37 protein-coding genes and 3 pseudogenes (1 of these 40 running past the window's edge) are annotated in these 57,671 nt (G+C 37.8%); 16 read left to right on the forward strand and 24 right to left on the reverse strand.

The window, feature by feature from the left end:
* Nucleotides 1-7: 7 nt before the first annotated feature.
* Nucleotides 8-2,476: pseudogene (locus SAGCYANO_RS26060) on the forward strand (ATP-dependent Clp protease ATP-binding subunit).
* Between the two features lie 302 nt (nucleotides 2,477-2,778).
* On the opposite strand, the gene SAGCYANO_RS26065 reads toward SAGCYANO_RS26060, so the two are convergent.
* Entirely contained in the window at nucleotides 2,779-3,255 is a 477-nt protein-coding gene (locus tag SAGCYANO_RS26065; protein ID WP_202222749.1) for a DUF3368 domain-containing protein, read from the reverse strand.
* Nucleotides 3,248-3,502 (reverse strand): UPF0175 family protein, encoded by a 255-nt coding sequence (locus SAGCYANO_RS26070; protein WP_202222750.1) that lies wholly within the window; start codon nucleotides 3,500-3,502, stop codon nucleotides 3,248-3,250. The genes SAGCYANO_RS26065 and SAGCYANO_RS26070 overlap by 8 nt, the downstream gene beginning before the upstream one ends.
* Before the next feature lie 412 nt (nucleotides 3,503-3,914).
* Here SAGCYANO_RS26070 and SAGCYANO_RS26075 point away from each other — a divergent pair, with 412 nt between their 5' ends.
* Both SAGCYANO_RS26075 and SAGCYANO_RS26080 read left to right on the forward strand, forming a co-directional pair.
* On the forward strand, nucleotides 3,915-4,355 hold the full coding sequence (locus SAGCYANO_RS26075; RefSeq protein ID WP_202222751.1) for a hypothetical protein: 441 nt from the start codon (nucleotides 3,915-3,917) through the stop codon (nucleotides 4,353-4,355).
* Between the two features lie 5 nt (nucleotides 4,356-4,360).
* On the forward strand, nucleotides 4,361-5,356 hold the full coding sequence (locus tag SAGCYANO_RS26080; RefSeq protein WP_202222752.1) for an NB-ARC domain-containing protein: 996 nt from the start codon (nucleotides 4,361-4,363) through the stop codon (nucleotides 5,354-5,356).
* 449 nt (nucleotides 5,357-5,805) lie between these two features.
* On the opposite strand, the gene SAGCYANO_RS48065 is transcribed toward SAGCYANO_RS26080, so the two are convergent.
* Complete coding sequence (locus SAGCYANO_RS48065) at nucleotides 5,806-5,934, reverse strand: hypothetical protein (protein WP_255502707.1); 129 nt, start codon at nucleotides 5,932-5,934, stop codon at nucleotides 5,806-5,808.
* A gap of 102 nt (nucleotides 5,935-6,036) precedes the next feature.
* Between SAGCYANO_RS48065 and SAGCYANO_RS26085 the strand changes: the two genes are divergently transcribed.
* Both SAGCYANO_RS26085 and SAGCYANO_RS26090 read left to right on the forward strand, forming a co-directional pair.
* Entirely contained in the window at nucleotides 6,037-7,263 is a 1,227-nt protein-coding gene (locus SAGCYANO_RS26085) for an RNA-guided endonuclease TnpB family protein (RefSeq protein ID WP_202222753.1), read from the forward strand.
* A 128-nt stretch (nucleotides 7,264-7,391) separates the two neighbouring features.
* On the forward strand, nucleotides 7,392-7,808 hold the full coding sequence (locus SAGCYANO_RS26090) for a DNA-binding protein (protein WP_202222754.1): 417 nt from the start codon (nucleotides 7,392-7,394) through the stop codon (nucleotides 7,806-7,808).
* 204 nt (nucleotides 7,809-8,012) lie between these two features.
* On the opposite strand, the gene SAGCYANO_RS26095 is transcribed toward SAGCYANO_RS26090, so the two are convergent.
* The 3 genes from SAGCYANO_RS26095 to SAGCYANO_RS50665 are packed head-to-tail and all read right to left on the reverse strand — an operon-like array spanning nucleotide 8,013 to nucleotide 9,959.
* Nucleotides 8,013-8,720: a 4'-phosphopantetheinyl transferase superfamily protein gene (locus tag SAGCYANO_RS26095; protein ID WP_202222755.1), complete on the reverse strand. Its 708-nt coding sequence runs from the start codon at nucleotides 8,718-8,720 to the stop codon at nucleotides 8,013-8,015.
* 9 nt (nucleotides 8,721-8,729) lie between these two features.
* On the reverse strand, nucleotides 8,730-9,455 hold the full coding sequence (locus tag SAGCYANO_RS50660; protein ID WP_375339995.1) for an RNA-guided endonuclease InsQ/TnpB family protein: 726 nt from the start codon (nucleotides 9,453-9,455) through the stop codon (nucleotides 8,730-8,732).
* Between the two features lie 3 nt (nucleotides 9,456-9,458).
* The gene (locus SAGCYANO_RS50665) at nucleotides 9,459-9,959 is read right to left on the reverse strand and encodes an RNA-guided endonuclease InsQ/TnpB family protein (protein WP_375339996.1); all 501 of its coding nucleotides are present in this window, start codon (nucleotides 9,957-9,959) and stop codon (nucleotides 9,459-9,461) included.
* Nucleotides 9,960-10,351: 392 nt separating this feature from the next.
* Here SAGCYANO_RS50665 and SAGCYANO_RS26105 point away from each other — a divergent pair, with 392 nt between their 5' ends.
* Nucleotides 10,352-11,056, forward strand: a complete 705-nt coding sequence (locus tag SAGCYANO_RS26105) for a biotin/lipoate A/B protein ligase family protein (protein ID WP_237396703.1) — start codon at nucleotides 10,352-10,354, stop codon at nucleotides 11,054-11,056.
* Between the two features lie 819 nt (nucleotides 11,057-11,875).
* On the opposite strand, the gene SAGCYANO_RS26110 is transcribed toward SAGCYANO_RS26105, so the two are convergent.
* The 8 genes from SAGCYANO_RS26110 to SAGCYANO_RS26155 form a co-directional block, all read right to left on the reverse strand.
* Nucleotides 11,876-12,793, reverse strand: coding sequence for a hypothetical protein (locus tag SAGCYANO_RS26110; protein WP_202222757.1), 918 nt, complete (start codon nucleotides 12,791-12,793; stop codon nucleotides 11,876-11,878).
* Nucleotides 12,794-13,839: 1,046 nt separating this feature from the next.
* Nucleotides 13,840-16,206, reverse strand: coding sequence for a CHAT domain-containing protein (locus tag SAGCYANO_RS26115; RefSeq protein WP_202222758.1), 2,367 nt, complete (start codon nucleotides 16,204-16,206; stop codon nucleotides 13,840-13,842).
* Nucleotides 16,207-17,646: 1,440 nt separating this feature from the next.
* On the reverse strand, nucleotides 17,647-17,832 hold the full coding sequence (locus SAGCYANO_RS26125; RefSeq protein ID WP_202222760.1) for a hypothetical protein: 186 nt from the start codon (nucleotides 17,830-17,832) through the stop codon (nucleotides 17,647-17,649).
* Between the two features lie 10 nt (nucleotides 17,833-17,842).
* Nucleotides 17,843-18,133 carry a transposase gene (locus SAGCYANO_RS50670; RefSeq protein WP_202222761.1) on the reverse strand — a complete coding sequence of 97 codons (291 nt, stop codon included), beginning with the start codon at nucleotides 18,131-18,133 and terminating at the stop codon, nucleotides 17,843-17,845.
* A gap of 347 nt (nucleotides 18,134-18,480) precedes the next feature.
* Nucleotides 18,481-18,771, reverse strand: a complete 291-nt coding sequence (locus SAGCYANO_RS26135) for a transposase (RefSeq protein WP_202222762.1) — start codon at nucleotides 18,769-18,771, stop codon at nucleotides 18,481-18,483.
* A 1,631-nt stretch (nucleotides 18,772-20,402) separates the two neighbouring features.
* Nucleotides 20,403-20,558 (reverse strand): hypothetical protein, encoded by a 156-nt coding sequence (locus SAGCYANO_RS26145; RefSeq protein ID WP_202222764.1) that lies wholly within the window; start codon nucleotides 20,556-20,558, stop codon nucleotides 20,403-20,405.
* A 15-nt stretch (nucleotides 20,559-20,573) separates the two neighbouring features.
* The gene (locus tag SAGCYANO_RS26150) at nucleotides 20,574-21,785 is read right to left on the reverse strand and encodes a transposase (protein ID WP_237396704.1); all 1,212 of its coding nucleotides are present in this window, start codon (nucleotides 21,783-21,785) and stop codon (nucleotides 20,574-20,576) included.
* Nucleotides 21,730-22,341 (reverse strand): IS607 family transposase, encoded by a 612-nt coding sequence (locus SAGCYANO_RS26155; RefSeq protein ID WP_202222793.1) that lies wholly within the window; start codon nucleotides 22,339-22,341, stop codon nucleotides 21,730-21,732. Before SAGCYANO_RS26155 ends, SAGCYANO_RS26150 begins: the two co-directional genes overlap by 56 nt.
* Before the next feature lie 472 nt (nucleotides 22,342-22,813).
* On the opposite strand from SAGCYANO_RS26155, the gene SAGCYANO_RS26160 reads away from it, so the two are divergent.
* A complete protein-coding gene (locus SAGCYANO_RS26160; protein WP_202222765.1) occupies nucleotides 22,814-32,350 on the forward strand; it encodes a hypothetical protein in 9,537 nt (3,178 codons plus the stop codon).
* 1,142 nt (nucleotides 32,351-33,492) lie between these two features.
* Complete coding sequence (locus SAGCYANO_RS26165) at nucleotides 33,493-33,645, forward strand: hypothetical protein (protein WP_202222766.1); 153 nt, start codon at nucleotides 33,493-33,495, stop codon at nucleotides 33,643-33,645.
* Between the two features lie 250 nt (nucleotides 33,646-33,895).
* On the opposite strand, the gene SAGCYANO_RS26170 is transcribed toward SAGCYANO_RS26165, so the two are convergent.
* Nucleotides 33,896-34,264, reverse strand: a complete 369-nt coding sequence (locus SAGCYANO_RS26170; RefSeq protein WP_202222767.1) for a helix-turn-helix domain-containing protein — start codon at nucleotides 34,262-34,264, stop codon at nucleotides 33,896-33,898.
* Between the two features lie 355 nt (nucleotides 34,265-34,619).
* On the opposite strand from SAGCYANO_RS26170, the gene ppsA reads away from it, so the two are divergent.
* Nucleotides 34,620-37,160: a phosphoenolpyruvate synthase gene (ppsA, locus tag SAGCYANO_RS26175; protein WP_202222768.1), complete on the forward strand. Its 2,541-nt coding sequence runs from the start codon at nucleotides 34,620-34,622 to the stop codon at nucleotides 37,158-37,160.
* A gap of 446 nt (nucleotides 37,161-37,606) precedes the next feature.
* Here ppsA and SAGCYANO_RS26180 read toward each other — a convergent pair whose 3' ends face one another.
* Complete coding sequence (locus SAGCYANO_RS26180) at nucleotides 37,607-37,771, reverse strand: hypothetical protein (RefSeq protein WP_202222769.1); 165 nt, start codon at nucleotides 37,769-37,771, stop codon at nucleotides 37,607-37,609.
* Nucleotides 37,764-38,057, reverse strand: a complete 294-nt coding sequence (locus SAGCYANO_RS26185) for a transposase (protein ID WP_202222770.1) — start codon at nucleotides 38,055-38,057, stop codon at nucleotides 37,764-37,766. The genes SAGCYANO_RS26180 and SAGCYANO_RS26185 overlap by 8 nt, the downstream gene beginning before the upstream one ends.
* A gap of 474 nt (nucleotides 38,058-38,531) precedes the next feature.
* Between SAGCYANO_RS26185 and SAGCYANO_RS48070 the strand changes: the two genes are divergently transcribed.
* The gene (locus tag SAGCYANO_RS48070; protein ID WP_255502709.1) at nucleotides 38,532-38,657 is read left to right on the forward strand and encodes a hypothetical protein; all 126 of its coding nucleotides are present in this window, start codon (nucleotides 38,532-38,534) and stop codon (nucleotides 38,655-38,657) included.
* 256 nt (nucleotides 38,658-38,913) lie between these two features.
* Here the strand turns inward: SAGCYANO_RS48070 and SAGCYANO_RS26190 are convergent, their stop codons facing one another.
* The 5 genes and pseudogenes from SAGCYANO_RS26190 to SAGCYANO_RS26210 all read right to left on the reverse strand — a co-directional run bounded on the left by SAGCYANO_RS26190 (nucleotide 38,914) and on the right by SAGCYANO_RS26210 (nucleotide 45,326).
* Nucleotides 38,914-39,648 carry an NUDIX domain-containing protein gene (locus tag SAGCYANO_RS26190; protein WP_202222771.1) on the reverse strand — a complete coding sequence of 245 codons (735 nt, stop codon included), beginning with the start codon at nucleotides 39,646-39,648 and terminating at the stop codon, nucleotides 38,914-38,916.
* Nucleotides 39,618-40,208: a nicotinate-nucleotide adenylyltransferase gene (locus tag SAGCYANO_RS26195; protein WP_202222795.1), complete on the reverse strand. Its 591-nt coding sequence runs from the start codon at nucleotides 40,206-40,208 to the stop codon at nucleotides 39,618-39,620. The genes SAGCYANO_RS26190 and SAGCYANO_RS26195 overlap by 31 nt, the downstream gene beginning before the upstream one ends.
* An 827-nt stretch (nucleotides 40,209-41,035) precedes the next feature.
* Nucleotides 41,036-41,974, reverse strand: a pseudogene (locus SAGCYANO_RS26200) (ADP-ribosylglycohydrolase family protein).
* Between the two features lie 747 nt (nucleotides 41,975-42,721).
* Nucleotides 42,722-44,107, reverse strand: coding sequence for a nicotinate phosphoribosyltransferase (locus SAGCYANO_RS26205; RefSeq protein WP_202222772.1), 1,386 nt, complete (start codon nucleotides 44,105-44,107; stop codon nucleotides 42,722-42,724).
* A 105-nt stretch (nucleotides 44,108-44,212) separates the two neighbouring features.
* Nucleotides 44,213-45,326: pseudogene (locus SAGCYANO_RS26210) on the reverse strand (RNA-guided endonuclease InsQ/TnpB family protein).
* A 507-nt stretch (nucleotides 45,327-45,833) separates the two neighbouring features.
* Here SAGCYANO_RS26210 and SAGCYANO_RS26215 point away from each other — a divergent pair.
* On the forward strand, nucleotides 45,834-46,010 hold the full coding sequence (locus tag SAGCYANO_RS26215; RefSeq protein WP_307785971.1) for an isochorismate synthase: 177 nt from the start codon (nucleotides 45,834-45,836) through the stop codon (nucleotides 46,008-46,010).
* A 985-nt stretch (nucleotides 46,011-46,995) separates the two neighbouring features.
* On the opposite strand, the gene SAGCYANO_RS26220 is transcribed toward SAGCYANO_RS26215, so the two are convergent.
* Nucleotides 46,996-47,685, reverse strand: a complete 690-nt coding sequence (locus SAGCYANO_RS26220) for a diacylglycerol/polyprenol kinase family protein (protein ID WP_202222796.1) — start codon at nucleotides 47,683-47,685, stop codon at nucleotides 46,996-46,998.
* A gap of 667 nt (nucleotides 47,686-48,352) precedes the next feature.
* A complete protein-coding gene (locus SAGCYANO_RS26225) occupies nucleotides 48,353-52,489 on the reverse strand; it encodes a PAS domain S-box protein (protein ID WP_202222774.1) in 4,137 nt (1,378 codons plus the stop codon).
* Between the two features lie 2,009 nt (nucleotides 52,490-54,498).
* On the opposite strand from SAGCYANO_RS26225, the gene SAGCYANO_RS26235 reads away from it, so the two are divergent.
* From SAGCYANO_RS26235 to acnB, 5 genes are all read left to right on the forward strand, one after another.
* The gene (locus SAGCYANO_RS26235) at nucleotides 54,499-54,819 is read left to right on the forward strand and encodes a hypothetical protein (protein WP_202222776.1); all 321 of its coding nucleotides are present in this window, start codon (nucleotides 54,499-54,501) and stop codon (nucleotides 54,817-54,819) included.
* Nucleotides 54,785-55,138: an IS200/IS605 family accessory protein TnpB-related protein gene (locus SAGCYANO_RS26240; RefSeq protein WP_202222777.1), complete on the forward strand. Its 354-nt coding sequence runs from the start codon at nucleotides 54,785-54,787 to the stop codon at nucleotides 55,136-55,138. Before SAGCYANO_RS26235 ends, SAGCYANO_RS26240 begins: the two co-directional genes overlap by 35 nt.
* Before the next feature lie 753 nt (nucleotides 55,139-55,891).
* Nucleotides 55,892-56,854 (forward strand): RNA-guided endonuclease TnpB family protein, encoded by a 963-nt coding sequence (locus SAGCYANO_RS26245; RefSeq protein WP_202222778.1) that lies wholly within the window; start codon nucleotides 55,892-55,894, stop codon nucleotides 56,852-56,854.
* Nucleotides 56,855-57,001: 147 nt separating this feature from the next.
* Entirely contained in the window at nucleotides 57,002-57,205 is a 204-nt protein-coding gene (locus SAGCYANO_RS50675) for a zinc ribbon domain-containing protein (protein ID WP_375339997.1), read from the forward strand.
* A gap of 191 nt (nucleotides 57,206-57,396) precedes the next feature.
* Nucleotides 57,397-57,671, forward strand: the 5' portion of a protein-coding gene (gene acnB, locus SAGCYANO_RS26255; RefSeq protein ID WP_202222779.1) for a bifunctional aconitate hydratase 2/2-methylisocitrate dehydratase. 2,323 nt of this gene lie beyond the right edge of the window; 275 of the gene's 2,598 nt are visible here — the first part of the coding sequence; it begins with the start codon at nucleotides 57,397-57,399; its stop codon lies off the right edge, out of view.

A 57,671-nucleotide genomic window follows, 5' to 3' on the forward strand; every position in this document is an offset into this window, starting at 1 on the left:
ATTAATTATGTTTGAACGCTTCACCGAAAAAGCAATCAAAGTGATAATGTTGGCCCAAAGAAGAGGCTCGGCGCTTGGGACATAACTTTGTGGGGACGGAACAAATCCTCCTGGGTCTAATTGGAGAAGGCACAGGTGTTGCGGCCAAAGTTCTCAAATCTATGGGTGTTAATCTCAAGGACGCTAGGATTGAGGTAGAAAAAATAATTGGCCGTGGCTCTGGATTTGTGGCTGTAGAAATTCCATTTACTCCCAGAGCTAAAAGGGTTTAGAATTATCCTTGGAGGAAGCACGGCAATTAGGACATAACTATATTGGTACTGAGCATCTACTTCTGGGTTTAATTCGAGAAGGGGAAGGAGTTGCAGCAAGAGTTCTAGAAAACTTGGGCGTAGACCTCTCGAAGGTACGGACTCAGGTAATTCGGATGTTGGGTGAAACCGCAGAAGTCACTGCTGGTGGTGGCGGTGGACGGACTAAAACTCCTACTCTGGATGAGTTTGGTTCTAATCTGACTCAAATGGCATCTGAAGGTAAGTTGGACCCAGTAGTGGGAAGGCAAAACGAAATTGAACGGGTTATTCAAATTCTAGGTCGTAGAACGAAAAATAATCCAGTCTTGATTGGAGAACCAGGGGTCGGAAAAACAGCGATCGCTGAAGGTCTGGCACAACGTATTGCTAATAATGATATACCAGATATTCTGGAAGAAAAGCGGGTAGTTACTCTGGACATTGGTCTATTGGTGGCTGGCACAAAATACCGAGGTGAGTTTGAGGAACGTCTGAAGAAAATTATGGATGAAATTCGCTCTGCGGGTAATGTCATCCTAGTTATAGATGAGGTTCATACTCTAATTGGAGCTGGTGCAGCAGAAGGGGCAATTGATGCGGCTAATATTTTGAAGCCTGCTTTGGCTCGTGGGGAGTTACAGTGCATAGGGGCAACTACCCTCGATGAGTATCGCAAACATATTGAACGAGATGCGGCACTTGAACGTCGTTTCCAACCAGTAATGGTGGGTGAACCTTCCGTTGATGAAACAATTGAAATCTTATACGGTTTAAGGGAACGTTACGAACAACATCATAAGTTAAAAATTTTGGATACAGCTCTAGAAGCTGCTGCTAAATTGTCAGACCGCTATATTAGCGATCGCTATTTACCGGATAAAGCTATTGATTTGATTGATGAGGCAGGTTCCCGGGTTCGTTTGATTAATTCTCAACTTCCTCCCGCAGCTAAAGAATTGGATAAAGAGTTGCGTCAAATTCTCAAAGACAAGGATGAGGCGGTACGCTCCCAAGATTTTGATAAGGCAGGAGAGTTGCGTGACCGGGAAATGGAAATTAAATCTGAAATTCGTTCCCTTGCTCAAACTAAAAAAACAGATTCAACTACTGAAAATGATTCTCCAGTGGTTAACGAAGAAGATATTGCCCATATTGTTGCAAGTTGGACTGGTGTTCCAGTTAGTAAGCTCACAGAATCTGAGTCTGAGAAATTGCTACACATGGAAGATACTCTGCATCAACGTTTGATTGGTCAGGAAGAAGCTGTCAGAGCAGTATCTCGTGCTATTCGTCGGGCAAGAGTGGGATTGAAAAACCCCAACCGACCAATTGCCAGCTTTATTTTCTCTGGACCTACTGGGGTTGGTAAGACAGAATTAACTAAGGCTTTGGCTACATATTTCTTCGGGTCAGAAGAAGCAATGATTCGGTTGGATATGTCCGAATATATGGAACGTCACACTGTTTCTAAGTTGATTGGTTCTCCTCCTGGTTATGTGGGTTATAACGAAGGTGGTCAGTTGACTGAAGCGGTTCGTCGTCGTCCTTATACTGTGGTGCTATTTGATGAAATTGAAAAAGCTCACCCTGATGTCTTTAATATGCTGTTGCAAATTTTGGAAGACGGACGGTTGACTGATGCTAAGGGTCGTACAGTAGATTTCAAGAATACTTTGATTATTATGACCTCCAATATCGGTTCTAAGGTAATCGAAAAAGGAGGCGGCGGTCTTGGTTTCGAGTTCTCCGACAATGAAGCGGATGCTCAATACAACCGAATTCGCAACTTGGTGAATGAAGAGCTGAAGCAATATTTCCGCCCAGAATTCCTCAACCGTCTAGATGAGATTATTGTCTTCCGTCAGTTGAATAAGGATGAGGTGAAGGAAATTGCTGTGATTATGTTGAAAGAGGTCTTTAGTCGTTTGACAGAAAAAGGCATCAAGCTAGAAATTACCGATCGTTTCCAAGAGCGGTTAGTTGAGGAAGGTTATAATCCCAGTTATGGAGCGCGTCCTTTACGTCGGGCAATTATGCGTTTACTTGAGGATGTTTTGGCTGAGGAAATTCTTTCCGGTGCGGTTCGCGAAGGCGATACTGCTGTGGTTGATGTTGGGGAAGATGGTCAAGTTAAGGTTACTCAAGGTGAAAAACGAGAGTTGTTGCCCCAAGGAGCTGAGTAGGATTTAGTTTCTTTAGGGAAGGAAAGTAAAGTTAATTTTTCAATCTAAAGACGGCAGGGAGTTTAAACTCCTTGCCGTTTTTTAGGCAATTAGTAAGGTGGTTTTTTTGTAGATTTTTAGTTCCCACAATTTTAGTTTACAGGACTTACGCAAAAACAGTATCTAAAATCTCTAGTTAATTAGAATTCATTCGCTAGTTTCAGGACAGTATAGTGATACCAATTCTCCATGAAGTTGCGCTTAATAAAAGATAAAAGCTATTAGTAAAATTCAGGTTTTGGTAAGAATTATTAAGCGCATTGTTACAGAGAAATGGTATGAGTTGTTTTATCCAGATAAAATCCCAGTATGATTAATTCTTCTAGTACTGGTTTGATTAAGTCTAAATATCCTGTTTGTTTTGCTTTTAAAAGTACACCAACTGTACCTGTAATTTTTATTCCTAAATCTCTAGCATAACTTCTGGCTAAACCATCATCTATAATGGCTAAGGAATCAGAAATTTCCAACCCTAAAGCCATTACTTCCTTTTCACCGCGACCAAGAATATCTCCCATTTTTGAGAATTCAGTTAAATTTAAGTCTGGTGATGGATAGATTTGAAACCACGAGTAATTTTCTATTTTTGGCACAGCAACTCCTAGATTTTTACCATCTTCTAGTTCTAGAACAACGCCCTGGGGTAGAATAATACTTCCATAAAGCTGAGGTAATAACTCAATTAAATTCGTTTGATATAAATACTGGATAGGGGAAGTATTACTAATAACATTACGCATTAGCCAAATCCTCAATTAGTTCGGCTTCAGTTAGTTTAAAAGTATTCACACCATAATCCCCTAATTTTGTCAAAAATAAAACCTTGGGAATACCAGCAAAAACTGCTGCAGCACCTGTAGAAAGTCTACCCATTTCATAATATTTAATTGCAGCTATTAAACGAATCTCCGCAGTTAATTTTTCGGGAGTTATTTCTAGTGCTGATAAACTTTCATCTGGTATAGTAATAGTAATTTCTTGTGTCATAAATATCTTTTTGTATAAGATGAGTTTTATTGATTATAATCAAATTTGATAATCATTGATAATTTAACTATAGCTTCAATTAACAAATAGACAGAGATTAGATAGATATTTTTTTAACACCTGTAGATATTCTATGTAACGTCTCTAAATCCGAGAGATTTTATGCTCATAAATAAATACTAAAACTCGCCCATCTCCAGAAGAAATTAATGCTTAGGGGAGAGCGAGTTGATAGAATTATTTGTAACTAAAATTTCTGGGAGGATTTATTCCTAAATATTTTGACACAGATATTAATATTAATAATTAAATGTTTCCAGTGCGGGCATCTTGCCCGTGTGGGTGTACCTCACAAAAGTGGAATCCGCTGTAATTATGAATTATTAATTGCTAACTATTAATTATTAAAAGTATGGATATTCAAGATGTTTTAAAACTTGCCGATCGCCTAGTTTTTAATCACACCGGAAAACACTTGGATGACTTACAAAAAACTATAATTGAAGGTGTTTGCCAGGGTAACAAATATGCAGATATAGCAGAAAAAATTCCCTGTAGTGAAGGTTACGTTAGAGATAAAGCTTCAGATTTATGGAAAGTATTATCAAATTTGTCCGGTGAAGAAATTAATAAATCAAACTTCTGCTCTGCTCTAGAAAGATTACAATTTTCGATATCATCAAGTGTTGGTCTTGCTGTTGGAGTTACAAATAATTTAAGCTTATGTCGCGATCGCTTCTCCTCTTCAGAAAATAAAACAAACGGCAAAAAGAGAAACAGATCGACAAACAAAAATCAGAAAATCAAATTACAACCTTACCCAATAAAAATATTAGAGAAGCTCCCGAACTAGGGAAAATGTACGGTCGAATTAAAGAAATATCTACCCTAGAAAATTGGATATTACAAGAAAACACTCGGTTAATAGGAATATTAGGAATAAGTGGTATCGGCAAAACCACATTATCACGACATCTGCTAGAAAAAATACAAGATAATTTCGACTATATCATTTGGAAAAATCTATATCATGCTCCCTCTTTATCAATACTAACCGCCCAATTAGTCTTGTCATTATCAAATCAAACTTATATTAACTTCTCCTTACCCAAAACAACAGAAAAGAATTCACTCTTAGATTTAGAACTAGAAACATTATTATCAATATTTTATGAATATTTGCGGAATTATCGGTGTTTGATAATTTTAGATAATTTGCAGGCAATCTTAGCAGAAAGTCAATTTTCAGGAAATTATCAAAATCAATTTCAAAACTACAGTGAATTTTTTCAAAATATAGGTGAACTCCCTCATCAGAGCTGCTTAATTTTTAATAGTTGGGAATCACCATTAGAAATAATCAACTTAACAGACCTGAAAACTCCTGTAAGAATAATGTCATTAAACGGCATTGGAGAAACAGCAAGAGAAATTTTTCAAGCACAAAATTTATCCGATGAAGAAACCTGGCAAAAATTAATTGATACCTATCGAGGCAACCCTTTTTATCTAAAAACAGTATGCCGAATGATTCAAGAAATATTCAATGGGAAAGTCAGAGATTATTTAGCATACAATAGCCTATTTTTGGGCGATGAAATTATTACCAAATTAGAACGATATTTTCAAAGATTATCCTTATTAGAAAAACAGGTAATATCTCAATTAAGTCAGAGCAATGCACCTGCAACAGTGACAGAAATTTTAGAAAAATTACCACTATCACCACCCCAGGTACTTCAAACAATTCAATCATTAGGAAGACGCTCATTAATAGAAAAGATTACAGAAGAGGAATTGACATTATTTACATTATCGCCAGTAATTAGAGAATATGTAAAGCAGAACAGTTAAAAGTTATTGCACCCTGGAGTGCATACTTTGAGGCTGTCCACTGAAACAAGCACAATTGTAAAATCAAAAAATTATTGCCAAATTAAATCCTTTGTAATTTAATGGTAAATATTTACCCAGTTTATCCCTTATATATATGTTCCGAAATAGTTTATGAAAGAGATAAATGATACAAGCACAACTGGAAAATCAAAAAAATATTGTCAAATTAAATCCTTTGTAGTTTAATGGTAAATATTTACCCAGTTTATCCCTTATATATATGTTCCGAAACAGTTTATGAAAGAGATAAATGAAACAACCACAACTGAAAAATCAAAAATTTATTGCCAAATTAAATCCTTTGTGTTTTGATAGATAAAGATATCTAGTATATGCAAAATATATTCCGGAACAGTTTATGACCGAAAAAGTGGGTTTCAAGCCTCGCCCTTATAGGGCGACTTTAATTATTTGGTAAAAATTTCTTCTTGTTCAGTTGGTTTAACAACAACCTCTGGCAAACTATCAATCAGTTCTTCAATTACTTGAGTCATTGTTTTACCTTTTACTCGTGCATATAATCTTAACTTATCCATCCTTTCATCATTCATCCGCAATCTTAATTGATTATTTTTCATACTTATCCCCAATGTGTAACCAATTATATGATAAGATAAATCAGGTCGATGAGGGAAAAGATGAAAGCAAGATATAAGTACAGAGTATATCCAGACAATCTACAAAAGAAAGCTTTAGCTAAATTATTTGGATGTTGTAGAACAGTATGGAATGATAGTTTAGCTTATTGCAACGAGTTGTACAAAGAAGGTAAGAAAAAGCCTAGTAATGCAGAACTACAAAAACAGTTTATTACCCAAGCTAAAAAGACTGAAAATAGAGAATGGTTAAAAGAAGTTTCCAATATTCCATTGCAACAGTCATTAAATGATTTGAATGCAGCATATCAAAACTTTTTCAATAGTTGTAAAGGTAAGAGGAAAGGAAAACCTGCAAGACCTCCTAAGTTTAAATCTAAACAGTCTAGGCAAACAGCTAGATTTAGGAAAGGAGGATTTAAAATTTATCAAGACAGAGTTGTTTTAACAAAAGTAGGTAAACTCAAAATTATTTGGTCTAGAAAACTACCTAGTCAGCCTAGTTCTGTAACAGTTATTAAAGACTCTGCCAATAGATATTTTTTAAGTTTCGTAGTAGAAATACAACCAGAATCATTACCTCAAACTGATAATTCAGTTGGAATTGATTTAGGAATTAAAACTTTTGCTACATTGAGTGATGGTCGAAAAATTGATGCACCAAAGCCACTTAAGAAACGAATCAAGAAATATAGAAAATTAAGTAAGTCACTATCTAAGAAAACTAAAGGTACAAATCGTTATGAAAAAGCTAGGTTGAAAATAGCTAAGTTTCATGGAAAACTGAAAGATACAAGGACAGACTTTCTGCATAAATTATCTACTGAAATTATTAACGAAAACCAAGTAATAGTTTTAGAAGATTTGAATGTATCTGGAATGGTTAAAAACCGTAAATTATCTAGGGCTATTTCTGATTTAGGATGGAGACAATTCCGAACATTCCTAGAAGGAAAAGCAGAAAAATACGGTAGAGAATTTAGAATAATTAATCGTTGGCAACCAACCAGTCAAATTTGTTCATGTTGTGGTTTTCGTGGAGGCAAATTAGATTTGTCAATCCGTGAGTGGCAGTGTTTAAACTGTGAAACCACACATGATAGAGACCACAATGCAGCAATAAATATATTAGTCGCGGGCGGGCAGTCTGAGACATTAAACGGACGCGGAGGCAAGCATAAGACTACTGTCAAAGTAGCAGCAGCCTGTGAAACGTCAACCCACTTTGAACCTATGCAGTTATCTTTATTTGATTTGGATGACTATTAGGTGGATAGGAATCTCCTCGCCTTTAGGCAGGAGAGGATGTCAAAGATGCAACTACTAAACCAGATACAGTTGGTACAACAGAAGCAGCATTTCTGTTAAATATTTCTACTGCTAGACTCAGGTTACTTTTGAGGCAAGGTCGTCTCAAAGGAGCCAAAAAAGTCAAACGGTTTTGGGTAATTCCTTTAAATCGTCGAGGAATGCCAGAAATTACTCCAGGTCGTCGAGGTCCTCAAGGAACTTGGAATAAAGGATTCCGTACAGGCAATACTTTTATCCATGTACTACGAAGAGAAATTGACTATAACCGAGACCACGGTACTTCTCTTCGAGCAATTTCTGTCAAACAAGGAGGCAAAAACCATCGCTGTCACGAAGTAGAAATTCTGGGAAATTGCAAAATTGTCTATCGACCTCATAAACCTAACAAGAGTCAAGCAGGTGGTGCCCGCCTGTGGATTGAGACAGAGCCTGATGTTGAAATTATTCGCAAATATTTCCGAGATACAGAACTAGATGAAAATCAACTTCAAGGTTCTAGTTAATTTAGGTCTGATTTTTAGATTCAACTAATTTTTATCTATATTGATATGGTTGTGTTGGCTTGTTTAACTTTGAGGCTGGCATTAGAAATTTTTATGCAAATAATTATGATATTTGTAGCAATATAGTAGTCCTAATTTTAAGTTTTAATATTTTGGTAGTAGAGGCGATTTTCTACGGAATGCTCTGAATTGCGCAAATCATTATCAAATTTCAGTATTATTCATTTGCCAAAAACTCAAGCTTTGATTTTTCCCTGCCACTACTAGAGCAGCAATATAATTAGATTCAGGAATAAACTGATATAAATACCAACGGGAAGCTTCTTGAAAATCTCCATTAATACTCATAAATTGTATTGGTTGTTCTGGTTTTAAACAAACTTCGACTTTTTCCAATCCTCCTGCTAACCCATCTCCAGTAGCTTTTAAATAGGCTTCTTTACAAGTCCATATTTTGAAGAAAGTTTCTTGCTGTTGTTGAGGAGGAAGCTGACTAATAAGATTGTATTCTTGAGCAGTAAAGAAACGTTTTGCCAAACCTTCAGCATCATTCATTGGGCGAATATATTCTAAGTCAATACCAATTGAATTAACTGTGGTAATAGCATATAAAGCTAAATCTTGAGAGTGAGATAAATTAAATAATATAGAGGCATCTGGTAAATAGGGTTTGCCTCGCTCACTATAAGTAAATTGTAAATTTTTAGGTTCAATATTTAAGTAAGTGCTGAGAATTTTTCTGAGTGTTCCTCTGGCAATAATAAAACGATTTTTATCTCGTTCAAAATGAAATTTATTGGCTCTATCTATTTCGTCTGAGGATAATATTTTTGATAATTTATCAATGGCAGATGGAAGTAATTTTAGATTTGTACTCCAAATATGAACATGATTTGGTGATAATTGTGACATACTCTCACACTAAGCTGGCGCTACAATGTGGGCTTCTCGTTTCCCTGCCCCGGTATTCCGTCGGGCTCCACGAGCTTTAAGGACGGAATGCCCTACCGCCCTATTTTTGATATTTATCGCCGCATTCAAGTCGCGGTCTATTACAACACCACAATGTGGACAAGAATGAGTTCTTATGTTTAATTCTTTCTTGACTTTTTCACCACAATTTGAGCAATCTTGGCTAGTATTTTTGGGGTTCACTGCTATAGTTTTCTGTCCAGCGTTTTCGGCTTTGACAGTCAAAATAGTTAGAAAATTTCCCCATCCAGCATCATTAATTGATTTACTCAAACGGGTCTTTGCTAGCCCTTTGATATTTAAGTTTTCATGGGCTATAACTTCAGCTTTCAATAACAATTCATTGGCTGTTTTGAAATGAAAATCTTTACGTTGATCGGCAATCTTTTTATGTTGTTTAGCTACAGTTTTAACAGCCTTGAGCCTCCTTTTACTTCCTTTTTTCTTTCGAGATAAACGTTTTTGTAGAGTCTTTAATCGCTGCTGAGATTTTCGATAGTATTGAGGTATGGGAACAGACTCTCCTTCACTTGTTACTAAGAATTCCTTCAGTCCCATATCAATTCCCAGAGTATTTTTTAATGTAGGTTCAACTTTAGTTGTTAAAGCTGGAACTGATTTGTCTTCTAGGGATAAAGTAATATAATAACCATCAGCTTTACGACTAATCGTCACAGTTTAAGAGTGAAAACCATCAGGTAACGGCCGATGTTGAATCAACTTTACCTTTCCAATTTTGGGCAAATTAATTTGATTTCCTTCAATGCAGTCAAGTTTGATTTGAGGATAAGTAAAACTGCGATAACGTCCTTTTCCTTTAAACCTTGGTTTTCCTAATTTATGTCCATTTTGGTCTGCTTTCAACCATCTATCAAAGGCAAGTTTTACCCGTTTTATGCAATCTTGTAAAACTTGAGAATGAATTAGCTTGTAGGAAGGAAACTTGTCTTTGGTATTGACCAAATCTCGTTTTTGAGAGTAATAGTCTGGATGATCTCTTAGTTGAGGAATTGGCATTACCAACGGGCAGGCGTTAACTGGACAACGGTTTTCTTCCCACCATGAGAACCTTTCGCCTAACCTATAGTTGTACTGCCGACGCAACAATTCCAACCACAATTCTATTGTGGCTAACTGTTCTTTGTTTGGCCTTAATTTATATTGGTAGGCAGTGCGCATGGTGGAAAGTTTCCGGGGTTATTGCAATATCATAATACAAATTTTTCAACTAGGGCGAAGGTTTTTGCTGGGATAGCATGCAAATTGAATGGGCATCGAACCCGTTCAATTTGCCACCGATTCATCTCACACCAAATCTGCATATTATAGTGTGAGGCTTCTCGGCGATTCAGCTAAAAGTAGGAAATGGAAATAAAATAGGTCAGCATAGTGGTCTGCTGAAATATAGCAGTCGCCATTACTGTATTTGACATATTAAAAGCTTAAAACTCAGACAACGCTAGATTTTTCCATCTTCCATCTTCCATCTTCCTTCTTTCTTCTTCCTTCTTCCTTCTTACACCATGTTTTGGAGACTTATTCCTTTACTAACAACAACCGGAAAGTTACAAATGGCAATAGATGAATGGTTGCTACACCAACATCTGCAAGGAAATATTCCACCAACTCTCCGCTTTTACACCTGGGAACCAGTGGCCATTTCTCTGGGTTATCATCAACGACGTTATCCTGAATATTGGCAAAACCTAACTTGGCAAGGGCAACCTATAGATATTGTCCGTCGTCCTACTGGTGGGAGGGCGGTTTTGCATCAGGGAGATTTAACTTATAGTGTGATAACTTCTGGTTTTCCTGGCAGTCGCATTGAGTCTTATCAAGCTATTTGTGAATTTTTAATACTGGGGTGGCGATCGCTTGGTGTTGACTTAGTTTATGGCAGTGCGGGAAGAGGTTATATCCACAACCCTAACTGTTTTGGCACTTCTACTGGTGCAGATTTAATATTACCTAATGGTGGAAAATTAATTGGTAGTGCCCAATTGAGAAAGGGTAAGGGAATATTACAACATGGTTCTATGATTTTAACCCCTGATGTTGAATTTTTTAGTTATGTTTTTAATTCTCAACCTTCTCCGGGAGTTTCTGATATTTCTACATCTGTTTTATCTCCTGAAAATAGGAGAGAAGTTATGATTAATCAGATTATTGAGGCATTAGTTAGAGCAGCTATGGAATGTTTTAAAATTCAGCTAATTACAGAGCCTTTATCTGAGAAAGAATGGATAGAAATTAAGAGTTTTTCTGATAGTAGTTAATGCTAATTTTATTGATTTTTATGAATTTATATAGCAATATGATTTGAGTTGTGAGATATTGGAAACTTTTAGGGAACAGGGAACAGGGAACAGAGAAGAAGAAAAAAACTTATCATATGAATATAATAATTGCTATATTTTATACTTTTAAGGAACACCTCTAAGGAACACCTCAATTCTCACAACTGATTCCCGATATATATTTAGGGTTTGCGCTTCACTAGTCTTTTAGTAGGGGGGAGACAGCTATACTGGAGACAGGAGAAATGGCAATGAGCGAGGAGATAGGAGTAAGAATTGTAAGAATGATTTTTCTGCCCAACTATGCGCCTAAAATACGCTCCTTTTTGAGAGTTTTAGACTGAAATAGGCGCACTTTTTTCGACCCCAAAAAGGTACTTGTCTTTATATGTCAATGCTTTTAGATTTAATCAGCAAGCCCTATGAAAAAAAAATGACTTTTTGCATCTGCCACACCCCACAGGGTCGCACCGCTGTTCCCTGTTCCCTACTATATTAATTACTCGGTTTCTGCAATAGACATCTCCAATAATAAAAAATAAAATAAAATCAATTATCGCACAGAAATTATCAATTACAGGACTTACCCATAAGAAGGAAGAGGGAAGAAAGAAGAAGGGATAAATATTTAAAAAATGGAAAAACAATATAAATAACTATCTAAAATGAACTAGACTAGCTATTTTTAAGCATATCCGATCAAGAACTACCTTTTTGTAGCATTCTTTTTTCAAATTGCTATTACTTCTTACTTTTGACTTATACTTTTATGCTACATTTTGTGGTGCGGAATGTGGGTCAATTACTGGGTTTCTGCAATATATTCCAATCTGTTCTCATTAGGAAGTCCCAATCTCGTAGTGCTTCTCGTGACCATAACCAGTTTTGTCTAAGTTGGGGAATATGATATTCTATTGCTGCTTCTTTCATTACTTTTGTCCGATATTGTAAAGCTCTCAACCAGCGTTCTCTTTGCTCATTTCCTTGATAAGTTTGAGCAGATTTCATCATTACTAATCCAATACCTGCATAGGCATTAAGAGCATCTTTTTGTTCAACTTCTGGAGTTGGCAAAGCCTCAGTTGAAATGTTACGCAGTATTTGTGTTTCTGGTGCAATTTCTCCTGATAATTTTAATACTTTTAACCAAGAATCATAAGCTTTTTTCAAGTCTCCTTTGGTATAGTAAGCAAAACCTATAGCATTCTGATATGGAATAGAATCAGGGAGTTTAGCGACTGCTTTTTCCCAGTAATATATAGCTTCATCTACAGTATAATTTCTATTTCCATATTGTGACCATTCCCAAACTAATCGACCTTGTAAAAAAAGTATATCTGGGTCAATATTTTGCTCATTATTATCTGCTTTTAACAGAATATTAAGTGCTTCTTTTGCTTCTCTAAAAGCACCTCTATTTAATAAAGATTCTACAGCTTTTTTTCCGGCTTGAATATCGTTTTTACGAAATTGTTCAATAGCTAGTTGTTTGTCTGCTTCTACAGTATTCGCACTATAACTAATTGGTTGCTCTTTATTATATCTTGCAAGGTTAATTGGATCGGGGGTTATAGATATAGTTTTTGAATAAAATATTGGTTGATTTTGAAATAACCAAACACCACTTAGAGTTAATAAAACAGCAATTAAATGTGAAGCTATTCTACCGGGAACTGAGTTAAAAAAAATAATAGTGTTTTCAGATTTTTGTGTCATTTTAATATCTTTGATAATTATCAATCTTCGGCGGCAGGAGTTAAAATAGAGTAGAAAATAAAAATTATCTAACTCTTTTGTCTGCTTAATACTCTACTTTTTGAGAATGCTTAAATAATTTTTAAAGTAGAGAAGCAAGGAGTGGATATAAATTTTAATTTTCCCCTTCTCCTGCCTCCTCCTTTATTATTTTTTCGGCTGCTTGCTCTGTATTCCGACTCTTTTTTAAATTAGGGTTTGCTGAATAAAGATCAAAGCATTAACAGGCAAAGGTTTGAGTATTTTTAAATGCGGAAATAGTACCTGATTTTTGGCAGGAAGAGGCTCAATTGTTGGTATTTGTGTAAGAGTTAAGCAGGGTTTAGTAAGGGATAATTCTTCTGAAGTATATCCTCTATAAATCCTTATTTATCTTGATTCTTAACTACTCCCTACTCCCTACTCCCTACTCCCTACCTCCACCATCAGACTTTTTCAGCAAACCCAAATTAGTTATTAGTCAATTTAAAAATAAACCGTTACTAAATCTAATTTTGCATTGCTGAAATAAGATATGAAATTCGTGAGTGAGTAAGATTGATAGTCAGGAAAAAAGACTATTTTAGGGGCGAATAGCCATTGTCCCCTACTGACTACTAAAAATCATACAATCATTCAGCAAACTCTCTAATTTTAACTAGCTATTAGCTTTTCGTGATAGTCATGCTCCGCAAACAGCATTTAACTATCAACTAAAAATCCAAGGGTTTAATATCATGTCCGGTTGAACAGTTATAAATAAACTACTCATAATTTCCGTTTGTCATGCTCCGCAAACAGAATTTAGAATTCAGGAGGGAAGAAAGAAGAAAAGAAAGAGAAAGTTTTTTTATCACGCTCTTATCCGGACATGATATAACTCCCCCACGCTTAGGGTGAAAAAGCGCGTGGTGCACCTTTTATTGGGGTTTTAATCCCTCATTATACACCTTGAGAAGCTGTTAACAAAGTTCCTCCGCAGGAGGCTAGCTGACCGCTGAGGTGCTGACTGCTATTTCAATCTATTACTAAGCAATATCTTCAAAATGCTTATTCTGTTGAACTGGCTGTTTGTGATATCGAAGCCTTAATAATAAATCCCAATCTTGACGAGCTGTGGGAGACCACAACCAGTTTTTTTGTAATTGTTGGATATGAAATTCTTTGCCAGCTTCTCTCATAACTTTACTCACATATTTTAAAGCTTGGTCGGGAGCTTTTTGTAAGTTTTTAGCGGATTTTAGTTTGATTAATCCTAGACCTGCATAAGCATTCATAGCCTCTCTTTGATTGACAGATAAATTTCTCCGCTCGCTATTAGAAACAGGACGAACTTTTTCCATCTCTGGGGTTATTTCTCCTGACAAATGCAATACTTTTAACCAAGCTTCATAAGCTTTTTCAATATCTCCTTTAGTGTAATAAGCAAAGCCTAAAGCATTTTGATATTGAATAGTTTCTGGACTTTTGGACACAGCCTTTTCCCAATAACTTATAGCTTCATCTATCAGGTTATTTTGATTTCCATCTTGGAATATTTCCCAAGCTAATCGACCTTTAAGAAAATTAATTTCTGGATGGTCATTGAGTTGAGTAGGCACAGCAGCGATCGCTTCTGCCACTTTTTCTAATTCTCCTCTTTCTAATAATGTTTCTACGACCATTTTTCCAGCCTGAATATCATTTTGCTTAAACTGTATAACTGCCAGCATCTGTGCCTCTGGGATGCTACCAATTTTTTCATTAACAAGTCGAACTCTGTTATAGTCGTAATTAATACCTGGGTCGGGTGCTTTAGGAAGCAATTGAGCATTCACTTGTGACTGTCTATTGAAAGTAATTGTATTAGTACCAAAGGTTAACATTACTAATGATGCTGCAGATACTAATATTTTTTTCCAGGAAAATTTATGAGACTTTTTCTCAGCATTTAATGTGGTTAATACTGACTGAGTTGGTGTTACTATTTCTTCTTGTTTTTCATTGTTTTGATTACTGAGTTGTTCTCTTATTTTTCTTTCTTGCAATAACTCTTCAAGAGTCTTTACTTGACCTTGATTATTGGTAGTCTGCCAATTAAGATTATCTGTCTGAGGTTCACTAGGAAATTCCTCCATATTCTCCAAATCGATATTTGGTTCTACGCGAGTTGAATCTTCTGGCGACTTTGGTGATGCAATTTTTTCCTCAACAAATTCCTCAACAGGTTCAACAATTTCATTTCTCAAATTGCTGGGTTTTTGAATCAGACAACCATCAAACTCTGAATGTAGGTAAACAACAGGTAATGCCCAATAAAGTTCATGTGAACCGTAAGCAGAAATTAATCCTTGTCGTGCCCGACTCAAACTTAAATCTATTGGATAACCTTGATTGAGATTTCGATAAAAAAGCCGTGTCAAACTTAGAGAAACCTCATCTGGAATACGTTCTGCCATTGCTAGCACTCCCGGAATACCACGTTTAACTAGCGCTTCTGCTAAGTTGAGCGCTACTTCATCATCAGTGGGGTTAACTAAGTGGTTGTAAGCGCCTCGACATGAGTTGAAGACCGCCATCTGAATACCATTGTTAACTAATAACCCTGCTAAGTCTCGACCACTGAGACTTTCTGTTAACCCTGTTGTATTGCTGACCAAAGATATTTCACCACCAGAAACACCCCAGTTGCTATGACCTGCATAGTGGAAAACTTGATATTTACCTTGCTCTAAACGTTGAGTAAGTTGTTCTCGTCCAGGTTGCCTCAGAATATCTAGGTGAATCTGAGTTTCTCCACTATTTATTTGTAGTTCTTGTTGCAACGCCTCGTATTCTTTTTCTAGTTGCAGACTGTCTTTATCGCTAGGAGCAGCGATCGCCATTAAGATTTTTAATGGTTCTTCTGGAGTTCGTGTCCGGGTTTGTTTAGGTAAAGAAGTATTAGGTTGATAGCGAGAGAAAATTACATCAGTACCAGTAGCAAGGGGGCGATCGCCTGCATGGAGTACCTCCCAAGGCAAACTGGATATACGTCTGTCTTTTGTCCCCAGACGTAACTGTAATACCTCTCCTCGATTATGAGCTATTCCTTGAGCGCAACTCCAGCTATCTCTCAGGGTGTCTTTGAATAGCTCTTGATACATTTCTTGGCCTAATGCTACTAAGCTGGGACTGACTAATTCTCCCGACCTGGCCACAACCTGACTAGGGATGACTACCTGAGTGTTGGACTTTCCTTCTAGGAGATCGAGTAATGGATCGCGAAATAGGTGACGTGCTTGGGCCAACCATTGTTCTACAGGCCATTCGACAATTTCTTCAGCCACTAACCCACCAATAGGTACTTTTTCTGTCCGAACAAAGTATTCGTCTTCTCCCAGGGGAGTAATTGAAATATGAAATTCCTGTGTCACTTATTTTCATCCTTCTGCTAAATTTACTCTGCCAAAACTCCCGATCTTTGCTTTTGATTATGAATAAATGGGAAAGAAATGACGGTTGTAGACTTGGTGTTCTACCATTTTGGATTTTAGATTTGGGAAACTTTCTCTGTAATAGGAGTGTTATACCGTTTCATGGAAGTCATTTCAGTTATCAGTTATCAGTTATCAGTTAGCCTCCTATCGGAGGAGCTACGCTATCAGTACCTCTGCTTAAAGTCAGAGGCTTGAAATATTGAAGTTGATTTTCTCTTGGTCTCATGGATATGACGCAGGTTTCCTCGCCATCCCACCCAACGGGGAAGCTCCGAAGATAGAACTCCGTTCCGCTGTCGCGTTTCGCGTCAGCGTTGCGTTGCGCCAGCTTTGCGTTGCGCCAGCTTTGCGAAGCAAAAGCAAAAGCAAACGACCGCTGTCTTGGTTGATTGGATATGGCGAGGGGACCTCGCCATCCCTCAACCGCTTTTTCATCCCCTTGTAGAGCGGTAGCTCGCGGCGCAGCCAAGGGGAGGCTTGAGACCTGATTTTTTGGTCAGAAGTCAGAAGTCAGTAGGGGCGTTTTGCTCCACAACATGTAAAGCGTAGCTTTGTGCCAGCAAATGGCCATATAGCCTGACGGCATGGGCTTCGCAAGGGCGCCCGTACAGAAGTCTGAAATTAGACTTGATAGACTAAAAACTTTGACAAGACAATAGTTTCAGGTAATTATTTGACATTTATCAGGAGTGAAACTATTGGTGACATCCTTAAAGTGAATTGGTATTAGGTTTCCTTGATGTGGCAATCTTTATTTCTAGAAAGTTTTGGTATAAAAAAGCTCGAAGTAGTGCTAGTTCTGATAAATCATAACCAGCAATTTGCACGCCTAGTTGTAGTGTTATCTATTACTAACTCAGACTGCTTGGTTAGTATGGGTAACGCTAATTTTTTTGCTTCTTCATCTATGTTACTCTCAGATTTCTAAGGGTTGCTCTTTAAATCTCCTCTTCCACCACTTATTAACTAATTCAGGAGTACTTTCCGGATAATTCGATCGCCAGCACTAAAATATGGATCTATAAGTATTAATTCGGTTAAATGCCCAATTTAGAAAATCTGCAATGGCAATAATTGGGTAACAATGTACCAGTGATCGATATGGGTAAGTTGGCCGGGTTATAGTTCATAAAAATATAGTCAAATATGACTAATCCTTATTTTGTAGGGGTTACCCTGACTGGGTGAACTACAACACCACGCCAGTTGCGTGACTGTCGGGGCACCCGCCCAAGGGCGTACTGGCTTCTCTATCCCATGGTCAAAGACATAAGGGAGCTGCTTTTTTCATTATGTTTAGAGAACCGTTCACGTGACTCATTGATTAATCCAATGCTTGCGGTACAATTGCATTCCTCTTTGTCTTGATGCAGTCGCTCATGGGGAAACCCCCTTGGCCGCGCTGCATCGCTTTATTCTTTTTCCAGAAAAGGTGACTTGATTGTTCTCACCTTTCTTGTAAACAGGAATCAAATCATTATCTATAAAACTTGATGCGGAGGTATAAGATTCTTCTGTAATAATTACATCTATTCCTACCATCTTGGCTTTATAAGATAACATTTCTATTAACTTAGTTATAGGGAACAGATACAAAGTATGAAATATTTCTTTTCCCTAAATTTATCTTCTGCTTCCACTCTTCATTGTGCCCTATTATCAATGTTCCTATTTTCTGATTAATCAGGGTATTAATAATCAAACGAGATGATTTATGAAGATAGTCATTGATTTTGAATTCTCTCTTTAACATAAGCTTTTTTAGTCTCTTACTTGATTGATTTTCCTGGAGTTGAGATTGTAGGAAGCTTTTGACTTTATTATAGTATTGATTGATAGATTTTAACGGTCTGCCATTTATCACTCTTGGGTTTTATTCCGGCGCTTATTAAAAGTTTCGGCTGTCGCCGACATGAAAATGTAGCTAGATTGTTTAATCCTATATCAATACTGGCACAACGATTTTTTTCTAGCTCGTATTGTTTTTCGCATTTCTCATAAATGACCTCTATTACATAATGGTTAAGTCTAGGGACGAGACGAACTTGTTTAATTTGTGAAGTAGGTACTAATGTTTTTAGATAAATTCCTGTATAACTTGGATTAATAATTCCTTGTTTTAATTGCCTCTTGCTGATAGCTTGTGTCGTATAAACTACAAGATTTCTTCCTGTTATTTTATTTTTATATCTAGGAAGACGAGCACGAGCGTTAAACTTTGATGGGTTCTTTAGATAAACTTCGTTTGCTGCTAAAAAACTTTTCGGTGTTTCTATCTAGTACCATCAAGATTTGTTGAGATACTTTAGCTGGAATTGCTTGATAATCTGATTGAGTAGATAGTGTTTTTTGCAGGTCATAATAAGATAGATTTGTCTTTTCAAATATAAAAGACTGACGAACTAAATAATTAGAATAGTTATAGAGATTTTTAGACAATAAACACAGTCGGTCAATTTCAGGATAAAACCGATGATTTTTTGTATGGGATATGTCTCTCAACTAATTTCATAAATCAAGGGATTAAAATTATATTAGGATTCGAGGATTTCGGAATTTTGATGATTATTTAGTCTGAAACTAAGCGTGCCAATTTCATTATACTATTAAACCTTTAGCCTTGGAGTTATTAAATTTTGTCAAATATTTAGTAGCTATGCTTGTATAAATCAACGAAGATCTTTGACATCACTTGACTATATATGACTATATTTATGTATAACTTTTATTATACCATTTCTGAATAATAATGCTATCAGGACTTACCGAATAATTAAGGTTTAAAGCCTCTCCTTTTAAGGAGAAACAAGAAAAATTTTCCTTTGATTCAATCCTCTTCCTTTTAGGGAGAGGTAATTATCAATTATCCATTATCAATTATCAATTATTGAAGCATGCTTCACCTTTAAAACGCCATATGTAGGGGCGCCATTCGGAGCTTTGCGGAACGCAAATGGCATTTGCCCTCACTACATTTAGTTTCCGTGCGTAAGTTCTGGCTATATAGCATTTCTCAGGCTAGCCAGGTACACTGTTGGAAGTCTCTCCACTTCCCCCTTCCCCCTCCTTGACAAGGGGGAAACCGGAAGTCCCCTTTTTTTCAGAAGAATTTAGGGGGATCGTTAATGTACCTCACGCCTTGTGAAAACCGCTATATTTGATTACCATCTCACCACTCCTTATCTCTCCATTACAAAGATATGTAGTAAACTTTTTGATATTTGGTATTACATATTTATCTACTGTATATCTAGACAACATTATAAGTAAAAGTTTCTTTTTGCCTAGTTTATCTACAGTTAATTTATTTCAGTTTACCGAAATATTTTTGTTTGAGGCTATTTAAGAACATTTTTCGATTTATACAATACTAAATTCTAAACTATTGTTTTAAGTCCGGAAGGTTAAACCATCATTTTTTTATATCCTTAAAAACTAGAAAGCTTTTTGTCAGAACAATCTAAATATCGATAAATTTTGCTGTAGAGTTGGTGTCGGATAATTTTATTATTGAGTGGGCGAGTAAAAGCGTGACACGCCGAAAATGTTGTATCGGGTAGGGGCTGCTTGGTGCGCTATTCTTAATTGCTCAATATTAAATTTAGATAAACCCGCCCCATCCCCTACCCCCTACCCCAATGACCTAATGTACCATTTTAGCTGTGTCAGTCCAGTAGAGTGGGCTAGGCGACAATACTCATGAGTTGCTCTGGTATAGCGCTGCGCGCAGCTCATCTGGCAACAGGCAATAGGCAACCCACCCTCGCCCCTCCCCTCCCAGGAGGCAGGGTCAATTTATTGTCACTAGAGAAAAATGGAGTAGGGGAGTGGGGGGAGTGGGGAGTAGGGGAGTGGGGTAGTGGGGGAGTGGAGGAGTAGGGGAGTGGGGAAGTAAGGTCAATTCATTGTCAAGGGAGAAAAATTGTATCCTTTGAAATTTTGAAATTTTGTACATCTTGGTAGAGTTAGTTAACCAAAAATATAGAGTTGTAAATATTCTAGGCGCGACAATGAATTAGCCCTGCTCCCAGGAGGGGAATAAATTGCCGATAATATAAGACTTTTAGTTATTGGACACCTCCTGCAATTTGTAAATATAGCAGTCGAAGTAAAGGTTAGGACAGGTCAAAAGCTTAAAACTCAGACAACGTAATACTTTTCCTTCTTCCTTCTTCCTTCTTCCTTCTTTCTTCTGCTATATGCCAGCGCACATTGCTGTAACTGCTGTATTTTTTGTTTGTCCCTTCTTTCTTTTTCTGAATACTATGTGCTACTTTTAACCTCATCAAAACGCTTAAATATTCTTAAAGCGCTCCAGTAGGTATGGCATCACTGACGACAATAGAATCATTGACAACAGTGAAGGCAGTAGCCTGCAAAGCTCTCAACATTATGTTGCGAGCGCCATTGATATCCCGTGCGATTATATGACCACATTGAGGACATTTATAAACCTTGGAACCACCCAAGTTCTTATGAACGTGACCGCAGTTTGTACAAGTTTTAGAAGTATAAGCTTCATTACAGCGAACTACTAAAACACATGAGCGAGCTGCCTTCTGTTCTAGGTAACAAGCAAACTTTCCATGACTCCAGGAGAGCATATTTCTGACAGATTTGCGGTTAATTTTTCGTATTGATTTGAGAACCATTTGAGAGGTTTCATAAGTAGGCAGAAAAATTAACTTATAGCTATTAACTAATACTGAAGCTACCTTGTTATGCAAATCCTTTACCAGATATTGAATGCGATTTCTCATTCTAGTTGCTGCCTTGCGCATTTGATAACGTTGCCGTTTGTTTTTTGATAGTGCCACACGACTTAATAAATTGTCAAGGTGCGAGCATAAACGGTTAATTCGCCCGATGTCTCCCTTACCAATTTCTAAAACGTTTTCACCATCATAGCCAGTTAAAAAGGCTCTATTTCCAGGGTCTAATGCAATAACTTGATCGGAACCAGTAGTCGTTGGCTCAATGTATTGAGGAAAGCAAGCAAACCATTGTCCTCGTTGATAAACCAGCTCAGTTCCATAATTACAATTACGAGGTACTTGATATCCAATCGCAGTACAAAAAAGCATACCTTTTACTTTTTTAGGAAACCAAGTTCCATTCCGATAAGCATCGTTTTTAAATTGAATTACTTGGGATTTATTTCGACAAGAACGATAACGCAATTGAACACTTTGACCGTTATTAGCAGTTTTGGCTTGTTTGTATGCCTGTTCTGCTTCACAAACAGCTTCTTGTCTAGTTTTTCCTAACCCGATCGTCCATTCATTCTCAGGTTTAACTTGTTGGCTTTGAATTACTTGGTCTAAGGATTTCCCTTTTGGCAAAGTTCTTTGATTATTAAAAAACTCAACACACTGATTGTAAACCCAACGATAAGCAGCCAACCATTGCTTCCAGATTTTATGTAGTTCAATACTGGGCCAAACTGGAACTTTTAAAACACTATTTGGCCTCAGTTTTTGACTCTTTTTGTATGGGTTTTTCCCGTACTTTTTCACCGATCTCTTTTTTGTATCTTCGTAACCCATAAAGCCGCGAACTGAAACAGTGGATGATGGACAACATATCTTGAACGAGTTCTTGTTCGGGAGATTGTTTGCTGTCATGGAGAACCAAGAGTTCGCACTCGTTACGTTCGCATAGCCACTTAACCAATTCAAATCCAAATCTAACGAGTCTGTCTGGGTGGGCAACGACAAGGCGTTTGATATCACCTGTGCAAATTCTGTCCAAAATGGAGAGGAATCGCTTCCGCTTAAAATTAAGTCCGCTGCCAATTTCTGATACAATTTCTGCTTCTGGGAATCTTGAGAGCAATAGTTCAATTTGTCCCTCAATATCGTCTCGTTGGGAATGGCTTGAGACTCGCGCATAACAAACAGTGGTAATTGTCCTGGGCAAACCTGCTGCTTGTTCGATTTCTGCGATTGAGTACCTCCTGTGCCCTGACGGGGTTTTGATTGCCTTGATTTTGCCTTCTTCTTCCCATCGTCTGAGACTTGAGACTGCAACTCCAAGGATGGAGGCTGCTTCTTTGGGTCTGACATATTTCATCTGAAACATTGATTTTTTTCGATCTTAGCACGATTTATTACTTTTTGAGCGTTTTAGATAGAAAATAAATAATTTGTTACAAACTCTTGTTCTTTAATTGATAACTGAAGTCCACAGTTCCTATCCAGGAGGCTAACTGAAATTACAAACATTATCTAATAATACCTGTATAAATACTTATTTACTAACAATTAGTAAAATTTAGTAAATAATTATAATGAAAAATTTAATCTTTCTATATAAAAATTTAAATAATAATGGCAATAATACGGATAAATAATGTTAATTTAAAAATAAGATGTGTGAGTAACAACCAGGGAGCCACCCCAAGAAAGACGGAATTATAAGTAAGTAATCTTACCTAAAATTAATAGATGAATAGTTTAGTAATCAATTGTATTTGGTACTAAATAAATAATCAGGGTGACTCCTTAGAATTAGCCAATTTAGGTAAATAACTAAGGAGAAAAAAATGAATAATACTATTGTAGGAACTCAGTTTTTAAGTGAGTCTGAAGCATCTGCTTTGAATTCAGGATTATTAAGCTTAGAAGAGAGCTTGAAGTTAATTGCTACAGATGGGAGTTTATTACCAATATTTGAAGTTGCTTTTGGTAAGGAATTTGACCGAGAAAAAGCAGAAGATTTACGAGGGAAGTGGGAAGTAGAAAATTTAGAGTGGTTGCCAAAGATTGATATTCGCTCCGCAGCAGAGATTAATGGTGGGAATGGTGCTTTTGCCGGAGCTAATAATACTATTTATTTAGCCACAGAATATATTAGTCAGAATGTGGGAAATGAAGGAGCGATCGCCAATCTACTATTGGAAGAAGTTGGGCATTTTGTGGATTATGAAATTAATCAGGTTGATGCTGCTGGGGATGAAGGAGATATTTTTGCTCATTTGGTACAAGGTGTGGAATTAAACGAACAAGAATTACAAGCGTTAAAGACAGAGGATGATACTAAAGTTGTTAATATAGACGGACAGCAGATCCAAATCGAACAGAATGTAAACGACCTTCTCGACACAGTTAGTGGGGCAATAACTGACATTCTAGATGGTCTTGAAGATGCTAAAACAGTAGTAGAAGGAGTAACCAGTGGTTTAAAAGAATATTTAACAGTTATTCAAGCAGCAGTTGACAATCAAATTTTTACAAAATTGCCTATACTAGGCGATGAACTGCAAAAATCTACAGACAAAGCAGCCAAATTTCTTAATGACCTAAACAACGATATTATAGTTCAATTAGAACAGTTAGAAGACTTAGTAAATCTGTCTTCAGAACAAGTCAAACAAGTTCTGTTTGATGCACTAGAGCAGCTTAATGTACTGAAATCCGGGATAGATATTACAGATATTCCTACATCAGTTGCAGAGCAAATAATTGCTAAATTTCAGTCTGAAATTAATAGCAATATAGCTATTCCTGATGCACTAGATACAGCTATTTCCGAAGCTTTAACATCTTTAAATCCGGAAATATTTAAAGGAGAAATTCCCACAGTCGATGCAGTATTAGAAATAGCAATAACTGAATTTAGCCAAGAATTACGAGGTCAGTTTAGTGGGTTATTAGCTGAAGTTTTGGATGAACCCCTAAGTATAATTCGAGAAACTTTCCGTGATGCTATTCCTACTATAGATAATATTGAACAAATCCCAGAATCTCTTCCTCAAAATATTCTGAATTCCATACTAAACCCACCCAGTGGAGCAGAAATTAAAGAGGTACTTCAAGGCGCGATAGAAGATGGAATTAATCAACTAGGTGTAGCTGGAGAAAATTTGTTAGAAGATATTCTCTCACAACTAGAAACTAAATTGGTTAACCCATTAGCAGGGCTATTAGACAATGTATTAGAACAACCAAAACAGTTAATTGAAGAAGCACTGGAAGACTTATTAGGGCAAGATATTAGTATTGGTAATATTGCCAATGGTTTTACTTTTAATATTGATTTGAATCAAGGTAAATCTTTAGAAACTTCTTTAGCTTCTGACATTGGTTTTCCAGGGTTAGGATTAACAACTGATGGGAAAGCAAAAGTCGATTTAGGTATTGATTTGAATTTAGGTTTTGGTTATACACCAGATGATGGTTTATTCCTGGATACTTCTGCAGATAAAGAATTAGATATTGGTCTGAATGCTTCATTACCGGGCTTAGAAGCACAAGGTGAAATGGGATTTTTGCTACTTGATGTTACAGACAAAGGAAGTCAGCTAAATGCAGGTTATTCTATTGACGTACAAGACCCAAATTCAGACGGTAAATTAACATTATCTGAAATAGGCGCAGCTCAATTTAATATTAATACTGAACCCAGTGCTTCTGCCGATATAAAATTAAATCTCGTCTCAAAACTTGGCGACTCAGCAGCACTACCAAAAGTTGGTACAGATTTGAATATTAGTTGGGATTTTGCTGAAAATAATGCCATTCCTCAAGTTAGTTTTGATGACACAACTATATTTTTAGGTTCGTTTCTCAGCGATTTTGTCAAACCAATTGTTGAACCAGTTCAAGCAATTACTGAACCTATTCAAACAGCCACAGATTTTCTCACAAAACCAATAGGAATTTTAGACAGATTAAATTTAGGAGGTCCTGACCATAACTTACTCGGTTTAGCTAATGAATTTTCCGATGACCCAACTATTAAAAACGTCGTCAAGGCATTAGAAGCTATTGATTTTATTGGAGACTTATCTGAGATAGTTAATAATATTTCTTCAGATTCAGGCGAAGTAGGAATTAATATTGGTGATGTTAATCTGGGTGACTTTGATATAACTTCCGCTACTTCTATTGCAGAAGCAGAACTTTCAGCAACTGAGAAATCTCTAGCAGAACTAGAACAAGAGTTTAACGCATTCCTAGAAGAAAATCCTGGAAATTCTAGTCAATTTCAAGCTCAAACAGAATTCTTCAGTAAAAAAGACTCCATTGATGAGTTTCTGTCATTCCCAATATTAGATAATCCCACTTCAGCAATTGGATTATTGACTGGGCAAAATGTAGACTTTTTTGAATTCCAACTTCCCGACTTTGATTTTTCTTTTGGTATAGACGGTTCATTTCCTATTGTTGGTCCGATCGCTGTATCTTTTGGAGGTGAAATAGGAGCCCAATTAAATCTAGGATTTGGATATGATTCAGAAGGAATAAAACAGTGGTCTGAGACAGGATATGAATTTGATGAAATAGAGAAAATTTTTGATGGCTTTTTCGTTAGTGATAATCGAAATGGCACAGAAGATTTACCGGAATTAGAAGTTCGCGGACAACTCAAAGCAGGCGTAGGTCTGGATGTAGTTATTGCCAAAGCAGAAGTTAACGGTGGCATTGAAGCAACGATCGGTGTTGATTTGGAAGATTTAGGAGAATCTGGTGATGACTTAGGAATAAGTGACGGTAAAATTCGTGGGTCTGAATTCAAAGCTATTTTTGACTCCCACCCAGGTTGCTTATTTGATATTGGTGGTCAATTAGATGCGTTTCTCGGATATTACGCTCGAGTTGGCTGGCCTCCCTTTGGTAAAGAATGGGAAGGAGAATTTGCCAGAACAACCCTAGCCGAATTTGGTATTGAAACCTGTCCTCAACAACATCCCATATTAGCAAACGAAGGTCCCGAAAGCTTTGGTGGTGGCACTCTAGAATTAAATATGGGGCCACGGGCGGAATTACGGTTATTTATTGATACCACTGACAATGGTGAGACATTTATTCTCAAAGGTTCAGGAAATCCAAACAATGACACAATAACTGTTAATGCTATTGGATATTCTCAAGATTACGCTGGAGTGAATAATATTAAAGCTAACGGTGGTCAACTTGATGACAAAATTGATGTTGAAAATATTGCCATACCAGTAGAGTTTTCTGGTGGTGAAGGAGATGACGATTTTTCTGGTGGTGAAGCAGATGATGTCATCAATGGAGATAGTGGAAACGATAGAATATTTGGTAGAGCCGGAAACGATAATCTCTCTGGTGGTAGTGGTGAAGATATTATTAATGCTGGAGAGGGTAACGATAATGTTTCTGGGGGTGCTGACAATGACGAACTTTCTGGCGAAGCAGGAATAGATAATATTGATGGTGGCGCTGGAGACGACTTTATAGATGGTGGTGCTGACAATGACGAACTTTATGGAGACAGCAATGACTCCCAAGCTGGCAACGATATTATCCTCGGTGATGAGGGTGATGATCGAATTTATGGTCGTGCTGGTAACGACAATATTAGTGGCGGTACAGGAGAAGACGAATTAGACGGTGGTATAGGTGATGATGAAATATTAGGAGATGCTGGCAACGACCTCCTCAAGGGAGAAGCAGGTAACGACAATATTAGTGGCGGTGAAGATGTTGATGTTGTCAGTTATGAAAGCTCTCCCGATGCAGTTGTTGTTAATATTGATGAGACACAAGGTTATCAAAACTCAGGCGCAATAGACGACTTAGAAGGCAACTTTAATATCGACGCTGCCACAGCTCAAGATGGCTTTGGTACTGAAGATAGTTTTAACTTTACTGCTACCAGGGCAACCTATGATGAAGCAACAAATACAGTTGTTGAGGAAACTATTGATGTTTCTGGCGAACTAGAAAACATCATCGGTTCAGAATTCAATGACGTTCTCATCGGCAACGAAAAAGATAACGACATCGACGGCAACTCAGGCAACGACCTAGTTATTGGCAACGCAGGTAACGATAACCTCGATGGCGAAGAAGGCAACGATGCAGTCAGTTACCGTCGTGACCCCAATGCAGTAGAAGTCAACCTCGCAACCAACACAGCTACCGATGGCTTCGGCAATACAGATCAAATATTGAACATCGAAAATGTTGTTGGTTCAAACTTCAACGATAATATTACAGGAGACAATAACGCCAATATTGTCACAGCAGGCGCAGGTGCAGACAAAGTTAAAGGTGGTGCAGGGGATGACGAGCTGAACGGCGAAGCTGGTAACGACCTCCTCACGGGAGAAGCAGGCAACGACGAAATAGATGGTGGCGATGATGTAGATACAGTCAACTACGACAACTCCCCCAACGGCGTAGTCGTTAATATAGATGAAACCAATACCTACAGTAATGACACCTCTGATGCTAGCTCCCTCGACCTAGAACCCAACTCAAGCATAGAAGCAAGAACAATATCCAATAGAAACTCCATTGTTCAAAGATCGGGATTGTTGGAGGTGTCTAATGATGCCAGTTCCCCCGACCTAGAACCCAACTTCAGCATAGAAGCAGGCACTGCTCAAGACGGCTTCGGCACAACCGATATCCTCACCAACCTAGAAAACATCATCGGTTCAGAATCAAACGACGTTCTCATCGGCAACGAAAAAGATAACGACATCGACGGCAACTCAGGCAACGACCTAGTTATTGGCAACGCAGGCAACGACAACTTCGACGGTGGAGCAGGCACAGATGTAGTTAGCTACCTACGCGACCCCAACGCAGTAGAAGTCAACCTCGCAACCAACACAGCCACCGATGGCTTCGATGCCACCGACAAAATATTCAACATCGAAAACGTTGTCGGTTCAGAATTCGATGACAACATCACAGGCGATGACGAAGCCAATATTGTCACCGCTGAAGCAGGAGACGATAACGTCAAAGGTGGTGCAGGAGACGACCAACTTTACGGACAAACAGACAACGACCTCCTCAAAGGAGAAGCAGGCAACGACCTGATCGACGGTGGAGACCAGAACGATACAGTCACTTATGACAACTCACCCAATGGAGTAGTAGTCAATATCGACGAACAACAAGACTACAAAAACCCAGAAGGCGAGCAACACACAACCATAGTCACCGAAAAACCCATCCCCACCGACACCGAACCAGACTTTACCATTGAAAAAGGCACTGCTCAAGACGGTTTTGACACAAAAGATATTCTCACCAACCTAGAAAATATCATCGGTTCAGAATTCAACGACGTTCTCATCGGCAACGAAAAAGACAACCGCATCGAAGGTCTTGCAGGCAACGACATCATGATAGGCAACAGCGGAGACGACACCTTAGATGGAGGCAACGACAACGACACCACCTCCTACCGTCGAGACCCAGACGCAGTAAACGTCAACCTCGAACAAAACCAAGCAAACGACGGTTTCGGAGGCACAGACCAAATCTTAAACACAGAAAACGTCATCGGTTCCGACTTCAACGACACCGTTACAGGAGACCAAAAAGACAACATCATCCACAGCGGCACAGGAAACGACATCATAGAAGCACGGGACGGAGAAGACATAATCTTCGGTGAAGAAGGAAAAGACCACATCAAAGGCGAAGACGGTAACGACTTCATCGTCGGAGGCAAAAACGCAGACAAACTAGACGGAGGCAACGACAACGACACCGCCTCCTACTTCACCTCCGAAAGTCGAGTCCACGTTAGTCTCCAACAAGGTAAAGGTTGGGCAGGAGACTCCAAAAAAGACACCCTCAAAAACATCGAAAACCTCGAAGGTTCAGAATACGAAGACCTACTCATCGGCGACAAACAAAACAACATCCTCAGTGGCCTAGGAGGAAACGACCTCATCAAAGCCAAAGGCGGAAACGACCTCATAGATGGAGGACAAGGAAGCGATCGCCTCTACGGTCAAAACGGCAACGACACCCTAGAAGGTCAAGCAGGTAAAGACCTCCTCAAAGGTGGAGCAGGCAAAGACCAACTAGACGGTGGGGAAGGCAACGATAACCTCCACGGAGAAACAGGTAAAGACACTCTCAAAGGAGGAGCAGGCAACGACAACCTCAAAGGTGGAGCAGGCAACGACCAACTAGATGGCCAAGCAGGCAACGACAACCTCGAAGGAGAAACAGGCCACGACACCCTCAAAGGTCAAACAGGCAACGACCAACTAGACGGAGGAGAAGGCAACGACCAACTAGAAGGTGGAGCAGGCAACGACCAACTCTACGGTCAAGCAGGCAAAGACAACCTCAAAGGTCAAGGCGGAAACGACCTCCTAGAAGGCGGCACAGGCAACGATAAATTAGCAGGAGGAGCAGGCAACGACCGTAACTTTGGTCAACAAGGCAAAGACAACATCACAGGGGGAGCAGGTAACGACCTCCTTAAAGGTGGTGCAGGAAACGACAAACTTCACGGCAACCAAGGTAACGACCAATTATTCGGAGAAGGAGGAAAAGACCTACTTAAAGGTGGTACAGGAAACGACAACCTCCGAGGAGGCAACAACACCGATACCCTTTCTGGAGGAGAAGGAGACGACTACCTCAATGGTGAAGCAGGAAACGACACACTTGAAGGTAATGAAGGTAACGATCGCCTCTACGGAGAAAATGGAGACGATGAATTAAAAGGAAATACGGGTCGCGACTACCTAGATGGAGGTAAAGGCAACGACGAGCTTCAAGGTAATGAAGACAATGACCGCATTTATGGTCGTGAAGGAGAGGACATCCTTAAGGGAGGAACAGGTCAAGACATACTCGACGGTGGAGCAGACGACGACTTTATGTATGGAGAAGAAGGAGGCGATCGCCTTGATGGAGGAGAAGGAGAGGACTACCTTGATGGAGGAAAAGGAGACGACCGACTCAAAGGTGAAGCAGGAGACGACCATCTGTTAGGTAAGTCTGGTCGAGACTATTTAGATGGAGGAGAAGGGGAAGATATACTTGAAGGAGGAAAAGAAGCTGACTTGTTATTAGGGAAAGAAGGGGATGACTACCTAGAAGGTGGTGAAGGAGATGATGAATTAGATGGTGGAGCAGGGGAAGACCAACTTTACGGTCAAGATGGTAACGATACTCAGGCAGGAGGTGAAGGTAACGACTATCTTGAAGGTGGTGAGGGCGATGACGAATTAGCAGGAGGTGAAGGTAAGGACGAACTTTATGGTCAAGATGGTAAAGATGACCTTTCTGGAGAAGATGGTAATGATAACCTTTATGGTGGAGAGGGTGATGACGAGTTAGATGGAGGTAAAGGCAACGACTTACTTTCTGGTGAGGAAGGAAAAGATACTCTTGATAGTGGGGATGGTGATGACTACCTCGATGGTGGGGATGGTGATGATCAGCTAAAAGCTGGTGGAGGGGAAGACCAAGTCTACGGTAAAGGAGGTAATGATACTTTAGATGCTGGAGTTGGTCACGACTATATTGAAGGTGGTGAAGGGGATGATGAAATTACGGCAGGTAAAGGTGATGACCAAGCTTATGGAGGTGCTGGTAGCGACAATATTAATGGTAATGCAGGTAACGACTTACTTGATGGTGAAGAGGGTGATGATGTTATTGAAGGTGAGGAAGGTGATGATTATATTGTTGGTGGGGATGGTGATGATGAGTTAAGTGCTGGTGCAGGTAATGACTTGTTGGAAGGTGGTGAGGGTAAGGACTCTTTACATGGCAATGAGGGTGATAATATTCTTGATGGTGGGAAAGGTGATGATGAGTTACATGGAGGTAGTGGTAGCGATACGTTTGTTTTGCAGCAGAATGCTGGGTATGATTCGATTTATAATTTCCAGGTGGATGATGATTTCTTTGAGTTAATAGATTTGACTTTTGAGGATTTGGAAATTGCTGAGGAAACGGAGTCGAGTGATAATGCTGTGATTAGTGTTTTGGATAGTGGGGAACAACTTGCTTTTGTGGAGGGTGTGAATGCTGATGAGTTGACTGGTTTTTATTTCTTCCCTTTTAGTGGCAGTGATGAAGCAGAGTTTGAAACTAATGCGGAGGAGTTAAAAACTGTTCTGGATGTTGAAAGTGATGAAACTGTGGCACAAGAGGAGGATATTACTTCTGAGTTTGTGGCAGGGGAGAAAGCGATCGCTTCCAACTCATCTAAGGAAAAGAAAGCTAATACTCTCATTGCTGAGGAGGACTCTACACCAACAGATGACAAACTATCTAATAATGAGTCTGACTCTCCCTCATCTCAGGAAAAGAAAGCTAATACTCTCATTGCTGAGGAGGACTCTACACCAACAGATGACAAACTATCTAATAATGAGTCTGACTCTCCCTCATCTCAGGAAAAGAAAGCTAATACTCTCATTGCTGAGGAGGACTCTACACCAACAGATGACAAACTATCTAATAATGAGTCTGACTCTCCCTCATCTAAGGAAAAGAAAACTAATACTCTCATTGCTGAGGAGGACTCTACACCAACAGATGACAAACTATCTAATAATGAGTCTGACTCTCCCTCATCTCAGGAAAAGAAAACTGATACTCTCATTGTTGAGGAGGAGTCTACACCAACAGATGACAAACTATCTAATAATGAGTCTGACTCTCCCTCATCTCAGGAAAAGAAAACTGATACTCTCATTGTTGAGGAGGAGTCTACACCAACAGATGACAAACTATCTAATAATGAGTCTGACTCTCCCTCATCTCAGGAAAAGAAAGCTAATACTCTCATTGCTGAGGAGGAGTCTACACCAACAGATGACAAACTAATTAATGGTGGGTCTGATTCTCCCTCATCTAAGCAAAAGAAAACTGATACTCCCATTGGTGAGGAGGAGTCTACACCAAAAGATGACAAACTATCTAATAATGAGTCTGACTCTCCCTCGTCTAAGCAAAAGAAAACTGATACTCTCATTGGTGAGGAGGAGTCTACACCAAAAGATGACAAACTACTTAATGGTGGGTCTGACTCTCCCTCGTCTAAGGAAAAGAAAACTGATACTCTCATTGGTGAGGAGGAGTCTACACCAAAAGATGACAAACTACTTAATGGTGGGTCTGACTCTCCCTCAGACAATACAGATGAGTTCCTACTTGCTGAAGACGACTTAACTTCTATCCCTGAAATTGAAGTTCAAGAGTTAACTACATCCAATCGTAATATGATTGAGGATGAGACCGCAACAGGTTCAAAGACTATTGAAACTAGCGATCGTGATAGTCAAGATCCTGTTTTAGCTGCCATAGATACGAATGAAATGGCACTGATTTGACATACTTGGAGGAGTCATATCATGTCCGGTAGCATCGGTGTTTCTCAGTATTCAGGACTTACGCACGGACACTATAGTCATTCTGGTTTAGATTGAGACGAGTTTTTCTTGCTGTGAAAGGGTTTGAGCTGAAAAAGTGCCCCATTCTTATTCAGAATAACTATATATCCACTGAGGGCGTTTTGCTCCGCAACATATAAAGCGAAGCTTTGCGGAGCGCAAATGCCATTTGCTTCGCATAACTATCGTTAACGCCCCTACATATGGCGTTTTTAAGGTGAAGCATGCGTAATATCATGTCCGGATAATTAGTTATAAAAAAATTTTCTCCTTGTTCTCCTGTTCTTCTTCTTTCTTCCCTCTTTCCTCCTGAGTTCTGACTGCTGAACTCTGACTCCTCCGTAGTTATTTATTTATCACTGTTCAACCGGACATGATATAAGTCCTGTTTATGATTCTCTCTCCTCCTGATATCAAATCCGCCTAATTGCACATAGATCCAATAACCTGATAATAAGCATTTTAAGCTATTGGTTGTGAGGTTATTTAACCGGATTTGATATGACTCCTAACTCCTCTTTACTTAACCAATCTATAACTATAGCCATTCTGAATAAGACTGGAAAACTTTTTCAGCTAAAACTCTTTCAAGGCAAGAAACCCTTGTCTCAATCTTAACTGGAATGACTATATTTAACCGGATTTGATATTATTTATAACTATTGGTTGTGCAGAGCGTAAAGTGTGGGATAAGTAAGTAGGGCAGGCCTATATAATCTAAAAGCACTGAGATTATATTGCCTTAGCGCATTTTTGTCGCGAAGGGGGTGCAAATTTTTCAGCCTTTAAGACTAAAAAGTTAGGACGGGTGAGAGACACTTCCCAAAAAGATACAGGTACAATTATTCCTCCTACTTTCGAGCGTCTTCCCACAGGAACCAACTTCCCACCCTCCCTACACTTCCTTGACGCATTACCTAACTATTTAACAAGAAATTATATAAATTATACACTCAACTCACACCAACAAAAATTCAGCTAATCAATATAGAACTCCTAACCGTATCTTTTTACGCGGTATGTGCTTTTGGATGTCCGACCCGAGGACTGATATCAAATCCGGTAGCATCGGTATAAATTAGATGGGGAGATGGGGAGATGGGGAGATGGGGGGATGGGGGATGGGGGATGGGGGGATGGTTGAAGATGGAACATTTTTTTATACCGAATTAAACGGATTTGATATGAGGACTGAAGACAGAAATTCAGGAACGAGAATAGGGGAAAAAGGTTGAAATTTGCTCCCATCTCTCCACACCTCCCACACCTCCCACACTCCCCTCCTGGGAGGGGTTAGGGGTGGGTCCCCACACCTCCCACATTCCCCTCCTGGGAGGGGTTAGGGGTGGGTCCCCACACCTCCCACATTCCCCTCCTGGGAGGGGTTAGGGGTGGGTCCCCACCCTTCCCACACTCTCCCTCTATTTTTAAATAGATCCACTCAGGGGTTCTATAATGCTTTCAAGCACCTCCACCACAAAACTACTATTTTTCACTTTCCAACCATTGCTCCCCTAACTGCTGGAGAGCCATCATCACTGGTTGCACTTCTAATCCTTTATCAGTCAAAGAATACTCAACATGGGGAGGCACTTCCGGAAATACCCGTCTTGCTAACAAACCGTGCCTCTCTAACTCCCTCAGTCTTAAAGTCAGTGTTTTCGAGCTAATTCCCGGTAGTGCTTCTAATAATTCGTGAGTTCGGCGATCGCTCTTCAATAACTCTTGCACAATCAATACCGACCACTTACTCCCCAATATTCCCAACACAAACTGAATTGGACAATTTTTGCTTAAACACAAAGCATCCAGTATTTTAACATCTGATTCGACATTTTTCTGTTTTACTTTCATTTTATTTTAACTATTAAATATTAATCTTTCTTTAATAATAACCTTTTCAACTGAAAAAACACAATTTTTTACTTTCTGTAACTAAAGGATTTTTCAGAGCCTATCTTGCAATTATATTGGGAATTCATAAAATATAAATGGAGGAGCAAAATCCTCCTCTAACCAAAATATCCAGGATGTATATATGAATAAATCAATTTACTTATGGAGTTTAACTATTAGGGATCGATAAACTTGTTTTCTTTACATCCCATAAATAAAGCCTTTTTTTACATTTTTACAAAAAGTAAACAAAAATAAATAAAAAAATCTGACTTCACAAAATAGCAGAAATAAAAAAATGGAGTATAAAACTATGGTGAACCTATTAGGTCAAAAAAGCCAATCAAATGTAGATAAAGAAACAGCTTTTATTCTCTGGTTTGAAGAAGTAGGAATTGACGATATCCCATTAGTTGGAGGAAAAAACGCATCCCTAGGAGAAATGATTCAACAGCTAACTCCTAAAGGTGTAAACGTTCCCAATGGATTCGCCACAACAGCCTACGCATATCGGTATTTTGTCAAAAAAGCAGGCTTAGAGAAAAAACTACGAAAACTATTTGCTGACCTAGATGTAGAAGATGTCAGGAATTTACGGCAACGAGGCAAACAAGCTCGCACCCTCATCCTCGACACCCCATTCCCAGAAGAATTAGAAACAGCCATCGTCACAGCATATCACCAAATGTGCGACCGCTACGGCACTTCTGCTGAATATTGTGACACACTAGAAGGCAACTCCAAACAAGAATGCGAGCATTACACCAAAGAAGTAGACGTAGCAGTACGTTCCAGCGCCACTGCCGAAGACCTACCCGATGCAAGTTTCGCCGGACAACAGGAAACATACCTCAACATTTACGGTGATGAAGCAGTATTAGAAGCTTGCCATAAATGTTTCGCCTCCATATTCACAGACCGCGCCATCTCCTACCGCACCATCAAAGGTTTCGACCACTTCGACATTGCTTTATCAGTAGGGGTGCAAAAAATGGTACGTTCAGACCTCGCCTCCTCCGGTGTAATGTTTTCCATCGACACCGAAACCGGATTCAAAAACGCCGCCCTGGTAACAGCAGCTTATGGTTTAGGTGAAAATGTCGTCCAAGGCGCAGTAAACCCAGACGAATACTTCGTTTTCAAACCCACCCTTCAACAAGGTTTCCGCCCAATATTGGAAAAACGCCTTGGTACAAAAGAACTAAAGATGATTTACGACATAGGCGGTTCCAAACTTACTAAAAATGTCTCAGTGCCAGTTTCCGAACGAGAAAAATTTTGCATTAATGACGACGAAATCTTACAACTGGCAAAATGGGCCTGTGTTATTGAAGAACATTATTCTGAAGTACGCGACCACTATACCCCAATGGATATTGAATGGGCAAAAGACGGTCTCACTGGGGAACTGTTCATCGTGCAAGCGCGCCCAGAAACAGTACAATCTCAAAAATCTGGAAGTATTCTCCGTAACTTTCAACTCAACGGTAGCAGCAACGTATTAGTTCGCGGTCGCGCCGTTGGAGAAATGATTGGGCAAGGTCAAGCTCGTGTCATTCTTGACGTGCATAAAATTGAGGAATTTCTGCAAGGGGAGGTATTGGTAACTAACAAAACTGACCCTGACTGGGAACCTATTATGAAAAAGGCTAGCGCTATAGTTACTAACCAAGGCGGGCGCACTTGTCATGCTGCTATTATTGCGCGAGAGATGGGTATTCCGGCAATAGTTGGTTGCGGTGATGCGACTAAACATTTGACTACAGGTCAGGAAGTTACTGTTTGTTGTGCTGAGGGTGAAGAAGGTAAGGTTTATCAGGGTATGGTGCCATTTGAAGTACAGGAAACTTTATTGGGTGACTTGCCCAATACTCGCACCAAGATTTTGATGAATGTTGGTAACCCAGAGGAAGCTTTTGGTTTGTCTTCTATTCCTTGTGATGGGGTGGGGTTAGCACGGTTGGAGTTTATTATTGCTAATCATATTAAAGCTCACCCATTAGCTTTAATTCACTATGATGAGTTGCAAGATCCGTTAGTGAAACGGGAAATTGGTAATTTGGCTGCGCTGTACGAATATAAACCCAATTTCTTTGTGGATAAACTGGCGCAAGGTGTGGGTACTATCGCTGCTGCTTTTTATCCAAATCCTGTAGTGGTAAGGATGAGTGATTTTAAAAGTAATGAATATGCCAACCTTTTGGGCGGTCGTCAGTTTGAACCAGGGGAAGAAAATCCCATGATTGGTTGGCGAGGTGCGTCTCGTTATTACGATCCGAAATATCGCGATGCTTATGCTTTGGAGTGTAAGGCGTTGAAGCGGGTACGGGATGAAATGGGTTTGACTAATGTAATTCCGATGATTCCGTTTTGTCGGACTCCTGATGAAGGTCGCAAAGTATTAGCGGAGATGGAGAAAAATGGTTTGAAGCGGGGCGAGAATGGGTTGCAGGTGTATGTGATGTGTGAGTTGCCCAGTAATGTGATTTTTGCCGACGAGTTTGCTCAAGTATTTGATGGTTTTTCTATCGGTTCTAATGATTTGACTCAGTTGACTTTGGGTTTAGACCGAGATTCGGCGTTAGTGGCGCATATTTTTGACGAACGGAATGAGGCAGTACGTCGGATGGTGAAAATTGCCATTAAAGCTGCTAAGAAATATGGTCGCAAGATTGGTATTTGCGGTCAGGCACCGAGTGATTATCCAGAGTTTGCCAGGTTTTTGGTTGAGGAAGGTATTGACTCGTTGAGTTTAAATCCTGATTCGTTGTTGAAGACTCTGTTGGATATTGGCAAGATGGAGGAGTCTGGTTCAGTGATGGATGATATTATGGATGTTGCGAGGGCGAAATAGTTTTATATCATGTCCGAACGCAATCGTTTGTGTAAACCCAAGGGTGAATATCTACAGGAAATTTAGGTTTTTTTCTGGCTCAATAGTCTTCTTCCCTCTTCCCTCTTCCTTCTTTCTTCTTCCTTCTTCACCTTTGCTATACAATACCGATGCTACCGGACATGATATTAGGTTGTTAAAGACAGAGACTCTTTAACATTTCCACAGTTAGAGCAAGTCTTAGAACTAGGAAACCATCTGTCAACAATGATTAGCTCAGAACCGTATAATATCATGTCCGGTTGAATACTTATAATTAAGATAGTAGGGGAGCGGGTAGGGACGCCCTTATGCAACGTCCGTATGGGGAGTAGGGGAGTAGGGGAGTAGGGAAAATAGAAAGATTTACTGTTGAAGCACTCATGATAAGTTTTTTCCAGATCGCTCTTATCCGGACATGATATAACTCACACTTGTACTCGCGCCTGTCTACGAAACTCGTAAAAACCCATATCGGCAACAGCTGCCGCTAGCTTGTGATTTGCCATCATTCCTGATACATTTAAGTCTTCACCCACCCCTCTAGCTCCCCTCCCGGGAGGGGATGGGGGTGGGTTGTGGTTTTTAGCCAAGTAAGTAGTTAGCTTGTGCAGTGTATCTTTTCTCATGTTGCCTATGCATGCTATGTACTTTAGCTATCTTGAGTTGAGCCTTTTTCCAATTGCTAGAGAACTTAGTTTTATGGCGGTTTAGATATTGCAACCGAGAAAGTTTTGCTTCAAACTTTCTGTAAGACTTAGCACCAACAAAAACTTTTCCAGTTGAGAGTGTAGCTAGAGATTTTACACCTAAATCTACACCAACTACATCTACTGATTTTTCAGTATTTTGAGGTATAGTTTCTACGTTAAAGCTCACAAACCAACGGCAAGATTTTCTACTAATAGTTACAGACTTGGGGTTAATATTATCAGGTAAGAACTCAAAAGTTTTTACCGAATTATTAATTATTAATTATTAATTATTAATTATTAATTATTAAATAATTCTGGTTTAAAGCCTCCCCTTTTAAGGGGAAAAAGCGGTCGTTTGCGGAGCATTCCGTAGGATGGGATGGCGTTTTGCTCCGCAACATATAAAGCGGAGCGGCTCTGATAAGAGCGGGTCCCCTCGCCATATCCAATCGACCAAGAGAAGAAATAATATTTCCTTATATTCAATTCCGTAACGGTTAAAACCCGAGGTAATTATCAATTATCCATTATCAATTATCAATTAATGAACCATCCAATTATAGGTAGTTTTATACGATTAAAATCTACTGTAATTGAGCCATCAAGAGTAAAGCTATCATCCCTACCTTTTTTCTTAAACTTAGGCTGACTAGACACTTTGGTAAAGCAGCGTTTCCAAGAAGTTGAAAATATATTAAAGCTACAAAATTATCTCCTAGACTTAGCGATCGCTCAATCTCGCAACCAGGAAGCTTTTATATCATGTCCGGTTGAACAGTTATAAATAAATAACGGCGGAGGAGTCAGGAGTCAGGAGTCAGAAGTCAGGAGGGAAGAAAGAAGAAGGAAGAAGAACTGGAGTTGAAGGAGAAAGTTTTTGATCACTAATTATCCGGACATGATATTACTATCAAAGCAAAAATTATAAACAGAAAAAATCAAAAGGAATGTCAAAGAAATTCCTGAAGCAATCTCATAGATATCCTACAGTTGAAGAGATTGCTTCGGGGTATCAATTTTTTCTGAATTCCCTACCTCTATCAAATAAATATTAAAGGTTTATCTTTTATCAAAGCAAATGCCTCAGAATTAAATCGATAAAGACTAGCTGGTCTACCTGCTCCCCGTGATGTTTTTATTCCAGTATCAGATAAGAAACCTAACTTTAGTAGTCTGGCCCGAAAATTAGAATAATCTGAAAAATTGTTTCCTAAAATAGTTGTATAAAGTTGATATAATTCCCCTAAAGTAAACTCCTCTGGTAGAACATCAAAAGCAACAGGACTATATTCAACTTTATTGCGTAATCTGAGATATCCATATTCAATAATTTGTTGATGATCAAATGCTAACTGAGGAATTTGTTCGAGAGGATACCAAGCAATACCTGTTACTCCATCGGCAATTAATTCTGCTTCTTCAAATCTAACTAAGGCAAAATAACTAACTGATAAATATCGACAATTATAAATAGATTCTCTGGGGTCACGACCAGGACCGCCAAAACTATATAATTGCTCTAAATATAGATTTTTGACCTTAATTTTTTCCGCTAAAATTCTGTAAGCTGCTGCTTCTAGAGATTCTCCTTGTATTACTAATGTACCTGGCAAACTCCAGTAGTTAATAAATGGTTCCTTTTGTCGCATTACTAATAAAACCAATAGACGGTTTTGTTGAGTATCGACAGAAAAAATTACGTTATCTACTCCTACTTTAAAATCTGCTTTATTATTTTTATCATTTACACTTTTTCTATAGTCGCGTCCTGGCATTTGTACAAATGCTCCCGATATATATAATCTTTAATGGGAGGGGTAATAATTGCTGGGTCTCCTTGCTCGCGATATGCGGATGAGGAAACATCAGGAACTTCTAAAGAAGCTATTTTTACTCCTGTATTTAGTTCTCTTAACTTTTGCAAATCTGCCTCTTCTATTGTAATACCTTTTCGAGGTACAACTAATAATCCTACTTTCTGCAAAAGTTCTTCTATTTTATACCAATTTGGTAATTGTTTGACTAAATCTGAACCTACTACTAAAGTAAATTCAGCATTATGCCATTTTTTTCTAGCACCTTCAACAGTTTCTATAGTACGACGACTACTTAATTCTGAATTGAGAGAAATATTGTTTTTATTAGAGTCAATATTTTCAATCAAAATTGATAACATTGCTGAACGTTGTTTGAGGGGTATTTTATGTGATTTAAAGGGATTATCTGATGCCCAAACTATTACTTTGTCGAAGTTTTGGGAAAGCCATTTAATAATTGTTTCATGTCCGGATGTTGGTGGATCGGCACTTGTACCGAATAAAGCAATTTGAGTCATTTTTTTTGATTTTGTATCAGTTCCTAAGTCGGGCATTTTTCTAATATATAGCAATATGATTTTAGTTGTGAGATACTGGAGACTTTTGTTTTAGGGAATAGGGAATAGGGAAGAAACGAATATATATGAATAAGATAACTGCTATATTCTATCCTTTCAAGGAAGACCTCAATTCTCACACCTGATTCCTGACTGCTATAGCCGTTTTTAAACGAGTCGCTAAATTGACTATATCATCTTTTATAGCAATAATTTATATCCACTCATTTGGCATATTTTCTATACTATAATAAATTCCTGCTAAACCTCCTGTCACCGAATAATTAATAATTATTAATTATTAATTAAATAATTCAGCTTTATTAGCCTCCCTTTTCAAGGAAAAAAAAGTGCTAGGATATTTCTTTATATTAAATCAAGAACGGTTTTAACCAGAAGTAATTATCCATTATCAATTAATGAAGGCTCCATTTGTATCTGTATATTCTACTAAATTTACTGTTTTGAGAACAGCTATTCTAGGGAATAAGAAATAGATAATAGGCATGGAGGGAAGAAAAGAATATATGAATCAGATAACTGCTATATCTTAACACCTCAATTCTCACATCTGATTCCTGATGGCTATGTAAGCATTTACTGCGGAATGCTGCGCAAATAGCTATTAGCTGTCAGCTCGAACGCAATAAAACTCTGCTCTTAAAACTATGCTTTATAAACATCTTTCTTAAGGTAAAACTTGACTAAATAGAGAAGTTATAAGTTATGTATTTGCTATTAAATCAATTTTTTCCTTCTTCCTTAGCTGATAGCTGACAGCTAAATGCTTACCATATAGCAGTTTGTAAACGATTAGCTAAATTGACTATATCATCTTTTCTAGCAATAACTTCTATCCACTCTTTTGGCAGATTTTCTATACCATAATAAATTCCTGCTAAACCTCCTGTTACGGCTCCAGTTGTATCTGTATCTTCTCCTAAATTTACTGCTTTGAGAACGGCTTCGGCAAAAGAATTTGTAGTTAATAAACACCATAAAGAAGCTTCCAATGTATCCAATACATAACCACCTGCATGAATTCTAGTTACAGGTAGAGTTTCAATTTCTCCACCCAATACTTTTCGAAAACGAGATATCTCTCCTGCATACTTTTCTTGTGAATATATTTGTTGAATATTTTCAATTCCTTGTAAATATGCTTTCTTTACTTCTAAACCTTGTAATAAACAAATAGCTATACTGATATAAATACCACAAGCCATTTGCGACCTTAAATGACCATGAGTTATACAAGAACAATCATGGACTTGCTGAATTAACTCTGGAAATTCAACGTTTTTATAGTTATAAACTAGGGGTAAAATTCTCATTAGCGAACCATTACCATTATTTCTTTCTTCTTTACCTCCAGCTTCTATTGCTGAGACACCTTTTTTTTAATCCGAGAAATAGCTGCAGCAGTAGTTCCTCCAATATCAAAAACTTTACCCCAAGGAGTCCAATAATCTTCATAACGCCACCGATAAAAAAGAGTGGGCGATCGCTTCTAAATCAAATCCTTCACACAGACATTCAGCTAAACATAATGTCATTGAACTATCATCTGACCAAGTGCCTGGTGGTTGGTTATGTGCCCCATAACCAATCATTTCTGTGACAGGTTTAATTGTTCTTTCGTTGCGACTGGAAAATTCGACAGGTACGCCTAAAGCATCTCCAATACACACGCCCATTAAACCTGATAATACTTGGGAATTATTCATAATTTAATCTTGATAATTAACTGAAATTAATACACCTATTTTAATTCTCAAATTTTTCTGTTCTTTTTACCAAAAAAGTCATTTATTTTAACTAATCCTTCTATTAAGTAAGTAGGCACAAATAAACCTAACTATGTAACAAAATGTAAACCACTTAAAACCCTTGAGATTGCTTCCTTCAACTCCGTTCCAGTCGCAATGACATAGTGATATTTAATTATGCCGGACTACTTATAGAATAGGTAATTATTAATTAATAATTCTAAATTCTTAAGGAAAAACTTTAAAATCTAGTAGATATTTCTCCAGCTTTTACCGAATGATTAAGATTTAAAGCCTCTCCTTTAAAGGAGAAACAAGCGGTCGAGGGATGGCGTTTGCTATCGCAAAGCTGCGCTAAAAGCGGAGCGGCTCTGATAAGAGCGGTCTCCTCACCATATCCAATCGACCAAGAGAGAAAAAATTTTCCTTTTATTTAATCCTCTTCCTTTTAGGGAGAGGTAATTATCAATTATCCATTATCAATTATCAATTATTGAAGCAGGACTATACCAATGAATATAATATTAATATCATGTCCGGTTGAATAGTGATAATTAAAGCTTGTAGTAGGGTTTGAGTAACTTCTATGGTTAGGGCTAAAGGCATGATATAAGGCTTCTCCTTTCAAGGGAGAAAAAATTCTTTTTAACCAATTCTTATATTACATAAACAGAAGAGGTAATTATTAATTAACAATTCTAAATTCTAAATTCTAAATTCTAAATTCTTTAGTTTTTCTGTAAGTTCTTGTAAGTTATCAGAAATTTTCATTGGTAACAAATTAGGATTTTCTAGACTACGAATTTCTGGAGGTAAACTAGCAACAGAAGCAGCGGTACGTTTAGCGATCGCTTCTAGATTTTCTGATTTTTGCACTATTTCTCCATTATGAACTACTTGTGACATTAATTTTATGAAAGAATCACTCTGATGTTCTGTTTGATTCGATACATCTTCGTCCATTAATCCCAAATAATCCTGTTTTAACTGACCATTTTCCAGATATCTATATATTTGTTTTCGACCAGGATAACTCACTTTCCCCGTAGCATTTTTCATCACCGGAATGCCGTCTATTTCTACCAATTTATAAACTCCATTGACAGGGGCACCAGTTACCAACTTAGTACCAATACCATACCCATCTATACAAGCATTCTCCCGCTGAAGTCTAGCTATTTCCCACTCATCTATATCCCCACTAGCAAAAATTGTCACTTCTGGCAGTAGCGATCGTACCTCCTGGGATAATTGGACTAAATTTCCTGAATCTAACCTTACCCCACTCACCTGTATTTCACCCTGCTTAACTCGTTGTGCCAATAAGCGGGTAGCTGCCGATGTATCGTAAGTATCAATCAACAGGGGTGCTTCAGGAAAATATCGTTGAAAAGCATGAAAAGCATCCTCCTCCGTACCTTCAACGGCAGATATTGCCATCACCAAAGCATGAGCCATTGTACCTACAGGTTTGCGACCTAATTTCAAAGCTGCCAAAACATTAGAAGTAGCATCCATCCCACCTGCTAAAGCAGCACGAGCCGCCCAAATACTAGCTTGGGGACTAAATGCGCGTCGAGTGCCAAATTCAAATAATTTTGCTTCATTGCCTGCAATATCCCGCATTCTAGCTGCTTTTGTGGCAATTAAAGTTTGGTAGTTGAGAGTATTCAATAGATATGTTTCCACTAACTGTCCTTGCCAAAGTGGAGCTTCTATCCGCAATAGAGGTTGGTACGGAAATATGGCTGTTCCTTCTGGTACTGCCCATACATCTCCAGTAAATTTAGCCTCTGCCAAAACCGACCAAAATTTATCGGGCACATTGGCAAATATCCCGGTTGACTTTAAAGCCTTAATTTGTGCGGGGCTAAATCGAAATTTTTCTAAATAGTCTAATACTTGTGCTAAACCCATAGCAATGAGATAGCCAAAACCTACCGGGAGTCTTCGCACAAATACTTCAAAATTAGCTTGCCGTTGGTCTATTTCCTCCCCAATATAACAAGCTGCCATTGTTAATTGGTAGAGGTCTGTTAACAAACTGTAATCTTCCGGCGAGAGAGAAAGTTCTCGATCTTCTTGTGTCATTGGACAACTTCCTAACTAAGCTGCTTCATAAAACCGACATAAAACGTCACAAGTGTGACATTTTAATGTTTACTTCCTGCTTCCACTGAGGCCGTCGGCGGTTACTCATCCACAGGCATTGACGGTCAAGCTGACCGTATTTCTTAAATTAATTGAGGCATTCAAGTCTCGGTCAATTGATAAACCGCATTCTGGGCAGTCATAAGTTCTGATGTTCAAAGGCATATCCTGTACATGACCACACCTACTGCAAGTCTTAGAAGATGGAAAAAATCTGTCTGCTACTACTAATTCACAGCCGTACCATTGACACTTGTATTCAAGCTGTCTTCTAAACTCGTAAAATCCTTGGTCTGCTATAGATTTCGCGAGCTTATGATTGCCTAACATACCGCTGACGTTCAAATCTTCTATGACAACAGTGCCGTGGTTCTTGGCTAAGTAAGTTGTCAATTTATGAAGTGCATCTTTACGGATGTTAGCTACTCGTCTATGTTGTTCGGCTAGCTTGACTACTGCTTTGTACCAATTGCTTGAATGCTTAACTTTCTTACTCAGTTGTCGTTGTAATTTAGCTAATCTGTTTTGCGCTTTTTTGTAAGGCTTAATACTCTTAAATACTTCACCTGTGCTTAGTGTTGCTAGTGTCTTAATTCCTAAATCTACACCTACAACTTCTGTAGTTTTTGGTGTTGAAGTCGGAGTAAATTCATTCGTAGGGGCGAACGGCCGTTCGCCCCTACAACTTAAATACTTAAATACCAATCACCAGCTTGTCTGCTGATTGTTATTTTTTTAGTTGTTGCTTCAATTGGTTCATAAGTTTTGACTATACCAATAAAAGGTAACTTGTGACTCCATCCGTTTAATTCTATTGGTTTTCCACAATTATCTATTGTGAATGAATCAGACCTACCTTTCTTCTTAAATCTTGGATATTTACCTAACCCTTGAAAAAATCTTTTAAATGCTTCACCTAAGTTCAGGAAAGCATATTGATAAACTCTAGACGACAAGTTTTTCATCCAAGGATAAAGAGGTTTTGTGTGATTGGTAAAAACTTCTCTCAGTCTACGGGCATTAGGTTTATAACCATCTTTATAAGCTGCATTCCACAAACTTAAACCCCAGTTATAGCACCATCTACCATACCCCGCGTGTTGAGCCATCAGAGTTTTTGCTGATTATTTAATTTAAGTTTGGTTCTAATGGATTTCATCTTATGGTTGAGCACAGCCTGCCTTGCGAGTATGCTTTTTTACGTATTATATCGTTATTCTTTGATTAAGTCAATGCTCTTAGTTTTAATTATAGTAAAAAATACTATATCTGTCCAGGTGATTTTGATAATTGTCCGTAAAACTATTAGTAAATCTTCTACTTATTTCACTTCATAAAGTTATTTCTAGCCATATAAGGCTGTATATCAAAATTTATTGGTGATAAATATAGTAACTTTAATTATAATCGGTAGCGCATTTAATATTTTTGGAGTCAAAATGTTATACTACATTTTAAGGATAATATGGATAAATGCGTGAGTTTTTACCTAAAACAATGCAAGTTTAAAGTAAATTTTTCTAAAGATAATACCTAAATTATTTACATTTTATATCGATCCCTGTCTGAAGTAGTTGCAAAATAATACAACATCAAAACAAATGTTACAACCATCATCAAATCAGAGAAGAAGCAGCTAGAATAAAAGTGTTGAGGAAATCAAAGTTTGATTGACAAAAAAGGGGTAACAATTATGAATATTTTCCAATCTATTGAAAAGGCTGTTGTTTATATATCAGAAGCAATTAGTCGCATTTTTGGTCCTAGCGATGATATGTATCCAATGACTGGTGTAAATCCTTTTGAAGGAGACCCTTATCGCGGACCTAATTGGGCTGAGTAATACAAAAGGTTCAGTAAAATTTTGTTAGCTGAGTAGAAACAAATAAGTTCTGTCAGAACTAATAATATCAAGTCACAATTAATTAACCATAAAGTAGGGAGTTTGCATACAACATTCCTACAGTTTCACCAGAAACAAAATTGATTATGGTTGTTTAATGAGGCTTGATTTTATTAGTTTTAACGTAAGCATTCAGCAGTCAGCCATCAGCTATCAGCTATTGCTTTTAGTTTAGGATAAAAGCAATATTTAATGGTATTACTACAAAAGTTGCTTCCCTTGCCCTTAAAGTCTATATTAATTTAAACACTTTCCCATAAGAAAGAATCTTTTTGCTGATAGCTGACAGCTAATAGCTGAATGCTTACGTTTTAACTAGCTATCAGCTATCAGCTAGCCTCCTCCGGAGGAACTACGTTAACAGCTATCAGCCTAAAAATTTGCCCATATAATTAGGTCTCTGTTTGCGGAGTATTCCGTCAGGAAAAGCTTGGGTTTAAATCCCCGAATTCTATATTTATGCAAAACTTCAACAATTAAGTAATTAGCAGAATTCAATAACATTTTGAGAAATTATTAGCCAGTAAGTGTATATTATTCTTATGTTTACTACTCCCCTACTCCCCGCTCAAAAAATAATAGAAAAGTTTTGAAATTTGGTATAATACCATTTTTGGATGATTAAGTATCATAAAAACATTCTCCTAATAAATGTTGAAGAAATATCTCAAATTTCCGCAAGTTCCAGTGTTTCTTCTTAAATTTACACCTACCACCGCGCCACCTAAGAATTTTATGATCACGCTACCCGAGCGGACATGATATAATACTAAGTTATCTTTACCGAATAATTAAGGTTTAAAGCCTCTCCTTTAAAGGAGAAACAAGAAAAAATTTTTCTTTGAGTCAATCCTCTTCTTTTCAAGGAGAGGTCATTGTTAATTATTAATTATTAATTATTAATTATTAATTGTTGAACTATTCCCTATAACAATTGATTTAACACAAAGCATAGAGCAGCACTACCCAGTGGCACAGTTAAATTATCAATACCAATTTTTGATAGAGTCTCCAAAGCAGTAGCACCTAACGCCACAGGAATAGCAACTACCCAGGTTTGCCAAATATTGCCTTGTACTGCCAAAAGAATCAAACTACAAATAATATAACTAACCAAACACATAGTTAGGGAACCCTCCCAACTTTTCTTCATCCCCCAAACTTGATAAGGATGTTTGCCAAAATTTTGACCAATAACGGCAGCTAAACCATCACCCCAAGCCATAATTAAAATACCCAGAGCTGCATATTGAGGTTGTTCGATAAACCAAAAGCAACCGATAAGAATGCCAATGCTAACTGCATAGAAAAATGTACCTAAACTTTTGCGTCCCACACTATTAACACTGGGAAGAATGGGAAGTCGGTAAGAAATTAAAGCGATCGCTGCTGAGAGAATTCCAGCCATAATACCTACCCAGGCGGGAATTTGTAACCACCAAGCTAATAGAATTACATTACCTGTGCCAATATGAACTACTTTTCGTGATATTTCTGGGTCTACTTTGGCAAAGCGGTTAAGTGCTTCAGCAAAAATTAAAATAATTCCTAACCATGCTCCGACTAGAAAAACTTGGATAAAAATATTGGGAAATGTACTGATTATCGTCACTATTAATTATATAAATTATTAACTTAATTCATCAGAAATAATATTACCAAATAATATCATAACTTATGCAAAATATCCTAAGCATTTAGCTATCAGTAATGTGAGTATTAGACATCTCCATAAAAGAGGGAACAGGGAACAGGGAGAAATCATTGACAATTTATGGATAATAATTGATTTTATTTTTAATTTCCACGCCTATTTCTAATCAATAATTAGGGTTTGCCGATCAAACCTCAAAGCATTGACTAATATTGGTATTAGTCTTTTTAGGATCGAAAAAAGTGCCTGGTTTTCGGTACTTCAGAGCTACAAAAAGTAAGTATTTTGGGATGATTATGGCAGAACAATTCAGGGATAATTTTTCCAACTACCTACTCTATTATTCCCATTTATCCTGACTCCTGACTCCTGACTCCTGACTCCTCCCCTTACCGAAAAATTGTGGTTTAAAGCCTCCCCTTTTAAGGAATAAATAAAAATTGTCTTTTGAATCAATCCTCTCCTTGAAAAGAAAAGGTAATTCTAAATTCTAAATTCTAAATTCTAAATTCTAAATTCTTGAACACTCATACTTTTTCAGCAAACCCTAATTACTTCTAAGAGCTGATAGCTGATAGCTGACCGCTGACCGCTGACCGCTGTTTGCGCAGCATTCCGCAGGAAATGCTTACAAATGCAATATTTTATGATAGTTAAAATTACGAAGTAGTTTAGTTGCTTGGTAACTATCCACTGGCTTTGAAAATAAATATCCTTGTCCTTTTTCACATTGAAGCTGCTTTAGTTGTTGCATTTGCTCTTGAGTTTCTATTCCTTCTGCAACGATCTCTAAGCCTAAATTATGAGCTAATGCAATGATGGCACTGACAATTTTTAATGACTGATCGGTAACATCCGAGTCTAATGGACTAACAAAAGAGCGGTCGATTTTTAGACTATTAATTGGGAATTGGTGTAGATAACTTAATGATGAATAACCTGTACCAAAGTCGTCAATTGATAATTTAATACTTCGATTTTTCAATTGATTCAATACTGTGGTTGCTAAAATCACATTTTCCATAATCACTGTTTCGGTAATTTCAAGTTTCAAACAATTAGGTTTACAGTCTGTTGCTTGCAAAATTTCCTCAATTTCTTCTACTAAATTTGGTTGTGAAATTTGGTGACTAGAAAGATTAACACTCATGGTCAAATTGTAGTTAGGAAATTCACAAGCAGAATTAAAAGCAGGGCAATTAGTATTGCATTTGCCATTGCCATTGCCATTGCCATTGCCATTTTTGACTTGAGAAAAACAGTTAGATGTTGAGAATATTTCTTGAGTGTTATTGACTACAAACTGACAATTGTTTTCTTGATGTTTATGTCCAAAAAACTCTTGCTGCCAAATAGTTAATTGATGACAAGCAGCTCGTAATACCCACATTCCTAAAGGAACAATTAAACCAGTTTCTTCTGCTAGAGGAATAAACTGTCCTGGAGAAATCAAACCTTTAGTTGGATGTTGCCAACGTATCAAAGCTTCAAAACCTGTAATTTTACCCGTAGATAAACAGACAATTGGCTGGTAATTTAAGATAAATTGAGAATTAGCTGGATCTTGTTTAATCATTTCTACAGCTCGTCGGAGGTCATTTTCTAGCTCCAGCAAGGATATAGCTTGGTCGTGCATGATCAAATCAAATACTTCATGTCTGGCTTTACCAGACGCTTTAGCCCTATACATAGCAATGTCCGCATCTCGTAGTAAGTCTTCTGGACTGTTATAGACAGGACAAATAGCGGGATGATTTTTATCAGTATGATTAGCAAAATTTCCGCGACTGTGAACAATGCCAATACTAGCAGTAGTAAAAATTTCATGTCCTTCAATATAAATTGGTTTGGCAAGTTCTTGATTAATTTTATGAGCTACTCTGGCAGCATAGCTAATGTCTGGTGGATACTCTAATAATATTGTGAATTCGTCTCCTCCTAATCTCGCTAAAGTATCTGATGCTTTAATACAACTCCGCAGTATCTTAGCGATCGCTATTAATAGTCGATCTCCTATATAATGTCCCAAGCTGTCATTAATTACTTTAAACCGATCTAAATCAAGAAAAAGAACAACAAACTCATAATCTAAATGTTGTCTAGACCGACGCAGTGCTTGCTCTAATCGATCGAATAATAAGGTACGGTTTGGTAAACCTGTCAGTGCATCATGAAGGGCGTCATGGAGCAGTTTTTGCTGTGCTTGTTTGCGTTGAGTGATATCTCTAATAATTATCTGCACTGCTGCCTCGTCATAATATGTATAGGGTATTCCAGTTATTTCGACATCTATAATTTCTCTATCCAGGGTAATTAACTTTTCTTCTTCTAAATGTGTTTGTTGTTTTTGGTTCTGAACTTTTTGTAGTCGCTGTTTCTCTACTTCTCTATAGTCTGGGTGAATAAATTTCCAGATCGATTGACCGATAATTTCTTTTGGATATTTTGCACCAAGTAAATGAGCGCCAGCAGTATTGATATAGACAATTTTTTCCATCCAAATGACTGATATCGCTGCTGGTGAATATTCTACTAAACGACGGTAACGTTTTTCGCTTTCTCGGAGTAACACTTCAGCTTGCTGACGTTCCAACTCTATTTGATGAGCTTTAATAAATTTTCCAATACCTTGAGCCATTAATTCAATAATTTCTTCTTCGTAGTATTCAAATTCTTTAGTTCTTGCTTGAGGAGATAAGAAACATAAAGTACCATAGATTTGATTATTTACAAATATTGGAGTACAAATATATACCTTGATTGGCATACTTTTTGCTTCTGAGGAATCTAACTCATAAATACAGACTGTTCTTTGTTCTTTAACTACTCTGTTACAAAACATATCGCATAAATTAAATTTTCTTCCTGGTACAAAATAATCCTGTTTTGATTGTACAGCTCTAATCGTATATAATTCATCCTTGATTTCTCCAATAACACCAGTATCCGTGCCAAAAATTTCACAACCAGCTTGGAGATAATCAGCAAAAAGATCTTCTATATTATGATAATTACAAGTAGCAATTCTATGCAGTTGCTTCAGGCTAGAACTAAATTTCTCTAAAGCTTGGGATTTAATAAATAATTCTGCTTCCCAATGTAATCTTTCTGTAATATCTGTTTGAATACCAATAAAATGTGTTAAATGCTGTTGAGAATTGTAAACTGGTGCAAGGGAAAGTTCATTCCAAAAATAGGTGCCATCTTTCCGTATATTTTGCAAAATCACATGACATTCTTCACCATGTAAAATGGCATTTTTTAACTTAGAAATTGCTGGCTGATTTGTTAATTCTCCCTGTAAAAATCTACAATTTTTTCCAATTACTTCTTCAGTTTTATAACCTGTGATGCGATTAAAACTAGGATTAACATAAATAATGGGATTATCTGACTGAGTAGCATCAGCGATCACAATACCATTGTTACTGCCATCAATAGCTCGCTTCATCAGTTCCAAATGTTCCTCATTAGCATGACGCTCAATGGTAGTTGCTAGAATATTGGCGATCGTTTCGAGAAAGTTTATTTCATCCTGAGTAAATTCTCGATATTTACAACTATGAACCCCCAAAATACCCCATGCTTTATGAGTAAGACCGGAATCGGTTGTTCGGTCTGCTTTAACTTTCAAGTTAGGTATGATGATAGTAGCACCACTAACTATGTGATGGTTATGTAGGAGAGGAGAACCTGAAAAGCTAGTTTCTACAGGCAAGTCTTTGATAATAACTGGTTTGTTAACAAAAAGAGTGTAACCAGCTTGAGACCTTTCTCTGGCAGTAGTAATTGTAGCTTTACCAACCAACCCTTTTTTCCAACCTACTCCAGCACGGAGGAGCAAAGCATTATTTCCTGGTAACAACTCTAGAATTTGGCTAAATTTTACATTTAAAGTTTTGGCAACTATGGTGGCGGCGGTATCAAGCAGTGTATGATAATCTGATGTTGCTACAGCTTTTTGCCCTAACAATGCTACTGCTGCTTGTTGACCTTGGCGAGATTTGAGGTGGTCTAAGAGTATATTTTCATTTACTTGCTTTTGCTTTTGCTCTGTAATATCTCGGTTAACTCCGATCGTTGCAACTATCTGATGAGATTTATCTAGCATCGGCACAACTGTCGTTTCAGATACGCCTTCACTGCCATCTTTGCGAATAAAGTTTATTTCTCCTACCCAGCGACCATCTTCCTTCACCTTCTTAAGAATTTGCTGAGTTAACACAGCAGCTTCTTGCGGTTTGTGTAAAAAAGCTGGAGTCTTACCCAAAACTTCAGTTTTGCTATAGCCAAACATTCTAGTTGCTGCTGGGTTCCAATCAATAATATGACCATTAATATCCGTAAGAATTACCCCATCATAGAGATTCTCAAAAGTTAAAGCTTGTCTTTTTAGTGACTGTTGGGCAAATTTGCGTTCTGAAATGTCCAAAAATATTGACAGTATTGCATTTTCCCCATTAAACTTTATGGAATGCATTGATATCTTAGCCCAGAATGGTGTGCCATCTGCTTTTTTTAAGTACACTTCACGGTCGCGCACGACACCTCCTTGATGCAGATTTGCGAGCAACAATTCACATTCTTGGGGATTGCAGTAAAAATCTGATTTGGGACAACCAATTAATTTTTGACCAGGTAGTCCAAAGGTAAATTCAAAGAGTTTGTTATGGAACAGTATCACACAATCAACTGTACGGCTAATTACTATTGCTGCTGGCATTACTTCAGCAATATTCTTCCACAATTCTTCATTTTGTTTCATAGCTTACTAAACACCTATATTTTAACTTTTAAATTTTTTTATAAAGTTATTTTTAAATTATTGATTTATTTTAATTTTATTTTGATTTTATTTTGTAATTTTTTGGTTACTATGTTACACTATTAATTTAAAATACAGCAGATTTCAGACTAATGTGGTACAATTGGCGGGCTAAATATTTTGTGCTTATGCGCTACCCTAATTCCCATCTACCCTGATCCCTACTACTCCCTAAGACCATCAACATAAGTACCTCATAACGCGCGGAAACTGCTGTAATTAGCTATCCTTAATTATAAAAGTTACATTGATTAGACGATCGAATCAAATAGCACCTGAAAAATTATCACACCCCGACCTAAACCTAATAATCATCTTGCGATCGATTGTTAATGTTACAACACAGATTTAATTTTAATCTAAATAATTAAACTTTCCAGTAATTTGTAAATTTTTTTTAAGAGATTTTATGAAGATTTATGAATTGAAAAATGGGAAATTTAGGGGATATTTAAAACATAAATGGTGGAGTTATCTATGTAAGCGATCGCTATCACAAAAAGGGAATAGGGAATAGGGAATAGTAATACCATTTCTCAAAAACTTTTCTACATTTTGTTGAGTAGGGGACCCACCCCTAACCCCTCCCAGGAGGGGAAACTAGGGGAGTAGGGGAGTGGGGGAGAAGCAAAAATAAGAATAATTAACATTAACGCAAGGTGAAATTAGCATGCAAAGTGATTTTGTTTGTACCGATCAGTTGACAACTGAAGTACTGCCCAAGTATAGCAATAATGCATGGGAATTGGTATAAACTGTTAAAGAGTTTTCGGTGCAATCCGTCAGGAAACAGGGTTTAGAAATGTTAAATACCTTAATGCGTAGCGCTATATCAGTTGTCACAAATAGTCAGCAACCGATCCGATGTGGAATAATAGGCTGAAATTATTGTATAGTCAATACTTTTTTCACTTCGCGCCTTCTGACTTTTGTACGTCGCCAATCCAGTGGCTCCCCTATCTGACTGACTTCCGTTAAATGGTATAACTACTTCTTCAAGTCGGTAGCGATCAAAAATTAGCCTTAGCATATAACTATAGCCTAGCTGAAATACTTATATAAAATTTTAATAATTTTGTAAACAATAGTCATTATAAAATAGACAATTGAGTGGTATGAACCTAAAAGTTATGCATAAATATAGTCATATATAGCCAAATAATGCCAAATATCTTCGTTGATTTGTACAAAAGAGCTACTAAATATTTGACAAAATTTAATAACTCAAAGGCCAAAGATTTAATAGTATAATGAAATTGGCTAATAATTCCAGACTAAATAAATAATCATAAAAATTCCTAAATGCTCCCATCCTAATAGTAAGCATTCAGCCGTCAGCCATCAGCTATCAGCTATCAGCTATTGTTTTTAATTTAGGATAAAAGCAATATTTAATTGTCTTAGTACAAAAGTTTGCTCCCTTGCCCTTAAAGTCAGTTGTTAATTTAAACACTGTCCTTAAGAAGAAAGTCTTGCTGCTGTTAACGCAGTTCCTCCGGGGGAGGCTAGCTGACAGCTAATAGCTGTTTGCGCAGCAGTCCGCAGGAAATGCTTACTCCTAATATAATTTTAACTCCTGGATTTATGAAATTAGTTGAAAGACATATCCCATACAAAAAATTATCGGTTTTATGCTGAAATTGACAGATTATATTTCTTGTCGAAAAATCTCTTAAACTCATGCTAATTATTTAGTTCATCAGTCTTGGATATTTGAAAAGATAAATAATTCCTATTATGACCTGCAAAAAACACTCTCTACTCAACCAGACTATAAAGCAATGCCAGCTAAAGTCTCTCAACAAATCTTGATGATACGAGATAGAAACACCGAAAAGCTTTTTAGCAGCAAACGAAGTTTATAAACACCAAGCCATCAAAGTTTAAATCTCGTCCTCGTCTTCGGTGGATATAAAAATAAAGTAACGGGAAGAAATATTGTAGTTTATATGATACAAGCTATCAGCAAGAAGCAATTAAAACAAGGAATTATTAATCCCAGTAAAACAAAGATTTATCTAAAAACTTTAGTACCTAATTCACAAATCAAACAAGTTCGTATCATTCCTAGACTGAATCATTATGTAATTGAGGTCATTTATGAAGCGACAGAAAAACAATACGGGCTAGAAAAAAATCGTTGTGCCAGTATTGATATAGGATTAAACAACTTAGCTAAATTTTCATGTCGGCGAGAGCCGAAACCTTTAATAAGCACCGGAATAAAACCCAAGAGTGATCAATGGCAGACCCTTAAAATCTATCAATAAATACTATAATAAAGTCAAAAGCTTCCTACAATCTCAACTACAGGAAAATAGATCGAGTAAGAGGCTGAAAAAACTTATGTTAAAAAGAGAATTTAAAATCAACGATTACCTTCATAAATCATCTAGTAGTTTGATTATTAATACTTTGATTAATCAGAAAATAGGAACATTGATAATAGGGCACAATGAAGAGTGGAAACAGAAGATAAACTTAGGGAAAAGAAATAATCAAAATTTTGTATATGTCCCCTATAATAAGTTAATAGAAAAGTTATCTGATAAAGCCGAGATGGTAGGGATAGATTTCATTAATGGATAATGGATAATGGATAATTACCTCTGGTTAAAACCGAGAGGATTGAACATAAGGAAATATGATTTCTTTATTTTCCCCTTGTAGAGCGACAGCTCGCGGCGCAGCCAAGGGGAGGCGGAATTAGCTGAATTATTTAATTAATAATGATTAATGATTAATTATTCGGTAATAATTACAGAATCATCTTATACCTCAAAAGCGAGTTTTATAGATAATAATTTGATTCCAGTGTACAAGAAAGGTCAGAAAAATCAAGTCACCTTTTCAGGAAAAAGAGTAAAAAGAGGAATGCAATTGTACTGCAAGCATTGGATTAATTAATGAGTTACGTGAACGGTTCTCTAAATATTATGAAAAAAGCAGCTCCCTTTTGTCTTTAACTATGGGATAGAAGAGCCAGTGCGTTGGACGAGTCCCCCGACTTAAAACAACTGGCGTGGTGTTGTAGTGCCTCCTCCGGAGGAGCTTTCCGTTTGTCATGCTACGCAAACGCTAACACGAGCGTCAGAGTAACACCTGCGCTCCGAAGGATATGTCATATTTGACTATATTTTTATGAACTATTGAAATCTACTGTTTTTTAGCTAAACCGCCCTTGAACCTCACACCATAATTTTAAAGAGGAGTGTGAGATGAATCGGCGGCCGATTAATGGGTTCGATGCCCACTCAATTTGCATGCTATCCCAGCAAAAATCTTCGCCCTAGTTGAAAAACTTGTATTATGATATTGCAATAACCCTGGAAATTTTCCACTATGCGCACTGCCTACCAATATAAATTAAGGCCCAACAAAGAACAGTTAGCCACCATAGAATTGTGGTTAGAATTGTTGCGTCGGCAGTACAACTATAGGTTAGGCGAGCGGTTCTCATGGTGGTCAGAAAACCGTTGTCCAGTTAATGCCTGCCCCTTGATGATGCCAATTCCAAGACTCAGGGATAATCCAGATTATTACTCTCAAAAAAAAGATTTGGTCAATACCAAGGACAAGTTTCCTGAGTATAAGCTAATTCATTCTCAGGTCCTGCAAGATTGCATAAAACGGGTAAAACTTGCCTTTGATAGATGGTTTAAGGCCGACAAAAATGGACAAAAATTAGGGAAACCAAGATTTAATGGAATTGGACGTTATCGCAGTTTTACTTATCCTCAAATCACACAAGACTGCATAGAAGAAAATCAAATTAATTTGCCCAAAATAGGAAAGGTAAAGTTAATTCAACATCGTCCAATACCAGAAGGGTTTATGATTAAAACTGTGACGATTAGTCGTAAAGCTGACGGTTATTATGTAACTTTATCCCTAGAAGACAAATCAGTTCCAGCTTTGACAACTAAAGTTGAACCTACATTAAAAAATACTCTCTTAATCGATATGGGGCTAAAAGAATTTTTAGTAACAAGTGAAGGAGAATCTGTCCCCATCCCTCAATACTATCGAAAATCTCAGCAGCGATTAAAGACTTTGCAAAAACGTTTATCTCGTAAAAAGAAAAGTAGTAAAAGATGCTTAAAAGCTCTTCTAGCTGTAGCTAAACAACATAAAAAAGCGGATGCGACCCCGCGACGACGACAGCTCGCTTGCGGTCAGACCCCGCGACGACGCCAGCTCGCTTGCGGAATGCTGACCAAGAGAGGGAACGCGCACCAAGCAGTAGCCGATAAACGTAAAGACTTTAATTTCAAAACAGCCAATGAATTGTTATCACTCATCTGAAGTTATAGCCCAGACGCGGAGCGGCGTGCCGGAGGCAAACTTAAATATCAAAGGGCAAGCATTGACTCGTTTGAGTAAATCAATTAACGATGCGATTTGGGGGTCAATTCCTGTCTATTTTGACTGTCAAAGCTCGAAATGCTGGAGGTGAAGACTATAGCAGTAAACCCCAAAAATACCACCCAAGACTGCTCAAATTGTGGGGAAAAAGTCCCGAAAGAATTATCCCAAAGAACTCATTCTTGTCCGCACTGCGGTATTGTCATAGACCGCGATGTGTTTGCGGAGCATGACCTAGGAAACGCAGCGATAAATATAAAAAATAGGGCGGTAGGGCCCAGACGTCTTTAAAGCACGCGCTTGCCCGACGGGATACCGGGGCTGCGAAACGAGAAGCCCACACAATTGGTGCCAGCGAGCGTGTGGGAGTATGTCACCTAGCTTACTCTTCTATATTGATTGAATTGATAAGATATTGGATCAGATATATTCCTGAAAAAAATATCTAAAATGACAATGTAAACCTGGAGGACACCTGAACAATGTTAGACAACTATGAAAATCATGTTAAACAACGGGCAGATTTAGGAATTCCACCACTGCCACTAGACGCCCAACAAACATCAGAATTATGCGAACTGCTGAAAAGTCCACCAGCAGGAAAAGAAGAAAAGTTAATGGCATTACTGCGCGATCGCGTACCACCTGGAGTAGATGAAGCTGCTTATGTCAAAGCAGGATTTCTCACAGGTATTGCTAAAGGAGAAATCGCTAGTCCCCTAATTTCCCCCACCTACGCAGTGGAACTATTAGGAAC

The sequence above is a fragment of the Okeania sp. KiyG1 genome (assembly GCF_014132355.1).
In the GTDB taxonomy this organism is placed as follows: Bacteria; Cyanobacteriota; Cyanobacteriia; order Cyanobacteriales; family Microcoleaceae; genus Okeania.

Excerpts from the sequence above, each read along its gene's own strand:
- SAGCYANO_RS48065 (WP_255502707.1), bottom strand. The coding sequence starts at position 5,934 with ATGGATAAGTTAAGATTATATGCACGAGTAAAAGGTAAAACAATGACT.
- SAGCYANO_RS26225 (WP_202222774.1), bottom strand. The coding sequence starts at position 52,489 with ATGAAACAAAATGAAGAATTGTGGAAGAATATTGCTGAAGTAATGCCA.
- SAGCYANO_RS26205 (WP_202222772.1), bottom strand. The coding sequence starts at position 44,107 with ATGACACAAGAAGATCGAGAACTTTCTCTCTCGCCGGAAGATTACAGT.
- SAGCYANO_RS26155 (WP_202222793.1), bottom strand. The coding sequence starts at position 22,341 with ATGAAATATGTCAGACCCAAAGAAGCAGCCTCCATCCTTGGAGTTGCA.
- SAGCYANO_RS26195 (WP_202222795.1), bottom strand. The coding sequence starts at position 40,208 with ATGACTCAAATTGCTTTATTCGGTACAAGTGCCGATCCACCAACATCC.
- SAGCYANO_RS50665 (WP_375339996.1), bottom strand. The coding sequence starts at position 9,959 with ATGCGCACTGCCTACCAATATAAATTAAGGCCAAACAAAGAACAGTTA.
- SAGCYANO_RS26095 (WP_202222755.1), bottom strand. The coding sequence starts at position 8,720 with ATGTCACAATTATCACCAAATCATGTTCATATTTGGAGTACAAATCTA.
- SAGCYANO_RS26070 (WP_202222750.1), bottom strand. The coding sequence starts at position 3,502 with ATGACACAAGAAATTACTATTACTATACCAGATGAAAGTTTATCAGCA.
- SAGCYANO_RS26190 (WP_202222771.1), bottom strand. The coding sequence starts at position 39,648 with ATGCCAGGACGCGACTATAGAAAAAGTGTAAATGATAAAAATAATAAA.
- ppsA (WP_202222768.1), top strand. The coding sequence starts at position 34,620 with ATGGTGAACCTATTAGGTCAAAAAAGCCAATCAAATGTAGATAAAGAA.
- SAGCYANO_RS26170 (WP_202222767.1), bottom strand. The coding sequence starts at position 34,264 with ATGAAAGTAAAACAGAAAAATGTCGAATCAGATGTTAAAATACTGGAT.
- SAGCYANO_RS26065 (WP_202222749.1), bottom strand. The coding sequence starts at position 3,255 with ATGCGTAATGTTATTAGTAATACTTCCCCTATCCAGTATTTATATCAA.
- SAGCYANO_RS26080 (WP_202222752.1), top strand. The coding sequence starts at position 4,361 with ATGTACGGTCGAATTAAAGAAATATCTACCCTAGAAAATTGGATATTA.
- SAGCYANO_RS26105 (WP_237396703.1), top strand. The coding sequence starts at position 10,352 with ATGGCAATAGATGAATGGTTGCTACACCAACATCTGCAAGGAAATATT.
- SAGCYANO_RS26165 (WP_202222766.1), top strand. The coding sequence starts at position 33,493 with ATGGGGAGATGGGGAGATGGGGAGATGGGGGGATGGGGGATGGGGGAT.
- SAGCYANO_RS26075 (WP_202222751.1), top strand. The coding sequence starts at position 3,915 with ATGGATATTCAAGATGTTTTAAAACTTGCCGATCGCCTAGTTTTTAAT.
- SAGCYANO_RS26110 (WP_202222757.1), bottom strand. The coding sequence starts at position 12,793 with ATGACACAAAAATCTGAAAACACTATTATTTTTTTTAACTCAGTTCCC.
- SAGCYANO_RS26160 (WP_202222765.1), top strand. The coding sequence starts at position 22,814 with ATGAATAATACTATTGTAGGAACTCAGTTTTTAAGTGAGTCTGAAGCA.
- SAGCYANO_RS26235 (WP_202222776.1), top strand. The coding sequence starts at position 54,499 with ATGATACAAGCTATCAGCAAGAAGCAATTAAAACAAGGAATTATTAAT.
- SAGCYANO_RS26245 (WP_202222778.1), top strand. The coding sequence starts at position 55,892 with ATGCGCACTGCCTACCAATATAAATTAAGGCCCAACAAAGAACAGTTA.
- SAGCYANO_RS26125 (WP_202222760.1), bottom strand. The coding sequence starts at position 17,832 with ATGTTATCTTATAAAGCCAAGATGGTAGGAATAGATGTAATTATTACA.
- SAGCYANO_RS26085 (WP_202222753.1), top strand. The coding sequence starts at position 6,037 with ATGAAAGCAAGATATAAGTACAGAGTATATCCAGACAATCTACAAAAG.